The 56,993-nt window shown below is 48.8% G+C and carries 53 protein-coding genes, 2 tRNA genes, 1 pseudogene and 1 riboswitch (1 of these 57 running past the window's edge); of the genes and pseudogenes, 30 read left to right on the forward strand and 26 right to left on the reverse strand.

Annotated elements, in window-relative coordinates; all coding sequences use genetic code 11:
- Positions 1–143: 143 nt before the first annotated feature.
- Positions 144–1,415, forward strand: coding sequence for an ATP-binding protein (locus HMPREF1091_RS02300; protein WP_002563220.1), 1,272 nt, complete (start codon positions 144–146; stop codon positions 1,413–1,415).
- Between the two features lie 44 nt (positions 1,416–1,459).
- Here HMPREF1091_RS02300 and HMPREF1091_RS02305 read toward each other — a convergent pair whose 3' ends face one another.
- Complete coding sequence (locus tag HMPREF1091_RS02305; protein ID WP_002563221.1) at positions 1,460–2,941, reverse strand: DUF1846 domain-containing protein; 1,482 nt, start codon at positions 2,939–2,941, stop codon at positions 1,460–1,462.
- A gap of 438 nt (positions 2,942–3,379) precedes the next feature.
- On the opposite strand from HMPREF1091_RS02305, the gene HMPREF1091_RS08605 reads away from it, so the two are divergent.
- From HMPREF1091_RS08605 to HMPREF1091_RS08395, 3 genes are all read left to right on the forward strand, one after another.
- Positions 3,380–3,565, forward strand: a complete 186-nt coding sequence (locus tag HMPREF1091_RS08605; protein WP_331270868.1) for a pyridoxal-phosphate dependent enzyme — start codon at positions 3,380–3,382, stop codon at positions 3,563–3,565.
- Positions 3,540–4,271 carry a cysteine synthase A gene (gene cysK / locus HMPREF1091_RS02310; RefSeq protein WP_002563222.1) on the forward strand — a complete coding sequence of 244 codons (732 nt, stop codon included), beginning with the start codon at positions 3,540–3,542 and terminating at the stop codon, positions 4,269–4,271. The genes HMPREF1091_RS08605 and cysK overlap by 26 nt, the downstream gene beginning before the upstream one ends.
- 353 nt (positions 4,272–4,624) lie before the next feature.
- Positions 4,625–4,915 carry a serine O-acetyltransferase gene (locus HMPREF1091_RS08395; protein WP_002563224.1) on the forward strand — a complete coding sequence of 97 codons (291 nt, stop codon included), beginning with the start codon at positions 4,625–4,627 and terminating at the stop codon, positions 4,913–4,915.
- A 99-nt stretch (positions 4,916–5,014) separates the two neighbouring features.
- On the opposite strand, the gene gltA is transcribed toward HMPREF1091_RS08395, so the two are convergent.
- The 9 genes from gltA to galE all read right to left on the reverse strand — a co-directional run bounded on the left by gltA (position 5,015) and on the right by galE (position 13,742).
- Positions 5,015–6,412 (reverse strand): NADPH-dependent glutamate synthase, encoded by a 1,398-nt coding sequence (gene gltA / locus HMPREF1091_RS02320; RefSeq protein ID WP_002563225.1) that lies wholly within the window; start codon positions 6,410–6,412, stop codon positions 5,015–5,017.
- Positions 6,400–7,242, reverse strand: a complete 843-nt coding sequence (locus HMPREF1091_RS02325) for a sulfide/dihydroorotate dehydrogenase-like FAD/NAD-binding protein (RefSeq protein WP_002563226.1) — start codon at positions 7,240–7,242, stop codon at positions 6,400–6,402. Before HMPREF1091_RS02325 ends, gltA begins: the two co-directional genes overlap by 13 nt.
- Before the next feature lie 177 nt (positions 7,243–7,419).
- Complete coding sequence (pth, locus tag HMPREF1091_RS02330; protein WP_002563227.1) at positions 7,420–8,004, reverse strand: aminoacyl-tRNA hydrolase; 585 nt, start codon at positions 8,002–8,004, stop codon at positions 7,420–7,422.
- A gap of 19 nt (positions 8,005–8,023) precedes the next feature.
- Positions 8,024–9,019, reverse strand: a complete 996-nt coding sequence (locus HMPREF1091_RS02335; protein ID WP_002563228.1) for a ribose-phosphate diphosphokinase — start codon at positions 9,017–9,019, stop codon at positions 8,024–8,026.
- Positions 9,019–10,428: a bifunctional UDP-N-acetylglucosamine diphosphorylase/glucosamine-1-phosphate N-acetyltransferase GlmU gene (gene glmU / locus HMPREF1091_RS02340; RefSeq protein ID WP_002563229.1), complete on the reverse strand. Its 1,410-nt coding sequence runs from the start codon at positions 10,426–10,428 to the stop codon at positions 9,019–9,021. Before glmU ends, HMPREF1091_RS02335 begins: the two co-directional genes overlap by 1 nt.
- 42 nt (positions 10,429–10,470) lie before the next feature.
- Positions 10,471–10,545, reverse strand: a tRNA-Gln gene (locus HMPREF1091_RS02345).
- Positions 10,546–10,590: 45 nt separating this feature from the next.
- Entirely contained in the window at positions 10,591–11,502 is a 912-nt protein-coding gene (locus tag HMPREF1091_RS02350; protein ID WP_002563230.1) for a peptidoglycan-binding domain-containing protein, read from the reverse strand.
- Between the two features lie 41 nt (positions 11,503–11,543).
- The gene (locus HMPREF1091_RS02355; RefSeq protein ID WP_002563231.1) at positions 11,544–12,683 is read right to left on the reverse strand and encodes a polyprenyl synthetase family protein; all 1,140 of its coding nucleotides are present in this window, start codon (positions 12,681–12,683) and stop codon (positions 11,544–11,546) included.
- Positions 12,684–12,686: 3 nt separating this feature from the next.
- On the reverse strand, positions 12,687–13,742 hold the full coding sequence (gene galE, locus HMPREF1091_RS02360; protein ID WP_002563232.1) for a UDP-glucose 4-epimerase GalE: 1,056 nt from the start codon (positions 13,740–13,742) through the stop codon (positions 12,687–12,689).
- Positions 13,743–13,893: 151 nt separating this feature from the next.
- On the opposite strand from galE, the gene HMPREF1091_RS02365 reads away from it, so the two are divergent.
- The gene (locus HMPREF1091_RS02365; protein ID WP_002563233.1) at positions 13,894–14,922 is read left to right on the forward strand and encodes a 3-deoxy-7-phosphoheptulonate synthase; all 1,029 of its coding nucleotides are present in this window, start codon (positions 13,894–13,896) and stop codon (positions 14,920–14,922) included.
- A gap of 57 nt (positions 14,923–14,979) precedes the next feature.
- On the opposite strand, the gene HMPREF1091_RS02370 is transcribed toward HMPREF1091_RS02365, so the two are convergent.
- From HMPREF1091_RS02370 to HMPREF1091_RS02380, 3 genes are read right to left on the reverse strand one after another with little or no spacing between them, the layout of a single operon-like run.
- Positions 14,980–15,780 carry an energy-coupling factor transporter transmembrane component T family protein gene (locus HMPREF1091_RS02370; protein ID WP_002563234.1) on the reverse strand — a complete coding sequence of 267 codons (801 nt, stop codon included), beginning with the start codon at positions 15,778–15,780 and terminating at the stop codon, positions 14,980–14,982.
- Positions 15,765–17,654, reverse strand: coding sequence for an ABC transporter ATP-binding protein (locus HMPREF1091_RS02375; RefSeq protein ID WP_002563235.1), 1,890 nt, complete (start codon positions 17,652–17,654; stop codon positions 15,765–15,767). The genes HMPREF1091_RS02370 and HMPREF1091_RS02375 overlap by 16 nt, the downstream gene beginning before the upstream one ends.
- Positions 17,655–17,664: 10 nt before the next feature.
- Positions 17,665–18,246: an ECF transporter S component gene (locus HMPREF1091_RS02380; RefSeq protein WP_002563236.1), complete on the reverse strand. Its 582-nt coding sequence runs from the start codon at positions 18,244–18,246 to the stop codon at positions 17,665–17,667.
- A 5-nt stretch (positions 18,247–18,251) separates the two neighbouring features.
- A riboswitch (FMN riboswitch) is annotated at positions 18,252–18,382 on the reverse strand.
- A gap of 81 nt (positions 18,383–18,463) precedes the next feature.
- Between HMPREF1091_RS02380 and murB the strand changes: the two genes are divergently transcribed.
- Positions 18,464–19,393, forward strand: coding sequence for a UDP-N-acetylmuramate dehydrogenase (murB, locus tag HMPREF1091_RS02385; protein ID WP_002563237.1), 930 nt, complete (start codon positions 18,464–18,466; stop codon positions 19,391–19,393).
- 89 nt (positions 19,394–19,482) lie between these two features.
- Here murB and HMPREF1091_RS02390 read toward each other — a convergent pair whose 3' ends face one another.
- Both HMPREF1091_RS02390 and HMPREF1091_RS02395 read right to left on the reverse strand, forming a co-directional pair.
- A complete protein-coding gene (locus HMPREF1091_RS02390) occupies positions 19,483–20,847 on the reverse strand; it encodes a PFL family protein (protein ID WP_002563238.1) in 1,365 nt (454 codons plus the stop codon).
- Positions 20,848–21,018: 171 nt separating this feature from the next.
- Positions 21,019–22,218 carry a serine hydrolase gene (locus tag HMPREF1091_RS02395; protein ID WP_002563239.1) on the reverse strand — a complete coding sequence of 400 codons (1,200 nt, stop codon included), beginning with the start codon at positions 22,216–22,218 and terminating at the stop codon, positions 21,019–21,021.
- A gap of 279 nt (positions 22,219–22,497) precedes the next feature.
- Here HMPREF1091_RS02395 and HMPREF1091_RS02400 point away from each other — a divergent pair, with 279 nt between their 5' ends.
- The 8 genes from HMPREF1091_RS02400 to HMPREF1091_RS02435 all read left to right on the forward strand — a co-directional run bounded on the left by HMPREF1091_RS02400 (position 22,498) and on the right by HMPREF1091_RS02435 (position 33,111).
- The gene (locus tag HMPREF1091_RS02400; RefSeq protein WP_002563240.1) at positions 22,498–23,298 is read left to right on the forward strand and encodes a TetR/AcrR family transcriptional regulator; all 801 of its coding nucleotides are present in this window, start codon (positions 22,498–22,500) and stop codon (positions 23,296–23,298) included.
- 2 nt (positions 23,299–23,300) lie between these two features.
- Positions 23,301–28,049, forward strand: coding sequence for a 2-hydroxyacyl-CoA dehydratase (locus tag HMPREF1091_RS02405; RefSeq protein ID WP_002563241.1), 4,749 nt, complete (start codon positions 23,301–23,303; stop codon positions 28,047–28,049).
- 119 nt (positions 28,050–28,168) lie between these two features.
- Positions 28,169–29,467 (forward strand): peptidase T, encoded by a 1,299-nt coding sequence (gene pepT, locus HMPREF1091_RS02410; protein ID WP_002563242.1) that lies wholly within the window; start codon positions 28,169–28,171, stop codon positions 29,465–29,467.
- Positions 29,468–29,560: 93 nt separating this feature from the next.
- On the forward strand, positions 29,561–30,400 hold the full coding sequence (locus tag HMPREF1091_RS02415; protein ID WP_002563243.1) for an HAD family hydrolase: 840 nt from the start codon (positions 29,561–29,563) through the stop codon (positions 30,398–30,400).
- Between the two features lie 60 nt (positions 30,401–30,460).
- Complete coding sequence (locus tag HMPREF1091_RS02420; RefSeq protein ID WP_002563244.1) at positions 30,461–31,258, forward strand: HAD family hydrolase; 798 nt, start codon at positions 30,461–30,463, stop codon at positions 31,256–31,258.
- 199 nt (positions 31,259–31,457) lie between these two features.
- On the forward strand, positions 31,458–31,955 hold the full coding sequence (locus tag HMPREF1091_RS02425) for a Panacea domain-containing protein (RefSeq protein WP_002563245.1): 498 nt from the start codon (positions 31,458–31,460) through the stop codon (positions 31,953–31,955).
- Position 31,956: 1 nt separating this feature from the next.
- A complete protein-coding gene (locus HMPREF1091_RS02430) occupies positions 31,957–32,400 on the forward strand; it encodes a Fic family protein (RefSeq protein WP_002563246.1) in 444 nt (147 codons plus the stop codon).
- Between the two features lie 634 nt (positions 32,401–33,034).
- Positions 33,035–33,111: transfer RNA gene (locus tag HMPREF1091_RS02435), tRNA-Met, on the forward strand.
- A 191-nt stretch (positions 33,112–33,302) separates the two neighbouring features.
- Here HMPREF1091_RS02435 and HMPREF1091_RS08455 read toward each other — a convergent pair.
- Positions 33,303–33,605, reverse strand: a complete 303-nt coding sequence (locus HMPREF1091_RS08455) for a hypothetical protein (protein ID WP_231289315.1) — start codon at positions 33,603–33,605, stop codon at positions 33,303–33,305.
- Between HMPREF1091_RS08455 and HMPREF1091_RS02445 the strand changes: the two genes are divergently transcribed.
- The 3 genes from HMPREF1091_RS02445 (at position 33,487) to HMPREF1091_RS02455 (ending at position 35,140) form a co-directional block, all read left to right on the forward strand.
- Positions 33,487–34,359 carry a PTS sugar transporter subunit IIC gene (locus tag HMPREF1091_RS02445; RefSeq protein WP_231289377.1) on the forward strand — a complete coding sequence of 291 codons (873 nt, stop codon included), beginning with the start codon at positions 33,487–33,489 and terminating at the stop codon, positions 34,357–34,359. The two genes, HMPREF1091_RS08455 and HMPREF1091_RS02445, sit on opposite strands and share 119 nt — an antisense overlap.
- Before the next feature lie 140 nt (positions 34,360–34,499).
- Positions 34,500–34,796 (forward strand): PTS sugar transporter subunit IIB, encoded by a 297-nt coding sequence (locus tag HMPREF1091_RS02450; protein ID WP_002563248.1) that lies wholly within the window; start codon positions 34,500–34,502, stop codon positions 34,794–34,796.
- 2 nt (positions 34,797–34,798) lie between these two features.
- On the forward strand, positions 34,799–35,140 hold the full coding sequence (locus HMPREF1091_RS02455) for a PTS lactose/cellobiose transporter subunit IIA (protein WP_002563249.1): 342 nt from the start codon (positions 34,799–34,801) through the stop codon (positions 35,138–35,140).
- A 65-nt stretch (positions 35,141–35,205) separates the two neighbouring features.
- On the opposite strand, the gene HMPREF1091_RS02460 is transcribed toward HMPREF1091_RS02455, so the two are convergent.
- Positions 35,206–36,282, reverse strand: coding sequence for an endonuclease/exonuclease/phosphatase family protein (locus HMPREF1091_RS02460; protein WP_002563250.1), 1,077 nt, complete (start codon positions 36,280–36,282; stop codon positions 35,206–35,208).
- Between the two features lie 235 nt (positions 36,283–36,517).
- Between HMPREF1091_RS02460 and HMPREF1091_RS02465 the strand changes: the two genes are divergently transcribed.
- The 5 genes from HMPREF1091_RS02465 (at position 36,518) to HMPREF1091_RS02485 (ending at position 40,298) form a co-directional block, all read left to right on the forward strand.
- Positions 36,518–37,780, forward strand: a complete 1,263-nt coding sequence (locus HMPREF1091_RS02465; RefSeq protein ID WP_002563251.1) for an iron-containing alcohol dehydrogenase — start codon at positions 36,518–36,520, stop codon at positions 37,778–37,780.
- Positions 37,781–37,787: 7 nt separating this feature from the next.
- The gene (locus HMPREF1091_RS02470; protein WP_002563252.1) at positions 37,788–38,348 is read left to right on the forward strand and encodes a DNA-3-methyladenine glycosylase I; all 561 of its coding nucleotides are present in this window, start codon (positions 37,788–37,790) and stop codon (positions 38,346–38,348) included.
- Between the two features lie 91 nt (positions 38,349–38,439).
- Positions 38,440–39,429, forward strand: coding sequence for a helix-turn-helix transcriptional regulator (locus tag HMPREF1091_RS02475; protein WP_002563253.1), 990 nt, complete (start codon positions 38,440–38,442; stop codon positions 39,427–39,429).
- A gap of 267 nt (positions 39,430–39,696) precedes the next feature.
- Entirely contained in the window at positions 39,697–39,897 is a 201-nt protein-coding gene (locus HMPREF1091_RS02480) for a helix-turn-helix transcriptional regulator (RefSeq protein WP_002563254.1), read from the forward strand.
- Positions 39,897–40,298 (forward strand): DUF2178 domain-containing protein, encoded by a 402-nt coding sequence (locus tag HMPREF1091_RS02485; RefSeq protein ID WP_002563255.1) that lies wholly within the window; start codon positions 39,897–39,899, stop codon positions 40,296–40,298. The genes HMPREF1091_RS02480 and HMPREF1091_RS02485 overlap by 1 nt, the downstream gene beginning before the upstream one ends.
- A 119-nt stretch (positions 40,299–40,417) precedes the next feature.
- On the opposite strand, the gene HMPREF1091_RS02490 is transcribed toward HMPREF1091_RS02485, so the two are convergent.
- From HMPREF1091_RS02490 to ahpC, 3 genes are all read right to left on the reverse strand, one after another.
- Complete coding sequence (locus HMPREF1091_RS02490) at positions 40,418–40,855, reverse strand: FxLYD domain-containing protein (RefSeq protein WP_002563256.1); 438 nt, start codon at positions 40,853–40,855, stop codon at positions 40,418–40,420.
- 228 nt (positions 40,856–41,083) lie between these two features.
- Entirely contained in the window at positions 41,084–42,847 is a 1,764-nt protein-coding gene (locus HMPREF1091_RS02495) for an FAD-dependent oxidoreductase (RefSeq protein WP_002563257.1), read from the reverse strand.
- 156 nt (positions 42,848–43,003) lie between these two features.
- Entirely contained in the window at positions 43,004–43,567 is a 564-nt protein-coding gene (gene ahpC, locus HMPREF1091_RS02500; RefSeq protein WP_002563258.1) for an alkyl hydroperoxide reductase subunit C, read from the reverse strand.
- A gap of 238 nt (positions 43,568–43,805) precedes the next feature.
- Here ahpC and HMPREF1091_RS02505 point away from each other — a divergent pair, with 238 nt between their 5' ends.
- A complete protein-coding gene (locus HMPREF1091_RS02505; protein ID WP_002563259.1) occupies positions 43,806–44,561 on the forward strand; it encodes an SDR family NAD(P)-dependent oxidoreductase in 756 nt (251 codons plus the stop codon).
- A gap of 10 nt (positions 44,562–44,571) precedes the next feature.
- Positions 44,572–45,558 carry a 2-keto-3-deoxygluconate permease gene (locus HMPREF1091_RS02510; protein ID WP_002563260.1) on the forward strand — a complete coding sequence of 329 codons (987 nt, stop codon included), beginning with the start codon at positions 44,572–44,574 and terminating at the stop codon, positions 45,556–45,558.
- A 403-nt stretch (positions 45,559–45,961) separates the two neighbouring features.
- On the opposite strand, the gene HMPREF1091_RS02515 is transcribed toward HMPREF1091_RS02510, so the two are convergent.
- The 5 genes and pseudogenes from HMPREF1091_RS02515 to HMPREF1091_RS08505 all read right to left on the reverse strand — a co-directional run.
- A complete protein-coding gene (locus HMPREF1091_RS02515; protein ID WP_002563261.1) occupies positions 45,962–46,684 on the reverse strand; it encodes a hypothetical protein in 723 nt (240 codons plus the stop codon).
- A gap of 133 nt (positions 46,685–46,817) precedes the next feature.
- Complete coding sequence (locus HMPREF1091_RS08325) at positions 46,818–46,982, reverse strand: hypothetical protein (RefSeq protein ID WP_002563262.1); 165 nt, start codon at positions 46,980–46,982, stop codon at positions 46,818–46,820.
- Positions 46,983–47,166: 184 nt separating this feature from the next.
- Positions 47,167–48,222: an FAD-dependent oxidoreductase gene (locus HMPREF1091_RS02520; RefSeq protein ID WP_002563263.1), complete on the reverse strand. Its 1,056-nt coding sequence runs from the start codon at positions 48,220–48,222 to the stop codon at positions 47,167–47,169.
- Positions 48,223–48,559: 337 nt separating this feature from the next.
- Entirely contained in the window at positions 48,560–49,333 is a 774-nt protein-coding gene (locus tag HMPREF1091_RS02525) for an FGGY-family carbohydrate kinase (protein ID WP_255345452.1), read from the reverse strand.
- Positions 49,331–49,588, reverse strand: a pseudogene (locus HMPREF1091_RS08505) (FGGY family carbohydrate kinase); the annotation flags it as partial. The pseudogene HMPREF1091_RS08505 and the gene HMPREF1091_RS02525, both read right to left, overlap by 3 nt.
- Before the next feature lie 176 nt (positions 49,589–49,764).
- On the opposite strand from HMPREF1091_RS08505, the gene HMPREF1091_RS02530 reads away from it, so the two are divergent.
- From HMPREF1091_RS02530 to HMPREF1091_RS02555, 6 genes are read left to right on the forward strand one after another with little or no spacing between them, the layout of a single operon-like run.
- A complete protein-coding gene (locus HMPREF1091_RS02530; RefSeq protein WP_002563265.1) occupies positions 49,765–50,355 on the forward strand; it encodes a TetR/AcrR family transcriptional regulator in 591 nt (196 codons plus the stop codon).
- Between the two features lie 58 nt (positions 50,356–50,413).
- Positions 50,414–52,153, forward strand: coding sequence for an ABC transporter ATP-binding protein (locus HMPREF1091_RS02535; RefSeq protein ID WP_002563266.1), 1,740 nt, complete (start codon positions 50,414–50,416; stop codon positions 52,151–52,153).
- 3 nt (positions 52,154–52,156) lie between these two features.
- On the forward strand, positions 52,157–53,878 hold the full coding sequence (locus tag HMPREF1091_RS02540) for an ABC transporter ATP-binding protein (protein WP_002563267.1): 1,722 nt from the start codon (positions 52,157–52,159) through the stop codon (positions 53,876–53,878).
- 13 nt (positions 53,879–53,891) lie between these two features.
- Positions 53,892–54,473, forward strand: coding sequence for an MptD family putative ECF transporter S component (locus tag HMPREF1091_RS02545; protein ID WP_002563268.1), 582 nt, complete (start codon positions 53,892–53,894; stop codon positions 54,471–54,473).
- Positions 54,473–55,159: an energy-coupling factor transporter transmembrane component T gene (locus HMPREF1091_RS02550; RefSeq protein ID WP_002563269.1), complete on the forward strand. Its 687-nt coding sequence runs from the start codon at positions 54,473–54,475 to the stop codon at positions 55,157–55,159. The genes HMPREF1091_RS02545 and HMPREF1091_RS02550 overlap by 1 nt, the downstream gene beginning before the upstream one ends.
- Positions 55,153–56,538, forward strand: a complete 1,386-nt coding sequence (locus HMPREF1091_RS02555) for an ABC transporter ATP-binding protein (RefSeq protein ID WP_002563270.1) — start codon at positions 55,153–55,155, stop codon at positions 56,536–56,538. The genes HMPREF1091_RS02550 and HMPREF1091_RS02555 overlap by 7 nt, the downstream gene beginning before the upstream one ends.
- A 95-nt stretch (positions 56,539–56,633) precedes the next feature.
- On the opposite strand, the gene HMPREF1091_RS02560 is transcribed toward HMPREF1091_RS02555, so the two are convergent.
- On the reverse strand, positions 56,634–56,993 hold the 3' portion of the coding sequence (locus HMPREF1091_RS02560) for an HD domain-containing protein (protein WP_002563272.1). Its footprint extends 69 nt past the window's final position; the window shows 360 of its 429 coding nt (coding positions 70–429); the start codon falls outside the window, past its right edge; the stop codon is at positions 56,634–56,636.

A 56,993-nucleotide genomic window follows, 5' to 3' on the forward strand; every position in this document is an offset into this window, starting at 1 on the left:
AAAACAGCGCCAAACTCCACAACAAAACAGCGCCAAACTCCACAACAAAACAGCGCCAAACTCCACAACAAAACAGCGCCAAACTCCACAACAAAATGACTGTATGCTATAATTACCTGCATAAATATAGCAGAGGAGCAATTATGAAGAAGTATATGCCACGCATTGCAGATGAAGTATTAACAAGGAGGCTTGAGGCGCGTGGTGCGGTGCTCATCCAAGGGCCAAAGTGGTGTGGTAAATCCACTACTGCAGAGCAGCTGGCACAAAGTACGATTTATATGCAAGATCCCTCGACACGTGAGCAAAATATGATGCTTGCAAAGGCTGATGCTTCTCGTTTCTTGTCAGGAAAAACTCCTAAACTTATTGATGAATGGCAGATTATACCTTTTATTTGGGATGCAATCCGTTTTGAGGTGGATAAGCGCGGTGAGTTTGGTCAATTCATTCTTACCGGGTCAGTTACCCCTCCAAGCTCAGAGGAAATAACTCACAGTGGCACAGGACGCATTTCTTGCATGACCATGCATACCATGTCTCTTTTTGAGTCTGGTGACTCTAGCGGAGAACTATCTTTGCAGCAGCTCTTTGAAGGCACAAATGAAATACAAGGTACCTCAAATAAAAACTTAGAAGACCTCGCTTTTCTTACCTGCCGAGGTGGGTGGCCTATGGCAATTGGGCAAAAGAGAAACGTAGCACTACAACAGGCAATTGATTACGTAGAGAGTTTGGTGCAAAGCGACTATTCCAAGGTTGATGGTATTTCTAGAGATCCACGTCGCATGATTCTAATCTTAAAGTCATACGCACGAAATCTCGGTACACAAGCAAATTACTCAACAATAAAGTCTGATATTGCTGCTAATGAAGAAAATTCAATTAACGAGAATACCATTGCTTCATATATTTCGGTTCTTATTAAGCTGTTTGTAACAGAAGATCTTTGTGCTTGGAATCCAAACATCAGATCAAAAACTGCTATTCGCACTTCAAACACTCGGCATTTTACAGATCCGTCTATTGCAGCAGCAGTGTTAGGTTTGGGACCTAATGATTTAATGAATGATCTCAAGACGTTTGGGTTCTTCTTTGAATCACTATGCGTAAGAGATTTACGCATATATGCCCAGCGCCTTAATGGCGAGGTGTATCACTATCGGGATAAAACTGGTCTCGAATCCGATGCTGTTGTTCATCTTCGTGATGGACGGTATGGCTTGGTAGAAGTGAAGCTTTTCTCGCAAGATCATATTGATGAAGCTGCAGCTAATCTGCTTAAGCTACAAAACAAGATTGATACTTCGCGCATGAAAAAAGCATCCTTCCTCATGGTGCTTACAGGCACACCGTATGCCTATAAACGCGAGGATGGAGTTATTGTCGCTCCACTTACTACCTTAGCCCCCTAGGTGCCAAACTCCACAACAAAACAGCGCCAAATGGTGGCACCGCTTTACTTGTGGTAGTAGGCACCACTCTCAAATCGAGGCTCGCAGCATACGTTAATGCCCAGTTGCCTATATACGCGCTCATCCGTAGCGGAGATAATGACAGAGAAGTATGCGTCACAGCCATACAGCTTGCTTGTGGCCTCAATAACGCGCTTAGCCTCTGTGTTGGTAGCAGAGCTAATGGAAAGCGCGATCAGCGTCTCATCCGAATGCAGACGAGGATTGTGACTATGCAGATGCTCCGTCTTAAGACGACCAATGGGCGCCAGTGCCTCATTGCTCACCACATAGGTGTCTTTATCTACCCCCGCAACACGCTTTAGGGCGTTGAGCAGCAAAGAAGATGCAGCACCCAGCAAAGAGGATGTCTTGCCCGTAACGACCGTGCCGTCTGGCAAAACCATAGCTCCAGCAGGTGCGCCTGTCTCGGTAGCTTTTTGTAAAGCCGCGCTGTGAGCAGGCGAGAAGTTCTCGTCTACGCCAACCTCTTTCATGAGCAAGCGAGCTTTGTCCAGCTGAGAAGTGCCAACACCGGTGCGCTCGATCTTCTCGGCACAATGGAAGTAACGGCGCACGATCTCATTTTTTGCAGCAACGCGGCAGATCTCGTCATCACTGATGCAGTAGCCCACCATGTTTACGCCCATGTCCGTGGGGGAGGAATAGGGGCAGGTGCCCAAAATGCGCTCCATAATGGTCTTGAGCACGGGGAACGTTTCTACGTCGCGGTTGTAGTTAACCGTGACTTCACCATGCGCTTCCAGATGGAAGGGGTCAATAATATTGTTGTCACCCAAGTCCAGTGTGGCGGCCTCGTAGGCGATATTAACGGGATGCGCCAAAGGCAGGTTCCAAACAGGGAAGGTTTCAAACTTGGCATAGCCTGCGTTGGTTCCATGTTTGTGCTCGTTATACAGCTGAGAAAGGCAAACAGCTAGCTTGCCAGAACCAGGGCCAGGAGCCGTTACCACCACAAGCGGGTGTGTGGTCTTTGCAAACTCGTCCTTACCAAAGCCCTCATCGCTGGCGATAAGATCTACATTGGAGGGATACTCAGGGATGGGGTAGTGCCTGTAAACTGCAATACCCATATTTTTCAGCATGGCCTTGTATTGCTCAGCTTTTTGCTGACCGCTCCACTGTGTGATAACAACACCACCAATGGCCAAGCCCATGGTACGAAAGACGTCCATCAGACGCAAAACGTCCTCTGCATAGGTTATGCCAATGTCACTACGACGTTTGCCATGCTCGATATCATTAGCGTTAATGGCAAATAATACCTCGGCCTCATTGGCTAAGGTAGCCAACATGCGTGCCTTAGAATCAGGAGCAAAGCCGGGCAATACGCGTGAAGCATGATAGTCATCAAGCAGCTTGCCACCAAACTCTAAGTACAACTTACCGCCAAAATGTGCAATACGATTTCTAATACGTTCCGCCTGCATTGATAGATACTGGTTGTTATCAAAACCAAGCTGCATACATGCCTCCGATAGCAATTTTGCTCACACCGCGCTTTTACATACGCTAAAAAGTCTCTCACACTGACACGAGGAATGAGTGCTCGCAATACAATCTCATCCAAAAATTCGATTATAAAATCAATGTGAGGAAGCAGCGGACAGCATGAGCCGTGGCAGAAGACAGCATGGGCTGTGGCAGCGGACAGCATGAGCCATGGCGGTAACAGCCAGCATGGGTCGCTGCGTCAAACAGTAGGAACTGCAGCAGTAAACAAAACCTTATTTTTAAATGAGCTTTCCTACATTTTTTAAATCATAGCAATAAGGTGGGAATAAAAGTGGCATACTAAAACTGCAAGCGCACGCGAAAGGTACACGCACAAGCGCGTTATCCTTGCAACCAGTCGGGGTTGGAGAGCCCCATAGGAAGGAACAATTATAAAGATTGCTCAGCATATTGAGGGTCTTGTCGGCAAGACCCCTCTCGTAGATCTCTCTGCTTTTGGTTCTGATACCACTTACATTTTTGCAAAATACGAAGCAACAAATCCCGGAGGCTCCGTCAAGGATCGTGTAGCTCAGTCTATGGTTGACGCTGCCGAGAAGGACGATTCTCTTGTGGCGGGGGGGCACTATCATTGAGCCAACATCGGGCAATACCGGCGTTGGTTTGGCAATGATTGCAGCAGCTCGTGGGTATCACATGGTTTTGGTAATGCCAGAAACCATGTCCGTTGAGCGTCGTAAGCTTGCTGCATCCTACGGCGCACAGATTGTGCTCACCCCCGGTAGCGAGGGGATGAAGGGATCCATTGCAAAGGCTCATGAGCTGCAACAGGCTACGCCCAATTCGGTGGTGCTTGGTCAGTTTGATAACCCCGCAAATCCTCGTGCACATTACCTTACCACTGGCCCAGAAATTTGGTCTGATACTGAGGGCAGTGTAGATGTACTGGTAGCCGGCGTTGGTACCGGTGGAACTATTTCTGGTACCGCTCAGTACCTCAAGGAGCTCAAACCGCAGCTGCTTGCCGTTGCCGTGGAGCCTGCAGAATCTCCCGTGCTGTCTGGTGGTAAGCCGGGCCCTCATAAGATCCAAGGTATTGGTGCCGGCTTTGTTCCTCAAAACTATAATGCTCGTCTGGTCGATGAGGTTCTTACGGTGACCTCAGCTGATGCCATCGCAAGCAAAAAATCTTTGGCAGAGGCGGGACTTTTGGTGGGCATCTCCTCCGGAGCAGCCGTTGCGGCAGCAATAAGGCTCTCTTTGCGACCAGAGCTTGCGGGCAAAACTATTGTGACGATACTTCCAGATACGGGTGAGCGCTACCTGTCCATGGAACTCTAAGAGGCTGCCATGGCCTTGTTATTTAGGAGTTTCTCGTCTTCTGCTGAGGCCGAGAAACCTATGACCTCCACAGCTTTTACTCAAGACAATGTGTCTGCAATGCCCTCGACGCTACAACTTATCAGGGAGGATCTTAATGTTTTTTTAGCATATGATCCTTCTACAAGTTCTAAGCTTGAAAGCCTTGGTATTCTCTACAGGCTTTAGAGCGGTACTGGGGCATAGAGTTGAATATGCGTTATGGCAAAACGGGCATACGGTGCTTGCTCGTATGCTTGCAAAACACACCCGCAGAAAAACAGGAATAGAAATCCATCCTGCCGCGCAATTTGGTAGACGTGTCATTATTGATCATGGCATGGGGGGTTGTTATTGGCTCAACGGTTATTGTTGGTGATGACGTTTTGATCTACCAGGGTGTAACGCTTGGCGCAAGCGATCCTCATCAAGATGGACGCCGCCATCCAAAGCTGGGAAATGGGGTGTTGGTGGGCGCTAATGCGGTTGTACTTGGTGGGATTGAAGTAGGCGACAATGTCAAAATTGGGGCTGGTGCCGTTGTGGTTAAAGATGTGCCTGCAGGGCTTACTGTAGTGGGAGTGCCTGTCCACAAATCACAGCTGCGTGATGTTGTAGAGCAATAGGACAAAATTAAATCAAAAAGAGAGACTTGGCAGGCAACCAAGTCTCTCTTACCGATATGCTACGAAGTGTAGGTCGTATCGTGTTATAAAGCGTGGGTCTTACGCAAGTGCTTTGGTAATGGCAGCAGCCGCAGTTTTGCCTGCGCCCATTGCCAAAATAACCGTTGCGGCACCTGTTACAATGTCGCCGCCAGCCCAAATGCGCTTATCGGAAGTCTGGCCATCTTCATCAGCCTCAATGTAGCCCCACTTGTTTAGTTTCATGTCTCCAATCATGGGGGCAAAGGGGTTGGCATTGGTGCCAATAGCAGAAATGGCTACATCACAAGGGATTTCCTCGATTGCACCCTCAATGGGTACCGGGCGCCTACGGCCATCTGCATCGGGCTCGCCCAGCTCCATTTTCTGCACGCGTACCGCGGCTACAGCGCCATCCTCGCCAGCAACAAACTCCAGGGGAGAAACAAGAGGCATGACCTCCACGCCCTCTGCCTTTGCATGATGCAATTCCGCCTTACGAGCAGGCATTTCTTCCTCGGTACGACGATACGCAATGATGGCATGTTCTGCACCTAAGCGCTTAGCGGTGCGAACAGCATCCATAGCTACATTGCCGCCACCAAATACCACAACATTCTTACCATGCTTGGTGGGCGTATCATACTCGGGGAATTGGTTGGCCTTCATCAGATTAACGCGGGTGAGGTACTCATTGGCAAAGAATACATTGGGTAGGTTTTCACCAGGGACATTAAGGAACTTAGGCAGGCCTGCGCCCGTTGCTACGTAAATAGCATCAAAGCCCTTCTCAAACAGCTCAGACGCATCGGTAATGCGGCCTACTACGGCGTTGTACTCAAACTTAACGCCCAGCTGTGCCAAAGAGTCAATTTCACGCTTTACAACGGCCTTGGGCAGACGGAACTCAGGAATGCCATAGACCAAAACGCCACCACCGGTAAAGAATGCCTCATAAACGGTAACGTCAAAGCCATTGCGGGCAAGTTCACCTGCGCAAGTGATGCCAGAAGGGCCAGATCCTACGACGGCAACTTTCTTGCCATTAGCAGGGGCAATGGCAGGCTCAGAAGCAAGCTCTGGCTGATCGCCAATAAAGCGCTCCAGCTGACCGATGGCAACGGGATCGCCTCTACGGCCAAGGATGCATTTGCCCTCACATTGGTTTTCTTGAGGGCATACACGGCCGCAAATTGCGGGCAGCATAGAGTCCTCGTGGATGATGTCAAGAGCGCCGCCAAAGTCTTCCTCGCGGATTTTCTCGATAAAACGAGGGATCTGAATGTTTACCGGGCAGCCATCCACGCAGAGGGGCTTTTTGCAGTTAAGGCAACGGTTTGCCTCGGTGATCGCCATCTCGGGGGTATAGCCCTTATCAACAGGACGAAAATCCTTTGCGCGCTCGGCAGCGGGTTCTTCATTATCAGGCGTACGGGGCGCCTTAGCATTGGGTACGTACCTTCCATTTACCTGTGGCATGCGCACGTCGCCTCCTCGTAAGCTTTGAGTGATTGACCTTCCTCGGTAAGGTAGGATGCCTGACGCATGCGCAAGTCATCCCAGTTAACCTTGGTTGCATCAAAGTCGGGGCCGTCAACGCAAGCAAACTTGGTCTCGCCGCCAATTTCTACACGGCAGCAACCGCACATACCGGTGCCGTCAACCATAATGGGGTTGAGAGAAGCGGTAATGGGGGTATTGTACTTCTGCGCGGTAAGCGTAGAGAACTTCATCATAGGCACAGGACCAACGCAAAATACCTGGTCAATTGCGCCTTCCTGGAGCAAACGCTCCAAAGGTGCTGTTACCACGCCCTGCTCGCCATAGGATCCATCATCAGTGGTGATGTGAACATGATCTGCATCTAAAATCTCACGGAACTGGTCTTCTAACAGCAGAAGACCCTTGGTGCGAGCGCCCATAATAGCGTGGACTTCATTGCCAGCAGCAGCCAAAGAACGAGCTACAGGGTAGGCAATTGCCAAACCCACGCCGCCGCCAATAACGGCATAACGACCCTTGCCCATCTCGGTAGGCATTCCCAAAGGTCCCGTTACATCCTGCAGCACATCGCCCGGTTCATAGGTGGATAGAAGGCGCGTGGTCTTGCCAATCACCATAAAGATGAATTCAACCCAGCCTTCTTCGTCACTCCAGTCTGCGAAGGTAAAGGGCACGCGCTCGCCCATTTCATTTGCACGAACCATCAAGAATTGACCAGCATGTGCATGCTTTGCCATCTCGGGTGCCTCGATGCGAAACTTGAATACCTTCTCAGAGAACTGCGTCTTTTCGAGGATTTTATACATTAACCGTACTCCTCTCCGCTTTCTCCATACGGCGTGATACACCCTCTCCTTAAGAGCGCATCATTTTTCCTTCCAAGCTGTGTACTTATGCATAAAAGCACATGCACAGCTCCGTATATTTTATACCAGAGTATGTGACTAGGTATATTAAATTGCGTAGATATATATAATCAGCTTTTAGAGCAGGGTTTGTATACCGGCAGAAATACACGTTTGACAGAGGTCTGCACCTGCCTGTGCATTAAACATAAACTCCTTGCGCGCGGCACCCTTAAGCTCACGCAAGACATAGCTTGCTACATCCATCTTTCCGGGCGGGCGACCAATCCCCATGCGCATCCGAGCAAACTCTTTGGTTGTAAGTTTGTCCGCGATAGAGCGCAAACCGTTGTGCGCATTAAGCCCGCCTCCAAACTTTATGCGATTTTGACCTGCGGGCAAATCTACCTCATCATGGATAACTAAAATTTCCGCAGGGGTAATCTTATGAGCGCGCGCCACCTTAGAAAGCGGACCGCCACTTGTATTCATATAGCTTTGTGGCTTAACGAGAAGAACGGGTCTGTTGGCAATGGTAAGCTCTGCAACGTGTGCGCCCGCTTCGTTCTTCCAATAGTGCACGTTGTATGCCTGGGCAAGAGCATCTACTACGGCAAATCCAATGTTGTGATAGGTAAACGCGTACTGCGGCTCGGGATTGCCCAAGCCGCAGATAAGCCGAATCTCTTTTGTGTTTACGCGAGACTTGTTTGAAGCAGACATATGCAAAACAGGCAGTGTCTTACATCTCGGAATTGCCGCCGTGCACGCCACTGACGGTTTTATCGGCGTATACGGCGTAAATAGCATCTGCTAGCTCTTGTGCTACAGAAATGGATTTAATCTTGGAGCCCTCTGTATTGGCAATAGCGCAGGGGATAGCATCGGTTACTACGCACTCCTCAATGGGAGCCGTCTCCAAGCGCTCAATAGCAGCGCCGGAGAAGATGCCGTGGGTTGCGCAGACATAGATGTCACCCGCGCCCATTTCTTTAAGCTTGCCAATAGAGCCACACAGAGTGCCTGCGGTGTCGATCATATCGTCATTGATGATGCAGGTCTTGCCCTTAATATTGCCGATAATACCCATGACCTCTGCAGCATTGTGCTTGGGACGGCTTTTGTGAGCAATGGCAACCTCACAGCCCAAATAATCGGACAGCCTCTTAGCTACCTTTGCGCGGCCCATGTCAGGAGACACAACAACCGTGTTGTTCATGTCAAAGCCCTTGGTCTTAAAGTAGTCACCAAAGCGATAAAGTGCAGTAAGATGGGTTACCGGGATGTCAAAGAAGCCTTGAATCTGACCGGAGTGCAGATCGAGGGTAATAATGCGATCAATGCTGGCAGCTTCAAGCAGGTTTGCAACAAGACGGGCGGTAATGGGCTCGCGGCTGGCAGCCTTACGATCCTGACGAGCATAACCATAGTGGGGAATAACAGCCGTAAAGTTGCTGGCGGATGCGCGGTGCGCAGCGTCGGCAACAATAAGGGTTTCCATGAGCAGGTCATTGACGTTAGCACCTGCAATGGATTGTACGAAAAATACCTCACTGCCACGAACGGTCTCTTCAAAACGGGCGTAGATCTCGCCGTTAGAGAACTTCTCTATTTTAAGACCAGACAGCTCAAGGTGTAGAACATTTGCAATGCGCTGAGCAAGCAGTGGATTGCCGGTACCAGTGTAGAGCCTGATTTGTTTCTCTACGTTAAGGGGCTGGCACAGAGTTTCGTACATTACTTGTCGCCTTTCTCGAGTCGTTGCTGCCTTGCGGCTGCGTAGCCTTCCTTTATGACCTCACGGGAGCGCTCAATACCAAGCGCGCCGGCGGGGACGTCCTCATAAATGCAAGAACTTGCTCCGGTAATGGCGCCTTCTCCAATAGTTACGGGAGCTACCATCATAGTATCCGAGCCTATGAAGGCATTGTCACCAATTATGGTCTTATTTTTGTGAACGCCATCATAATTGCAGGTAATGGAACCGCCGCCAATATTGACGCCGCTGCCCATAGTAGTGTCCCCAATGTAGGACAGATGAGGTACCTTGGAGCCATTGCCCACGGTGGAGTTTTTAAGCTCAACATGGGTACCGGCTTTGGCACCATCCATAAGATGAGTACCACCACGCAGATATGCGCGCGGCCCGCAGCTCACATTGTTGTCAATGGTGGAATCTACAATAATGCTCTCATCTACCAAGCAGTTATCGCCTACGCTTGCGTTGGTAAGGCGTGTATTGGGGCCGAGGGTGCAGTTAGTGCCAATGCTCGTACGACCAAACAACAGGGTGTTGGGCAAGATCTCCGTGTCTTGTCCAATGTGTACCTCAGGTCCAATCCATACACTGGTAGGATCAAGCATGGTAACGCCTTGTTCCATGTGCCGATGGTTGATGCGCTGCTGCATAATGTTAGTGGCCTGGGCAAGTTGTACACGAGAATTAACGCCCAAAAGCTCACGGTAGTCTTCACAATGCACGGCAGAAACCGCGAGGTGGCGACTATTGAGCCAGGCAACCATATCGGTCAGATAATATTCACCTTGAGCGTTATTGTTGGATAGTTTTGTAAGGCCTTCCGCAAGGGCATTGCCCTCAAAGCAGTAGATACCAGAGTTGCATTCACGCAGCTCTTCTCGTTGTTCTGGGGTGCAGTCCTTATGCTCGATAATGGCTTTAACCTGTCCGTCTTCTGTATAGATGCGGCCATAACCCTCAGGATTGGGAGGGGTCATAGTAAGTACGGTACAGCCGTCATAGCGCTCAGTGGACTGAGCAGCAAGCCAAGAAATAGTTTCTGGACGTACGAGGGGTGTATCTCCGTACAAAACAACAAAACGGCCATGGGCGGCAAAGGCATTGCGGTTGGGATACAAGGCTTCAAAGACGCAGCGTACGGCATGACCGGTTCCGAGCTGTTGGGGTTGCTCGACAAACTCGACGTCATCAAAGTTACTCAGATAGTCGCGCACCTCTTGTCCGCCATGTCCCACCACCACAATAATGCGGTCGCAGCCAGCACGACGTGCGGCATCAACAGCCCAGCCTACAAGGGGACGATCAAGCAATGTGTGCATAACTTTAGGATGACGGGACTTCATGCGCGTACCCTCGCCTGCTGCGAGGACTATCGCGGTGAGTGGCATTACTATGCCTCCAAGGAAAAGATTAAGCCGTCAAAATGCGACTGGCTGGGGCAGAGGGAGTCGAACCCCCATTACAGGCACCAAAAACCCGTGTCTTAACCATTGGACGATGCCCCAGTGCGCGTTACTAGTGTATACGACAAGTAGTGTTTTTTGCTACTACTAATTTGAAAATGCTTCGCAAATCGCATCAAGTAACATAACTGCCAACGTTTGCGCGTCAGAAGCGGAGAACGTTCCGTCATATTCCGCGCCAATGGGAAGCTCAAGGCGCACTAGAGGGTGAGCCAAGCGAGAGCTTTCACAAGCGGTGCGAATGCGACGGGGGAGCGTTTCTAAGTCATCTACTTCTACGTTGGGAATGTTGGTATTGTACGGAAGCATGCTGGGCGAGAGCAAAAAGACCGTCTTGCTGAGCTTGGTATGCTCATCCACAGAATCGATAAGCTCAATATCTGCGTCGGTTACGGTTGCCTGAGCAAGGTTCCACAGGCGGCCGGCAACGTTGCGTGAGATGGGATCTGCTGCGCTAAAGGCCAGGTGTGCGTGCTCCAGCACAGATGCAGCGCGCGCAAAGCTCATGCCTATCTGAGGATGAGGGCCTGTGGCAGGTTTGCCATTCCATACATGGTGCAGGCGCATGATGGCGTCAAAGGTATCCGAGAAGGCCATACCATCGGCGAGAAGCCCAACGTTTTCCTGAAATTGTTTGACCGCAGCTTCTGTATGTACGCCGTAATAGCCATCGGGTTGACCGCAGGAAAATCCTAAAACGTTAAGGCGCTCTTGCAGGATTTTAATGTCACGTCCGTGGAAATTGGGAAGGCGCAAATACAGGGTGCGCTCACCAAACTCCCAGCTCTCATCTACCAGTTTTGCCCAGCACGCTGCATCCACCTCACTGGAGAGCGACAGCTCATGATCCAGCCTAAAACGAGTGACTGCCGTGGCGGTTGAACTGCCAAACGTTGCATTGCGGCGCTCGGCATCGTTGATGCTGTAGCCAAGATTAACCAGGCGCTCCTGGATATCTTCCACGGCAACTCCGCTCATGCCCTCACGAATGGGATCCATCTATCCTCCTCATGTACCCGACAACGGTGCCCTCAAAGCACCTAGCCCAGGCGTTCAATAAAATAGTCTGCCATAGAGTATAAAATTTGCTGTGCATCGGTGGCTAGTTGAGCGCCATCCAGAGCAGCCTTTGCCTCAGCTACCAGCGTGCGTGCATAGGATTGCACATAGGCAATGCTGCCTGCTTGTTCCATAAGCTCCACGGCATGTGCAAGCTGGGTTTGATCAGTGGTTTTGCTGCAGAGAAGTGCTATGAGCTTTGCGCGGGGTTTCTCGCCAAGCTGAGAAAGCGCATGCACTACACACAGTGTACGCTTGCCTTCCGTGATGTCACTGCGCCAATCTTTGCCCTGATCGGCAGCGTTTCCTATCAGATTGAGAAGATCATCTTGCAGTTGGAAGGCAAGACCCGCCTTCATGCCAAACGTGTTGAGCGTATGGAGTTGTGCATGAGTTGCCTTACTCGTGCACAGCGCACCTGCAACTAAAGGAATTGCTGCAGAATAGTAGGCTGTTTTGTGGGCAGCCATATACAGGTAGTCAGCTTCAGCGATATCCCAGCGATCATCATGCGTCCAGCCCAGATCCAGCGCCTGGCCTTCTAGGGTGTGTTCCTGCATTTGGCAGAGAAGGTCGATGAGCTGCACCTTTATAGAGTCAGACAGCTGTGTGCTACGCACGATGCGTGCAGTTACGTTAACCAAGGCGAGGTCACCAATGTTGATGGCACCACCGATACCTTGCGTGAGATGCACACAAGGCTTTCCGCGGCGTAGTTGGCTTTGATCTGCGATGTCATCGTGAATAAGCGCTGCACTTTGGAAGTCTTCAATGGCTGCAGCAACGCTGAGCGCATCTTTTTCATTTCCGCCAACAGCAAGAGCGCCTAACAAACACAGCGCCGGACGAGTTCGCTTGCCGCCTTGGGCTGTAAATGCCTGGAGTGGGGCGTACAAGAAGCTGTCCAAATCGTTTGCGGGACTGGTCTGCTGGGCAGAAGAAACCCGCGGTGCGCTAGTCTGCAAATAGGCATCAATGTGCATGCGTGTATCGGCAAGGTAGTGTGCAAAAGCGCTGCCTTTGTCTGATGCAGGCGTGGATGCAGGCGTAGGCTCAGGCACATGCGCGGTTGCAGGCGTATGTGGAGTTGCAGGTTCGGGCGTGCTTGAAGACGTGGTCATGAACTAGCCCTCATAGCCATTGGGGTTATGAGACTGCCAATTCCAGGAGTCACGGCACATGTCGTCCAAATCATACTGTGCCTCCCAGCCCATGAGCTGCTTAGCTTTGATGCAGTTGGCATAGTTGGCGGTAACATCTCCAGCACGGCGCGGCTCAATGACATACGGCAACTCTTTGCCGCAGGCTGCCGAGAAGGACTTGATAACGTCCAAAACAGAGCTTCCCTTGCCTGTACCCAGATTGAAGATCTCAACGCCGGTGCGACTTTCCATCCACGCAAGTGCTGCTGCATGACCGCTTGCCAGGTCACAAACATGGATGTAGTCACGTACACCGGTGCCGTCATGCGTGTCATAGTCATTGCCATATACGTGAACGGCCTCGCGTTTGCCTACGGCTACCTGAGCAACATAGGGCACAAGGTTGTTGGGAATACCCTTGGGATCCTCACCCATAAGTCCTGAAGGGTGAGCGCCGATGGGGTTAAAGTAGCGCAGTAACACTACATTCCACTCGGGGTCAGCGGTGTGTAGGTCGGTTAAAATCTGTTCAATCATCCACTTGGTCCAACCGTATGGGTTGGTAGCGTTTTTCTTGGGGCTGGCCTCGGTAAGAGGCAGCGCATCGGGATCGCCATATACCGTGGCAGAGCTGGAGAAGATAATAGACTTGCAACCATGCTCACGCATGACATCTACCAGCGTTAACGTGGATGTGAGGTTGTTGGTATAGTATTCAATGGGTTTAACCACAGACTCACCAACCGCTTTGTACCCGGCAAAGTGAATAACAGAACTGATGGTATTGTCGTCAAAAATGCTGCTGAGCGCTTCTCGGTCACATACGTTTGCATGATAGAACGAGAGTTTCTTGGCCGCTTGCTCGCCTACGATAGCATCAATGCGGTCCAAGACTTTCTCACTTGCATTGGATAGGTCATCTATAACCACAACGTTGTAGCCACTTTTAAGCAGCTCAACGACGGTGTGACTGCCGATAAAACCCGCACCACCGGTTACGAGTATGCAGGGCTTGTGTGCGGTCGTTGCAGTATCCATGTTTCCTCCGAGCCTCGCGGAAGCCAGGTGGGCAACCGCAAACTGTTAACGTTTCTTTGCAAGTATAAGCGAGCTACATGAATTGCATGTGCATAGACAAAACAAGGTGCTAACATGCATCCATTACATACAAACGATAGCGAGGTATAACATGGCGTTTGACTTCATGCGCAGGCTGCCTATCCCACAAGAAATCCGCGAGATGATGCCCTTGTCGGCAGATGCCAAGCAGCGCAAGCTGGTATTTGATGAGGCAGTGGCCAACGTGTTGCGCGGTAAAGATACACGCAAGTTGCTTATTATTGGTCCGTGTTCAGCTGACCGCGAGGACGCCGTTTTGGATTATATGCTGCGTCTAGCTGCGGTTTCCGAGCAGGTTGCCGATAAGCTCATTCTCATTCCGCGCGTGTATACCAACAAGCCTCGCACCAAGGGCACCGGTTATAAGGGCTTGCTGCACAATCCTAATCCGCAAGCGGGGGATGATTTGTTGGAGGGCGTGAAGGCCATTCGTCGCATGCACCTGCGCGTGATCGAAGAGACGGGCATGTACACGGCGGACGAGATGCTCTATCCCGCTAATTATCAGTTTCTCAAGGATCTGCTGGCGTACAGCGCGGTGGGCGCGCGTTCTGTAGAAAATCAGGAGCATCGTTTGGTTGCTAGCGGCATTCCTGGTCCTGTGGGCATGAAAAACCCCACGGGCGGCAGTTTGGATGTGATGCTTAACTCCATTTATGCAGCTCAGCAGTCACAGACCTTCATTTATCGTAACTGGGAAGTCAAGACGAGCGGTAACGACTTGGCTCATGCCATCTTGCGTGGCTATGTTGGTTCCGATGGACGTACCCATGCAAATTACCACTACGAGCATCTTGAGCGCTTGGCCGATTGTTACACCCCCGATATGTATGCCAATCCTGCAGTTATTATCGACTGTAATCATGACAACTCGGGTAAGCGTCCGCACGAGCAGGTGCGTATTTGCAATGAGGTGTTGGACAGCATGGAGCGCTCCCGTAAGGTTTCGGGGCTGTTTTGTGGCTTCATGGTGGAGAGCTATTTGGAGGATGGTAACCAGCCTGTTAATGGGGGCGTGTATGGCAAGTCCATTACCGATGCCTGCCTTGGCTGGGATGCGTCCGAGCGCTTGATTTTCTCGATGGCCGAGCGTCTTTAGCACGCATGGTTGGTGAGCTGCTGGCACATGGATAGCGCGTGCAGCTAAAACCCGCAGCTAAACAAAGGCAAGGATTCCTAACATAAAGCAATACAAAAGCGTGATGCCGCAGGCAAGGGCGTCACGTTTTTTGTAGCGTAGGGGATGCCAGTGAGAACGGGTGGATCCACCCTCATAGCAGCGTGCATCCAGTGAACGTGCCAGCCCGTTGGCATGACGCAAGGAGCTTGCAAGCAGCGCAATGATGACAGGAATAAGAGATTTGATACGGGTGTGTACGTGTCCCTTATGTATGCTGGCGCCGCGGATGGTCTGCGCGTCCATGATGGAGCTGGCTTCTTCTGCAAGCAGGGGGATAAAGCGCAACATGAGCGAGAAAACCATCGCAAGTTCATGTGCAGGAAGGCCCAGCTTGTTTAAGGGTGAAAGCAGAGCATCAAAAGCGTCGGTAAGCTGAGTGGGCGTGGTGGTAAGAAGCAAGATTGCTGCAGCTACAATGGCAACAATCATGCGCAAAGAATACAGCAGCGCCACACGGATGCCCTCATCGGTAATGTTGAGCACGCCCCAGCTAATAAGGGTTTCTCCACGGTGCACCATAAGCATGTTAATGAGACCGAGGGCAAAAAGCATGGCGATAAGAGGCTTTATTGAGTCAAGCAGCTTGCCGGCAGGAAGGCGTGTAGCACGGCTGAGCGCCACGATGTAAAGCAGGCCAAATACAAGCTGAATAGGCGTTTGAATAAAAAAGGCGGAGATCATAAGTACCAGCGCTGCCAAAATTTTTGTACGTGGATCAAGCTTGTGGATGGCAGAAGTACCAGCGAGATATTGACCAATGTTTAAGCGAAAGGCCATGGGTTTCTCACCGCCCTTGTATGAACAGCTGCAGAAGCTGTGTCAGGAATAGCAGGTGAGAGTAGGTGTATCAAGGTTTGTATGAGCTCATTCATGGTGAGCGGCTGGCCAAGGCTGAGATGAGGAACTTCTGCTTCAAGCGCGTTCGCAAAAATAAGCGGATACGGCAAGTCAAGTCCCGCTGCGCGCAGGCACGCACGATTATGCGGCTGATAGATCTCGCGCGGTGTTGCACACATCAGGATGCGCGACTGATCCAACACAATAAGCCTATCGCTTGTAGCAGCGTCTTCCATGGAGTGAGTGATTTGCACAACGGTAGTACCGCGCTGATTGATATGTACCAGCAGTCTGTGAAGGGTTTCTCGGCCAGCAGGGTCAAGGCCTGCAGTGGGCTCATCCAGCAACAAAATTTTTGGCTGCATGGCCAAAATTCCCGCAATGACACACAGGCGCGCTTGACCACCAGACAGCTCAAAGGGGGAAGCGTCTTGTTTGTGGAGCAGCCCAACTTCTTGGAGTGCTTGCCGTGCCTTTTTGTTGGCTTCTTGTGTCGAGAAGCCCAAGTTCTTGGGGCCGTATGCCACGTCTTCCAACACTGTTTGAGCAAAAAGTTGTCGTTCCGGATGCTGCATAACGTAGCCTACCTGGCCATGCAGTTTGTGTCGATCTCGCTTGTTGGTCAGGTTAAGCGGGCCAACAAACAGCTCGCCCGAATCTGGATGTTCGAGACCACAGATGAGGCGAGCGAGAGTGGATTTACCAGAGCCAGTTTGGCCAATGATTGAAGTATATGCTCCTTGGGGGATCGTAAAACTTACCTCATTAAGCGCAACGGAATCGCTGTGTGAGCTGCTTTTTGCGTAGGAATAGCTGAGCTTGCGTGCTTGGACGGCTGGGACGTCAGACGTAGTGGGAGTAACGGGTGTGCCGGACGCAGTGGGTGCACCGGACGCCGTGGGTGTGTTGGATGCGCCACTACGACTACGGTCTGTTGTGCTGACGGATTGCAGCTGCAAGGCAAGCTGTTGGCAGAGGTTTTTCTCGTCACAGGTCCAAGAGACAGGCACGCCTTCCTGTACAAGCTTGGCAGAAAGCTGGGCGATAAAGGGCTCCTCTAACTCGAGCTGCGCCAGCTGATCTACCTGAGAAAAGACTACTTGTGGCGTGCCATCCAGCACGATCTTGCCTTTGGAAAGTACGAGAACGCGGCTTGCTTTGAGCGCTTCTTCCATGAAATGAGTGACGTGCACAATGGTGGTGCCCTGTGCGCTGAGCGCATTCATAACGTGCATAATGCCACGTCGGCCGCGCACATCAAGCAAGGCTCCTGGTTCATCCAGTACCAAAAGTTTTGGTTCCATGGCAAGCGCACCTGCAATGGCAACACGCTGCTTTTGTCCGCCAGAAAGATGTGAAGGATTTGCTTTGGCATAGGCATCTAAGGCAACACGATGAAGCTCGCGTGTAACACGCTGTGTGATCTCTTGCGGATCTACGCCAAGATTTTCTGGGCCAAACGCAATATCGTCCTCCACGATGGAAGTAACAATCTGATCATCCGGATTTTGAAACACCAGGCCCAGCCAGCGACGAGCCTTCCTATAGGCTGCAAAGTTAGTAGAGCCTTTTGTGCATACTGCCTGGTCTATAAGCGTAACGCTGCCTTCATCTGGTGCAAGCAGACCACAAAGCACAGAGGCGAGACTCGATTTGCCAGAACCATTTGCGCCTAGAACACAAATGCGCTCGCCTGGGTTTATCGACAGATTTATGGCATCAAGAGCCGTCTGATTCTTGTACCGTAGGCTTACCTCGCTCAGATGTGCAATAGGTTTATTTGATAAGGTGTATGAGCTGTGCGCGTTTGACATGCGTAGTGGCTTACTCTGACAAAGCCTTGGTAACCGGCTTATATATAAGGGCGGTAACCACGCAGTTGATCAGCACCTTTACCAGGTTAAAGGGCAGCAGCGCGGGGACGATAAGCGCTACAACATCATTAAAACTGGCGCCCATGTACAACGGGGTCAAGATAAGGTTGCCCACAATACAAACAGCAATGCTGCAAATGGCGCCAACCACCATAGCGATAAGGGCACCCATGCGTGTAGGTTTGCGCTGATACACAATGGTTGCAGGCACTGCGAGTGAAATAGTTGCCAATACCGCCATAATCACACCATAAAATCCAGATTGCGTTGCAAAGTGCACGAGGTAGGGCAAGATTGAGACCACTACGGCAGTTGCTGGACCAAATGCAAAGCCTGAGATAAGTGCTACGATGCCCGAAGGGTCATATTTTAAGAACTCAAGACCAGGCAAGAGGGGAAACTCTAAGAGCAGCGTACAGATAGCCGAAACCGCACAAAGCAGTGATGTAATGGCAATACGCTTGGTAGTCCACGTACCTTGAGCGGTGGTGGAATGAGAATCGTGACGCATATTTGAAGTGGGTTGTGCCATAAGGCGCTCCGTTTCTTCCATCCGGACTATACCGTTGGCTCTGGATTTGCACCAGATCAGCCGATCTTTTCGGCGCGCGGGCTTGGCAAAGCGCCTTACCGCCAGTGGGGAATTGCACCCCGCCCTGAAACTGTGAGTAAGAGTATAGCATGTAAGGCTTTTGCTGAATGGGTTATACTCGTGTGCAAGTTTTTTAATTAAGGAGTGAATCTTTAGCATGTCTGATTCGGGTAACGATAAGCCCTCACTTGCCGAGCGTTTAGTAAGTATTGCCGGCGAGGATAACGTCTATTTTAATGAGCCTTTAAGTGAGCACACAACTTTTGCCGTTGGTGGTCCTGCGGATATATACGTAGTTCCCGACACGCTGGATCGTGTGCGCGTGCTGATTGCTGCCTGTCGCGAGTTTGATACTGACTATTTTGTTTTGGGTCGCGGCAGTGATCTGCTTGTTTCCGATAAGGGATATCGCGGTGTCATTATTGGTATGGCAGATGCCTTAGATGATCTTACGGTAGAGGGTGAGCGTGTTATTGCCCAAGCTGGTGTTTCTCTTGCGGACGCGGCAGAAATGGCCTGTGCTTTGAGCCTTACTGGCATGGAGTTTGCCTGCGGCATTCCTGGTACGGTGGGCGGAGCCGCCTTTATGAACGCTGGTGCCTATGATGGCTGCATGGCAGATATTATTGAGTCTGCACGTGTGCTTACACCGCAAGGCGAGATCTTGACGCTTTCCAATGAGGAGCTTGAACTGGGATATCGTTCCAGCCGCATCAGCAAGGAAGGCCTGGTGGTTTTAGAAGTCACGTATCTGTTGCACGAGGGCAATGAGGCGGAGATTCGTGCCAAGATGGATGATTTAACTGCTCGTCGTGAGTCCAAGCAGCCTCTTGAGCTGCCCAGCGCTGGCTCTACCTTTAAGCGTCCCGAGGGATACTTTGCGGGCAAGCTCATTATGGATGCTGGCATGCAGGGATATCGCGTGGGTGGTGCCGAGGTCTCCACCAAGCATGCTGGCTTTGTGGTTAATGTGGACCATGCAAGCGCGGCTGACGTACGAGGCGTTATTGCGCATGTTCAGGAGGAAGTGCAGCGTCTGTTTGGCGTGCATCTAGAGCCTGAAGTGCGCTTCTTGGGCGAGGAATAGCTAGGCAGGGGGGCGTGGCAGACTGTGGTAGACCATAGTAAGCTGAGCTAGCTTACAGACTGTCGATAAACCACAGCCCGCTCGATCGTTTAGTTCTTAAGTGAGTTCAGCGGTGCTGGGAAGCGTCCACCACGGTGTGCTAACACTGTTCCTGCATTGGGGTTGACATGCATAACCGGTGCAGAACCAAACAGGCCGCCAAATTCCAGCACATCGCCCTCTTTGCAGCCAATAGCGGGAATGACGCGTACGGCAGTGGTCTTGTTGTTAATAACGCCAATGGCCATTTCATCTGCAATAATGCCAGCAATTGCCTCGACGGGTGTATCGCCAGGAATAGCAATCATATCCAAACCTACGGAGCAAACGCAGGTCATAGCTTCGAGCTTCTCTAAAGAGAGCGTGCCAGATTCGGCAGCTGCAATCATACCAGCATCCTCGGATACGGGGATAAAAGCACCAGACAAGCCGCCAACGGATGATGATGCCATAACACCACCTTTTTTAACGGCATCATTAAGCATAGCAAGCGCGCAGGTGGTACCAGGACCGCCCGTAGTACCTACGCCAATGATTTCCAAGATGCGTGCAACGGAGTCTCCAACTGCGGGGGTAGGAGCAAGGGACAGATCTACGATGCCCTTCTCGACACCCAAACGCTGCGCTGCCTCACGGCTCATGAGCTCGCCCGTGCGGGTGATTTTGAAAGCGGTCTGCTTGATGCGCTCTGCCACGTCCATCATATTTGCACTGGTAGGAAGGCTTTCCAGAGCACTTGCCATAACACCAGGTCCAGAAACACCTACGTTAATAACGGCGTCTGCTTCACCCGTGCCATGAACAGCGCCTGCCATAAAGGGTGAATCCTCAACCATGTTAGAGAAAACTACAAGCTTGGCGGCACCATAACATTGAATGTCGGTGGTTAGTTTTGCAGCCTCTACAATCTTTTGAGCCATGAGTAAAACAGCGTCCATGTTAATGCCGGCGCGCAAGCTCGCCACGTTTACCGACGAACAAACGCGTTCAGTGGTTGCCAGTGCTTGGGGAATGGAGTTGATAAGCCGGCGGTCACCATCACCAATGCCCTTATGAACAAGAGCAGAAAAGCCGCCCATAAAGTCAATGCCCAGTGTTTTTGCAGCGCGATCCATGGCATGAGCCAAAGGAGTGAGATCTTCATTGGGGCAGGCGGCAGCAATTTGTGCAATGGGTGTTACCGAGACACGCTTATTGACAATGGGAATGCCGTACTCTCGCTCCAAGGCCTGTGCCGTTGGTACCAGATTTTGCGCTGTGGTGGTAATGCGGTCATATACTTTGGTGCACATGCGTTCGAGATTCTCGTCTGCGCATCCACCCAGGTTAATACCCATGGTAATAGTACGAATATCCAAATGCTGGTCCAAAACCATGCTGCGAGTTTCTGCAATTTCTTCAAGTGAGATGTCCATGGATGTCCTTTCGATGGCAGCGTAGCGCCCGTATGGTACGCAAGAGAGGTACGTTATACGGTAGATAGCATAGTCAATAACGGACTATTTTTCCAAAGAGTTTACTGTGCCTGTGTGAACTGCCGCTTATAGAGCAAACTACACCGCTGAAGTGCTTGCTTCACGCAGTAATTACTCGGTGCCAGGTAAGGTGGTTGAGCTTGTGTAGGCTAGCTTTGTGCTGCCACCACACATACGACCATGTGCTGCATTAAGCGCATCCTCAAGAGGGAAGAGGGCGTCAAAATCTTCTGGTGCATCGGACATGACTACAAATATATAGGGTCCGCAGTCCGAGAAAACCACGCCGGCATCTACGGTTGCCTCAGAGTTGGTGCCGTCCTTTGGATACCAGCCAGCCTTAGCCCATACGGTATAGTAATCGCGCAAAAGTCCACCCATGGAAGTGTGGTTTGACTGGGCTAAGAAGCCGGTAAACTCTTGAGCACCCTTCTCGCCAGACGTCCCATAGCGATAAATTTCTTGCCATACATTGGATAGCTCTGTGGCACTAATTTCGGGGTAGTAGTGTACGTATGCTATTTTTCCTGCATTGGGTGCGCCGTTTTTGGTAAGCCAATCGCCATAGCTAGACAGGCCAAATGTTTGGATAAGCCTATGGAAGGATTCATTATCGGAGTTGACAATGCAGTTTTCTGCTGTGTTGGATAGTCCTCCAGCGCCGCCGTGTATCTCGTACACCATGGCCGTGTAGGCAGCTTTGATAGCGCTTGCAGGGTATAGAGGTGTGTCGCTGTTGTAGGCAAGAGATCGGTTGGTGTTGATGTCCAAAAGCGAGAAACTCAGCGTATAGCCATGCGCTTCAAACGTTTTTATGGCGCTCACAAGCTGGTTATACGTAGAGGTATCCGTAAATCCTTCAGGGACGTGTGCCGTTATGTTGTCTTGGTTGTAATCTACGATGGTGGCATTTTTACTCGTGTTAAGAGTATCGGCGCTATCAGAGTTGCCGGTAGAAGCTGTAGTAGTAGCTTCGTGTTCCGTGCTGTTATTTGGATCCTTGCCAGCTGTTTGACGCGCGTTGCAAGAAATAAGAACAATACACAAGCCTACGATACTCAGAAGCCCCACGACAAGAGCTATAGCTATGGGTAATAAACGGCTGCGTTCTGGGATGCGTTCTGGACTGCGTTTTGGTGAGCGAGAAGCAGCTGTGGTAGTCGGGGTTTTGCGGGTATGCTGCGCACGTGTAGTGCGTTTAGTATGTGGAGCGCTTGCAGTGCGTGATTGGTACTGCTGAACGCTGCGTGCCTGTGCCGCTTGTCCAAGCGTTGAAGACCGGCGAGCGTTGTAGGGGTTGTTACGAGGCAAAGTCAGTTCCTTTATTGACCGTTTGAACTGGTGTGCTGCACGACTTTCTTTTGAAATACAGGCTATGAAGCAAAGTGACTCATACAAAGCAAGCTATCAGTATAACAGCACTTGAGCTGGACTGTAGCAGTTTCGTGTTTTTTTGTCAGATACAACATAAAGGGTTCTGAGTGGTGCAATACTACACAAACTGTTACTTACTATACATAGTGTGTAATAAGTAATACTTTTATTTCATAAGGAAGGACACTTTGAGCGCTTACGTAAAGGGGAGTATGTATGCGTACAAGGACTGTCTGTAAATCTACACCAGCCGTGTTGGATGCAGCAGGCGCGTTGGATGCATCAACTGTGTCAGTCGCGTCAACCGCACCAACCGTACCAACTGCACCGGATGTGTCATCTCGGTCCACTCGTACAGTAAGCATTGATAGGCGTATTGTTCGGACACGTCGTGCCCTGCGGGATGCCTTGGCAACAGAAATTGAGAAAACCGGGGATTTATCGCAGGTAACGGTTACGGCCGTGTGCAACAGCGCCCAGATTACGCGCCGTACGTTTTACTCTCATTTTAAGGATATTCCTGATCTGGTACGCGTTACCGAAGAGGACACGTTGGAAAGCTTACGCCCTTATATTGTGCGCATTGCAGCAACAAATTTAGAAGAGTTGCAGGATGCTATCTCGCACTTGCAGCCCTGCCCAGGTGCTGTTGAGGCTTTAGAGTTTCTCAAAGAACGCGGTAAATATATGTCGGCGCTGCTGGGCAATGGCGGAGATCCGGGCTTTACCCACCGCATAGAGCTTCTCGTTCGTGATGTTGTGCAGGATCGTGCAGCTAAGGGCATCAATGAATACGTAGGGGAAGCACTTTTGGATTACTACCTCACCTATGCAATTTCTGCTGAAGTAGGCGTTTTGGTGAGGTGGCTTACGTGCGGCATGCAAGAGGATGTAGAGATTGTTTCTCGCATGATGACAGCACTTATGTTTGTGCGCCCTGGAGATCTGTACAACAGGCAAATGAATTTTAACGTAGGCGCGCTTGGTGCAGCTATTGCGTTTTATGAGGGGGAATAACTATGACAAACCATGAACTCTCTAATCGTGAGCAGGCACGAGCAGCGCGTCCACTGGACTTGGTGGCACAGGGCGCAGAGCTTCACCCTGCACATCCTACCGATTTTTCTCATGCTTGTTTGCGTTTGGGCATTGATGTTGGTTCTACCACAGTAAAGCTGGCTATTATTGACGAGAATGGCCAGCTGGTGTACGCAAACTATCAGCGTCACCACACCGATGTACGCGCAACGGCACGTGAGCTGTTTGAAAAAGCACAAACCTATATGCTTGGCGCACGTATGCGTGCATCAATTACTGGTTCCGGTGGTTTGCTGCTGGCAAAGTGGTTGGAACTTGAATTTGTTCAGGAAGTTATCGCCTCTAAGCGCGCGGTAGAAACTCTGATTCCTCAAACCGACTGCGCCATTGAGCTGGGCGGTGAGGACGCTAAGATTATCTATTTTGATAACGGCATTGAGCAGCGCATGAACGGTACTTGCGCGGGCGGTACGGGTGCATTTATTGACCAGATGGCAACCTTGCTCAAGACGGACGCATCTGGTCTCAATGAGCTGGCCAAAGATGCTACGCATATCTATCCCATTGCAAGCCGCTGCGGCGTTTTTGCAAAATCGGATGTGCAGCCACTGTTGAATGAAGGCGCGGCTCCCGCCGATATTGCTGCATCTATTTTTCAGTCGGTAGCCAATCAGACGGTGTCTGGTTTGGCTTGTGGACATCCCATTCGTGGCTATGTGGCCTTTTTGGGAGGTCCTCTCAATTACCTGTCTGAGCTGCGTAATCGTTTTTACGAGACGCTCAAGTTGGATGAGGAGCATCGCATTGTTCCCGACAATGCTCATTTGTTTGTGGCAACGGGTGCCGCACTGGCGGGTGAATCTGAGCAAACGATAAGTTTAGGCGAGCTCATAGACCTTCTCGACAATTTGGGGGACGTACAGGGCAGCGAGGTTGCGCGCCTAGAGCCCTTATTTACTACGGATGAGGAGTACCAGAAGTTTCGTGAGCGCCATGATAAGCAAGTGGTAGCTAAAGGCGATTTGTCTGCTTATGCAGGACGTGTCTTTTTGGGTATTGATGCTGGTTCTACCACGATGAAAGCCGCTGCGGTGGGAGAAGATGGCCAGCTTCTGTACACCTGGTACGGCAATAATGGTGGTGATATTTTAGGCACTGCCCAAAAGATTATGGATGACTTTTATAGCAAGCTGCCCGCGGGCTGCGCTATTGGTCATGTCACCACCACGGGCTACGGAGAAGCCCTGCTCATTGAGGCTTTACGTGCAGATTCAGGAGAGATTGAGACCGTAGCTCACCTCCGTGGTGCCAAAGCATTTATCCCCAAGGTGGACTTTATTCTGGACATTGGTGGCCAGGATATGAAGTGCTTGCAGGTCAAGGACGGTGTGATTGAGCATATTATGCTCAATGAGGCCTGTTCTGCGGGCTGTGGTTCATTCATAGAAAGCTTTGCGGTCTCGATGGGCATGGATGTGCGCGAGTTTGCAGCCCATGCCGTTAAGGCAACGGGCCCAGTGGATTTGGGTAGTCGTTGCACCGTATTTATGAATTCTCGTGTAAAGCAGGCACAAAAAGAGGGTGCAAGTGTTGGCGATATTGCCTCGGGCTTGTCGTATTCGGTCATCAAAAACGCGCTGTTTAAGGTCATTAAACTGCGCGACTTTTCCGAGATTGGTGACTACGTAGTGGTACAGGGCGGCACCTTTATGTCCGATGCTACCCTGCGTGCTTTTGAGCTGCTCACCGGCAGGGATGTTATCCGACCTGACATTGCCGGTTGTATGGGTGCCTACGGCGCCGCGCTTCTCGCCCGCGATCGTGCCGGAGAAGACGGAACCTCCACTTTGTTGGATCGTGAGTCCATTGCAACGCTTAAGGTCAAACACTCCAATGCCCATTGCGGTCTGTGCTCCAATAACTGCTTGCTTACCATTTCTAATTTTGGCAATGGGCATAGGTTTATTACGGGTAACCGCTGTGAGCGTGGAGCGGGCAATAAGAAAAAGAAATCCGACGCCCCCAACCTGTTTGCGTATAAAAACAAGCTGCTGTTTGATCGACCATCGCTGGATAAGGATAGTGCGCCGCGCGGCAGTGTAGGTATCCCTCGCGCGCTTAACATGTATGAGAATTACCCGTTTTGGCATACGTTCTTTACGGAGCTGGGCTTTAGCGTGGTGTTGTCCGACCCCTCTTCTAAAAAGCTATATGAGTCCGGTATAGAATCCATGCCTTCGGAAAGCGTATGCTATCCCGCCAAGCTTTCGCACGGTCATGTGATGAACTTGCTCAAAAAGAAGCCGGACTTTATTTGGATGCCCTGTATTCGCTGGGAGCGTATTGAGGATACGAGTGCGGGCAACCACTATAACTGCCCCATTGTTATGAGCTATCCTCAAGCGCTAAGCCTTAATATGGATGAGCTTTCCGCTCCTGACGTGCAGTTTATGGCTCCGTTTATTCCGTATGACAACAAAAAGGAGCTCAAACGTCGCCTGTATGAGCTGGTGTCTGTCCAGCGCGAGCAAGATGCAAAGCAGGGCAAGGGTGTCTTTCGTGGCAAGCATATTACGCGTGCAGAGATTGATAAAGCGGTTAATGCTGCTTGGCAGGCAGATCTTGACTTTAAGGAAACCATGCACCAAAAGGGTGATAAGGCACTGGCGTGGCTCGAAGCCCATGATGGCCATGGTATTGTTTTGGCTGGTCGTCCCTATCATAACGATGGCGAGATTAACCACGCTATCCCAGAGCTTATCGCTTCCTTTGGGTTTGCCGTTTTAACCGAAGACTCCATTGCGCACAAGATGCAGCCTGAGCGTCCCATTCGTGTGGTTGACCAGTGGATGTATCACAGCCGCTTGTACAGGGCAGCACGTTTTGTGGCCAGCAGAAATGACCTGGATTTGATCCAGCTTAACAGCTTTGGCTGCGGTTTGGACGCTCTGACTACCGATCAGGTGCAGGAGATCTTGGAAGCGTCGGGCAAGATCTATACCGTGCTTAAAATTGACGAGGTATCCAACTTGGGTGCCGCACGTATTCGTATCCGCTCTTTGATGGCGGCCTTGAGCGAACAGCGTGCAGAGCTTGAGCGTAGCGTGGGTGAGGGCCAGCCCGTACCAACGCAGCGCCCGGCAGCAAGCGCAGCGTGGCAGAAGCAAGAATTTACGAAGCAAATGTTTGATGAGGGTTATACCATTTTGGTTCCCCAAATGGCGCCCATCCACTTTGATATTCTCGCCGAGCTGCTGCGCCAGTATAAGTACAACGTTGTTCTGCTGCCTTCTGTAGATCATGGCGCTATTGAGGCTGGCCTGCGCTATGTAAACAATGACATTTGCTATCCCTCCATTTTGGTAATAGGTCAGATTATGGAGGCCATTGAGTCTGGTACGTATGACCTTAATAAGACAGCTGTTCTTATTTCTCAAACGGGTGGTGGCTGCCGCGCAACCAACTACATTGCCCTTATCCGTAAGGCTCTGCATGACGCCGGACATGATCAGGTGCCGGTTATCTCGCTTTCTGTAGCAAAGAGTCTGGACGAGAATAACGCTGGCTTTAGCATCATGAAGCCTGGTTTGATTTTGCGTGCTGGCTTTACGCTGCTCTTTGGTGACCTTATCATGCAGCTTTTGTACCGCACGCGTCCCTATGAGACGGTTGCAGGATCGGCGGATGCGCTGTACGAGAAGTTCATGGAGCGCGCGCGTAAAGAAATACCTACGATTAGCCGGCGTGCCTTTTATGCGCTGTGTCAGGACGTGGTTGACGCGTTTGAGGCCCTGCCTCTTACCAATGACCGCTCCAAGCCTCGTGTGGGTGTGGTGGGTGAGATTCTTGTTAAGTTCCACCCCACAGCCAATAACGAGCTGGTTAAGGTTATTGAGGCCGAAGGCTGTGAAGCCAATGTGCCCAACCTCATGGACTTTTTCTTGTTGGGTCTGTCCAATCAGATCAACATGAAGGATGAGCTGGGAACCAAACTTTCAAGCAGAATGGCCAATGCGGCTGGCATCAACGTGGTGCAGGGGCTTCGCCAGCCCATCAACGACATGCTGGAAAAGAGCACGCGCTTTGAGTCCTACGGGTCCATCTATGAGTTGGCGGAGAAGGCCAGCCAGATTTTATCGTTGTGCAACACCATGGGTGAGGGATGGTTGCTCACAGCCGAGATGGTAGATCTTATCGACAGCGGTACGCCCAATATTGTGTGTGCCCAGCCGTTTGCTTGCTTGCCCAATCACGTGGTTGGTAAGGCGGTTATCAAGCGCTTGCGCCAGATGCATCCCGAGTCTAATATTGTGGCCGTGGATTACGATCCAGGTGCATCCGAGGTAAACCAGCTTAACCGCATTAAGCTCATGATCTCTGTTGCAAAAGAGAATTATCGTAACAATCCTCAGGGCGGGTTTAAGCTGGAAAATCCTGTCGATCCAACGCGTCACGTGGTGGCTCCCTATGTGGACGAGAAACGCGGCGGGTTTGAGCTACCGGATACGCTGACCGTTGGAGATGGCGATGCGTGTGGCACGGGCTGTGGCACGCATGGCGGTTCGTACTGTGACGTAAGCGCTGTGAGTGATGACGCTGCAGGAGATGCAGACTTTGCTGCGACGGAAGGCATGGGGATGATGCTCAGTCCCGAGCAGTTGGCGCGGCTTAAAGCCGCTAAGAAGGCTGCGGCTCAACGTGCTCGCCAGCGGTCGCACAGTAAGGATTGATTTGCTGCCGTTGCCGTAAGGGATGCAAAATCTAAGGGATATCTTGTCCGCATTCCTCTAAACTGGGATGCGGATATTGGTATTGGCTTGCAAATGCGTTTGCAAACAAAGGAGTAGGTATGACGGATAGTACGACCCCCCAAAATTACACAGGTACGCCCATTCCAGAAGGAGTTTCTGATGTAGTTGCTCGTTTTATGCGTTATGTACAGGTTTATACGACGTCTGATCCCAACAATGACACGCAGGTGCCTTCCACAGCAACGCAGTTTGATATGGCTCGCATGCTGGAAGCAGATTTGCTGGAGCTGGGCTGTGAGGATGTAGCGGTAGATGAACATGCCTATGTTACGGCTACGGTTCCTGCTTCTGCTGACGCTCAAGGTCTGCCGGCACTTGGCTTGTGTGCGCACATGGACAGCGCGCCCGATGCACCTGGTAAGGGCGTTGCTCCTCATATTGTTCATTACGAGGGCGGACCTTTGGTAAGCGGCATTGTTAACGGTGAGCCCGTGCAGTCTACGCCAGAGCAGGTGCCTGACCTCGATAAATTCGTAGGTATGGACATCGTGTGCTCTGACGGTACGACGCTGCTTTCCGCTGATGATAAGGCCGGCGTTGCAGAGATTATGTCTCTTATCGCACGCCTGAAGGAGCATCCGGAGATTGCGCACCCTACGCTCAAGATTGCGTTTGTACCAGATGAGGAAATTGGTCACGGTGCGGAGTTGCTGGATCTGGACAGCTTTGGTGCAGCATGGTGCTATACCGTAGATGGCGAAACCTTGGGTGAGGTCAACTACGAGACCTTCTCGGCCTGCGAGGCCAACATTACCTTTACCGGTGTGATGGTACATCCGGGTTCTGCCAAGGACATTATGGTTAATGCCATTACGGTAGCGCGTGAGTTTGATGCCTTGTTGCCAGCTCATGAGCGCCCCGAGCACACTGAGGGATACGAGGGATTCTTTATGCCCACCGAGATTTCCGGTGACGCTAATGTGGTTAAGCTGCAGTATATTGTGCGCGACTTTGACTCTGCTAAGTTTGAGGCTCGCCAGCAGTTGCTGTTTGAGATTGCCGATTTTCTCAACAAGCGCCACGGTGAGGGTACGGTAGAGATTTCTATCAAGCCTGAGTACCGCAACATGGCTGAGTGCTTTGAGGGTCTGGAATTTTTGGTAGACAATGCACTAGAGGCTAATCGTGAGGCGGGCATTACAGATGCTCATTGTGTGGCGGTTCGTGGTGGCACCGATGGCAGCCAGCTTACGTTCCGCGGCCTGCCTTGTCCCAACATTGCAACGGGCGGATACAACGCCCACTCCGTGCGTGAGTTTGTGCCTGTACCCAGCTTGGAGATTACTGTTGACGTGCTGGAACATTTGGTTACAAAGTTTGCGGTGGCTCAACAATAAGTTGCCTGTGTGGCGCCGCTGGCAAAGCGGCGCCATTCTTTTTTAGATTGCTTAGATTGCTAGATTGCTTGGATCGCGTGGAATGAGTTCTTCATGATAAAGCTTGTATTAACTGATATGGACAATACCCTGCTGCCCTTTGGCGATGCGCAGATATCTCAGGATACGGTTTGCGCAATCCACAGGCTTCTTGATGAAGGAATTCATTTTGCGCCAGCAACGGGGCGTGGTTATCAGGATTTATCGGCATTTTTTAAGCCCGATCCTAGCATCTTAACCACGGCGATTGCCTGCAACGCTTTGGAAGTTTGGCTGGATAATAAGCCGGTATTCCAAAAGTTTTTCTCGGCAGAGGATTTGCAGATCATTGCCCGCTGTCTGTCTGATATTGATGACGCGGGGCTTGTGATAACAGCTGACGATCCGCGACCGTGGATTGTTGGTTTGCATGTCAAAGACACGAGCAAACTCGATAGCCCGGGAGCGTTTCCCAGTGGCTACATTTTGACCGATACCATCCCTGAGGTACAGACTTTAAATGTAGGTGTGGTGTTTGATTCTGAGCGCATAGACCCGCAGGATATGCAAAAAAGGTTGGCGCAAGTGGCACCTACGCTTGATTTTCTCTACACCTATACGGACTGGCTTGACGTTGCTCCTAAGGGATGGTCTAAAGCTGACGGCGTGCCTATTTTGATGGATGCGCTGCATATCACCAAGGATGAAATTGTGGTTTTTGGTGACGGTATCAATGATCTTTCCATCATGCGTGCGCTGCCAAATTCCGTTGCTGTTGCCAATGCGGTGCCAGAGGTTGCAGCGGCTGCCAGGTATCATATAGCAAGCAGCTCAGAGTATGCAGTTGCACGGGCTTGTCACCAGATTGCAGATGCTGCAAAAACGGGAATGCTTCCCGAATTTATGCGCTCGTAGTTGGCTGCAGATGGTTATAGTTGGTTTATAGATAGCCATAGTTGGTTGAAAGGTGTGCACATGATTAAACTTATTGCCTCTGACATGGATGGCACCCTGCTTAATGAGCATAGCGAGGTTCCGCCGGAGACGTTTGACCTGATTATGGCTCTGCGCGAGAAGGGCGTGCATTTTGCGGCGTCTTCTGGCCGTCGGTACGACACGCTGTGCAAGTTTTTTGCACCCGTGCGTGAGTACATGGACTTTGTCGCCTCCAATGGAGCGCAAGTTTTTGTGAACGGCGAGGTCGTGGATCGTGAGGTTATGAGTCATGCATCGCTCTTGCGCCTGATTGAGGTTGTGCGTCGTTTTGATTGCTTGCATGTGGCTTTGTCCGACAGGGCCCACACCTTTTTGTATGACGACTACGAGGTGTATGAGCGAGAGATAGACAAGGACCTTCCCGATGCCCACCGCATTTATGATGAACTGAGTCCTAACGTCAACATTCTCAAGGCATCCATCTACTGTGATACCGCCGAGTACTTGATGGACATGCAGTATGCGCTTTCTCGCGAGCTGGGAGACAAGTTTGCTTTTACGCCTTCTGGCAAAAAGTGGATTGATGCCAATCAGCTTGGCGTGACTAAGGCAACCGGAATTGCGCAGGTCATGCGTGCTCACGGTATTGCACGTGAGGACGTCATGGCATTTGGCGACGCCATGAACGACTACGAGATCCTGAGCTTTGTTGGCCATTCTCGCGCGATGGGCAATGCGCGTTATGCCATCAAACAGATTGCCGATAAGGTTATCGAGACAAACGTGGAGCATGGTGTTCAACACGAGATGCGTGCGCTGCTGGAGAGTCTGTCGTAGGGTTTGATCGCGCGCTTGCAAAACAACGACAAACAGCATCTCTGAAGAGGCAAAACAAAACGCTGTAAAGAGGTCGTTGGATGTTTTTCGACGACCTCTTTTTTGATATACATTTTGCATTTTAATACCAAAAATATGTTGGTGCTAAAGGGTACACTAGTATGATTAATTAAAAGATAAATGATTGAGAGGTGACTTTATGAAAGCATTAGACATTGCAAACGCCTTTATCGTTTCGCATGCAGACGATGGCTTTATTACAAATATGAAACTGAATAAGCTTGTGTATTTTGCCTACGCTACTGCCCTGCGCGATGGCGTCACCCTTTTTGATGATGAAATAGAAGCATGGCAGTATGGCGCTGTTATTCCTGAGGTGTATAGTGCTTTCTCTCGTTATCGTTCTCAGAAAATAGATACACCAACATATATGCCACCAAAAGATGCGTTTAAGTACATACAACGCATTTGGAGCGCATACGGGTCTTTAACGGCTATTGATATTATGAAGTTTTCTCATCGTGATGGTGGTGCTTGGATTAAAGTCTATGGCCATAGTAAAGCTATAACTGATAGCGATATCCTTGCCTCTTCCGATGGTGTTGACATGCCTGATATTGCTCACTCGCTAAGTGCAGCAATGAGTCGCTCGGTCAAGCGTTACGCTAACGTGCTTGAGCGTCTTGCTACGAGCTAATATGGATATCTTTACCAAACGACTTGTTTTTGATCAAGAAGAGCTTGATGCAGTCGTTGAATCAGTATTGCAACTACATGATGAAGTATTGGCAAGCACAGACTTTTTAACCTATAACGCACATCGAGAAAATGAAGAAGACGCTGTTAGCTCAGCAGCTTATAGCGTCTTTTGTGTGCCCTGCTTTGATAAACGATATGCAACAGCGATTAATCAAATAGCATCTTTTTGCGTCCGCTTAGCAAAAGATCATGCCTTTGCTGATGGCAACAAGCGCACTGCATCCATGGTGCCGCCTGCTATGATTGCATATTATTCAAATGGTAAGTGTACCTTATGTATTAATGATGACGAACTGTATGAATGTATAGAAGGTGCTGCAACAGGGCAGATAGACGAACTGGCATTTGCAGAAATTCTCTTAAGCAAAATCAAAATGCAATAGCATACAAGCTATCTCTTGGTAGGATTGAGGTCTATAAATAAAGAGTACAGATAACTGGTGCCACTCGTGTATGGGTAAACGATTAGCAAAAGTAGCTCTATGGACTCTATAAAGAGGTCGTTGGATGTTTTTCGACGGCCTCTTTATGCTTGAGAGTCTTGCTATAAGTTCATCGAAGAAAATGTAAAGAGACAAGCACTGAATAAATCTGCTCAAAAATGAGTATAACAGTACTAACGAAGCCCGTTGTTTGTAAACAGGGTACGGGCGGCGCAGATCGTAAAAAAGACTAGTTGCCGCTAGTCTTTTTTTATTGATGGTTTTACGTCTTCCGCGTAGCGTCTGACATTCCTTGATACGGACTTCGTTAACCCTAACAGCATAGAGCTTTGGATAAACTCAGAATTAAACAAATAACTAGCTTAGAACTAACAAAATAAAGCGAAGACGCAATGGCGCTGTTATTTAAGTAGCTAATTTCTAAATGATTTATCAAGTAAGCGCTTCTCATTGACGCGGGACAAAGAGAGGTTCCCTTATAGGTATTCATAATTTCGTCATGTTTTGCCAGCTATTATTGACAAAAGAAGGGTGAGCGCATAATATTATCAATTGCGCTTTGGCGCTCTTATAGTGCGGGGTGGAGCAGTCTGGTAGCTCGTCGGGCTCATAACCCGAAGGTCGTTGGTTCAAATCCGGCCCCCGCGACCAAAATCAAAGCCCTGACCTGCGAAAACAGGTCAGGGTTTTATTTTGATCGATATCTGGTTGCCAACCTGGCCGACATTTTATCGTCAAAAATTTTTCGTGGGTAGTCAAAAACGCCGTGAAAACCGCTCTCTGGTTGTGGTGCGACGCAAGCATTAGTTGTTAATATGCGCCCTAGCGCAAATATGATTGCGTCACAAAGAAGTCTTTTGTGCTCCAACGCAAGAAACCAAGGGCGAATTTACACCCTGGAGCTCGTGAAGAGTGGTGATAGAACTGCCTGAAAAGAAATTAAAAAAAGCTAAATGAGACAGACAAGTAACCGGTGCTCTTTCTACCAGCAACACCGGCACCAATGGTTTATTTGGCGCTATCATCATTGGTCTGCTTGCGGTAGTTATCTTTATCAAAATATCTGGTGTCGAGAAGCTCAAGGTCAATCTTGGTGAGGGTGTACCTCCTGCGGTATCAAACTCATTTAACGTATTGATTCCCATGCTTATCACCCTGTCCATTTTTGGTTTGCTCTCCGCTCTTCTTGCTGTGTGCGCCGAAACTGACCTGCTTACCATCATTGCTACTTGGATTTCCACTCCGCTTAAGAGCATCATGAACGCCGGACCTTGGGCGGTTATTGTTATCTATACGTTTGCAAACTTGCTGTTCTGCGTGGGTATTCATCAGTCCACTATCTCGGGCGTTACGGTAGAGCCCATTCTTACCATTCTTATTGTGGACAATATGGCTACCTTTGCTTCTGGTGGAACCATTGCTCCTGACCACTATATGAACATGCAAATCATCAACAGCTTTGCTCTTATTGGTGGTTCAGGCTGCACCTTTATGCTTCTGCTGGATACGTTCTTCTTCTCTAAGTCAAAGACCAGTAAGACTGTGGCAGCAATGTCTATTTTGCCTGGCATCTTTAATATTAACGAGCCAGTTATTTACGGGTACCCCATTGTTTACAACATTGCGCTCATGATCCCGTTTGTTATCATTCCAGATCTGTTTATTGGCATTACGTATGGTCTTACCTGTGCAGGCATCATCAGCCCTTGCATTGCTCAGGTGCCCTGGACTACGCCTCCCGTGCTTTCTGCTCTGCTGGCTACTGGGTTCGACTGGCGTGCTGCCGTTTGGCAAGTGCTCGAGATTATTATTGGCATGGCAATCTACCTGCCCTTTATGAAGATTTCTGAGCGCGCAACTGTTCAGCAAGAGCAGCTTGCCGAAGCCAATGAGGCATAAAAGAACTCATCTTTGTGGCGCTGGATGTTGCCTCTAAAGACGTCCAGCGTCTTTCTTTGTATTCCTTTTTGTTCTACCTTTTGTATGAACGGTATATAAACAGCGATAAAAGCATCCGCAGGCGAGAAAGGAAGCCACCTATGAAAAAGATTTTGTTGTGCTGCAATGCTGGGATGTCCACCAGCCTGCTAGTGCAAAAGATGCAAAAGGATGCAACGGATCGAAACCTTGATGTATTGATTGAGGCTCGTCCACTTAATGAGGCAATGGATCATCTAGAGGCTGATGTCATCCTGCTTGGCCCACAGATTGGTTATACCAAGGGCGATTTTGAGAAGGCCACAGATATTCCCGTAGAGGTTATTTCCATGCTTGATTATGGCCGCATGAATGCAAGCGGTATTAATGATTTTGCTTTAAAACTGATGGGGGAGTAGCCATGACAGCAGAAGATCTCGAGGCTTTGCAACTTACCTGTTTTGAGATCATTGGGTATGTGGGTGCTGCTAAGTCTAGCTATGTAGGCTCGATTGCCAAGGCAAAAGAGGGTGATTTTGAAGGCGCTGAATCATTGATCCGCGAAGGTGATGACAATTACAACAGGGGTCATTCTGTTCATATGAAGCTGTTACAGGCAGACGCTGCGGGCGATCGTGATCCCGTTGCTCCACTTATTTTGCTTCATGCAGAAGATCAAATGGCAAGTGCTGAAACCGTCAAGATCTTAGCTACCAATTTGATTGCTGTTTACCAGGAGCTTAAAGAGCTGCAGAAGTCATAAAACAAGCTGTAGCAAACTAAGGTTGAGCAAATAAAATCTCAGGTTCGTGGCTATCATACCGGCGCCTACTTCAAACTAACTGTCAGTTTTACAGGGTTATGATCCGTGTATTCAAAACCGGTATCAATGGTCTTTACCGTATCAATTTGCACATTATCAGACACAATAAAGCCGTCGATCATATAAAACTGGAAGTTCTTATCGTTAGCGTCGTAAGGGCGGTCAAGTGAACGACAGCTTGGGGTGGTGGTATCCATAACAGCAGTAAAACCATCACTAAACTGACTGGTATCCAGCATGCCTGCTTGCCAGAGCTTACTGCCTCGGGCGGGATACGCACTGGTATCTATATTGCTAAAGGATTGATTGAGGTCACCACCAGCAATGACATAATTGCCTTTTGCACGCTCCTGCTTCATAAGGTTTGCAAGCTGAGCAGTTTGGGCGGCTTTGCCTTCGCCTTCATCGTAGGCCTCTAAATGGAGGTTAATCAAAACGAGTTCGGCAGTACTGCCCTGTATGGGAAAGCGTTCAACAAGCAAACAACGCTTGAGATTGCTCATGCTCACTGGCCATTTGAAGGGAATGGGAAGCTGAATGCGTTCAGCCTCGCGGGGTTGGGCGCTTGCTAGTGTTTGAATGCCACTCTCTACATGACCAATGGGAGGTAGGGGGTAGGGCACAAAGCCTACCTGGAAGTTGCGAGCAAATGCATACGTCCAACCATCGGGGAATGCGGTTTGGAGATCCTTCTCCTCGTTGATGCCGTAGGAGCGGTTGGAATTGGCGTCCACTTCCTGTAAAAACACAAAGTCTGGGTTTAGTGACTGTAGGGTGCTTTTGATGTGGGTAATGTTGGATTGAACGCCATCCTTTGAGACACTGGTGACGTTTTTCCCGCCGTCCATAAAGAAGTCCGCCTCTTTGGAAAGTCCACCATAGCCAATATTCCAGCTCACAATGCTGAATGCCTTGTCTTTAGAAATGGTGCTGCCAGCATCACCGGCATTGCCCTCCACGGTAACAGCCTCTGTGTCTGCAGGCTTGAACTCGGTGATAGAAAGCCAGCCGATAAAAGCAAGAGCGGCTAGAACAATGGCGCAAACAAGTATGCCAAGCGTCTTTAGAACTTTGCGTATCATGCGTAAGCTCTCCTTACGGTCAAACAACCTTACGGTCAAACAACCTTACGGTCAAACAAGTTAATCGCGGACATCAAAACAAACTCCCGGCAAAATGACGCGCTTCCGACAAGATGACTCGCGGTGTTTGAATTGAACCACTTCTTTAATTGTCCCATTATAAGGGTATATGCATGTCAGAAAGAAACATAGGTGTGCAGGCGAGAAACGCTATAGGTGAGAGGTCGTCAATTTCATGAAAACACAGGTGGGTTCACGTGTTCGGCAGTTCTTTTTTAGTGTATTTATGGGCATGCTTCCAGATACGCAACAAAAGATTTCTGGCCCCGGCTCTTTACTTAAAAGTATAGATTTGCTGGTACAAAAAGACGTGCACACTATTTTGTTGGTTACCGCCCCCGGAATGCTTAAGCGCGGCATGCTTACTGAGCTGCTGGATGGCTTGGCAGCTCAAAACATAGCTGTTCATATCTTTAGCGATGTGCCGCCTGATCCAACGGACGAAAGTGCTCTGCTTTGCGCTCAACAGTATGTGCATCATACCTGCCAGGCACTTTTAGCTATTGGCGGTGGTTCGGTTATTGACTGTGCAAAGATTGCTGGTGCGCTTGTGGTAAATCCCGGAAAGTCCGTAGCAGATATTTCTGGATCCATGCAGGTAAAAAAGAGCCTGCCCTATTTTATTGCCGTTCCTACAACAGCGGGAACGGGATCTGAGGTAACGGCTGGTGCGGTGATTACAAGCACAAAAACGACTGCCGATGCACGTGCACAAACAGACTCTCATGTAGACGCAGGCACGGGCACAGGTAGTCATTTTAAACATCCGGTCAATGACCTGCATTTGGTTCCCGATGTGGCGCTTTTAGATCCTCAGCTCACGCTTAGCATGCCTGCAAAGCTCACGGCGTATACCGGGATTGATGCTCTGTCCCATGCGGTAGAAGCATATACCAACAAATTTGCTCAGCCAAAGACCAAGCGTGCAGCATGCCGAGCAGTACAGGCGATTTTTGCAAATTTACCGCAAGCATATGAGAATGGGCAGGATTTGCATGCACGAACAGAGCTGCTTGAAGCATCGTACGATGCGGGGTATGCCATTACACACAACTACGTGGGGTATGTCCATGCTATCTCTCATGCACTTGGCGCGTTGTATGGACTGCCGCATGGGTATATCAATGCGATACTTATGCCTCAGGTGCTGCAAAAATATGGCCTCGCCGCATATGATTCACTTGCGAAGTTGGCTCAGTGTGCGGGCGTGGCGCAAGCAGATGCGTCTGCCAAACAAAATGCCGAGGCCTTCATTAAGGCGTTAGAGCAGCTTAACAAGCAGCTTGGTATTCCGCGGTCTTTGGATCAGCTTGCTAAGAAGGACTTTGACTTGATAGCCACGCGTGCACTTGCAGAAGGAAACCCCACCTATCCAGTTCCGGTTATGTGGAACAAGCAAGACATTATTGAAGTGTTGGAAGCCGTTGCTCGTGGATGAGGTTGACATGGATAAGCCGATGTATCGTTGTGGGTGGGGCAATTACGATGAGTATTCTCGGGCCTATCATGATGAGCGCTGGTGTAAGCCCGTCCATGACGATGATGAACTGTTTGCCATGCTTGTGTTGGAAGGAATGCAAGCAGGCCTGTCGTGGAACTTGATTCTTAAGCGAGAGACCGGAATTCGTGAGGCATGCGATGGACTGCGACCGACACAAGTAGCGCTCTATGATGAAGCCAAGATCCAGGAACTTCTCGATAATCCCGCGATGATTCGCAGCGTTCGTAAAATTCGTGCGATGGTGGAAAACGCTCAAGCATTTTTGCGTGTGCAAAAGGAATATGGCAGCTTCGATGCCTATATTTGGAGTTTTGTGAGCGGGCAACAGATCGACCATCAGCTGGTATCCGAGAAGGATATGCCGGCAAGCAGTGAGCTTTCTGAGGCGGTAAGCAAGGATCTCAAAAAGCGTGGATTTAAATTTGTAGGCCCCGTTATTGCGTACTCATATATTCAGGGTATTGGCCTGATAAATGACCACGTGTTGGACTGCTCATTTCGCTAGTACCGCTGGCGGAATACTGGCGTTTAACACCCCAATACTTGGATTTAGCTGGGCTACTATTGGGACAGTTAAAAGCGTTTGGGGGGTTGTAATGTCTGCAAAGAACAATCAGAAGCTTAAATTGCTGCATGTTATGCGCATTTTACAGACGGAGACCGACCCAGACCATGGACTGACCATGCCGCAGATCATTGAGCGCCTGGAGGAGTGCGGCATTTCTTCCGAGCGCAAAAGTATTTATGCAGATATTAGTGTACTTACGGACTTTGGTTGGGATATTCGCAAGCTTCCCACACAGCCTGTTTCCTACGCATTGGCGGAGCGTGATTTTGAAATTAGTCAGCTTATGCTGCTTATAGATGCGGTGCAGTCAAGCAGGTTTTTATCGGAAGGCAGCTCTCGTGCACTGGTAAAATCCATTAAGCAGATGGCGTCAAGTCATGAGCAAAACAAGCTTAACAAGCAGGTACATGTGCATGGTCGTCCCAAAATGCAAACACAGTCAGATTTTATTGTGGTCGATAAACTCCAAGAGGCAATTGCACGTAAGCGTGAAGTTTCATTCCATTATTTTATGTATAACGCGACAAAAAAGCGTGTGGCTCGTAAAGACGGCGCGGCGCATGTGGTGACGCCTGTCAACCTCACCTATTCTGATGGCAATTATTATTTGGTTGCGTACAGTGATACGGATGAGCAGATTCGCAATTATCGAGTGGATCGCATGGACTGCATTACCATCTGCGATCAGGAGACACAGTGCAACGATGTCATTCGCTCATATGACCCAGATGAAGTGGGTAAATGTGCATTTAGCATGTATGATGGCAAACGGGTGATGGCAACGCTGCGCGTAGATGCAGACGTGATGAATGTACTAATCGACCGTTTTGGGGCGGATGTATCGGCCGTTCCTATAGATGATGGCGCTGCTGCTCGAGTAACCGTAGCAGTTAAGGAGAGTCCCGTCTTTTACGGCTGGCTTGCTACGCTGGGCACAAAGGTGACTGTCGAGAAACCCGCGTCATTGCGTACGTCATACGCCGACTGGCTCAAAGCGATTGTCGGCAGGTATGCGTAGGTCTTCTCGATAGAGACAAAGCTTCTTAACAGTGATAAATCCTCTCAGCAGAGACAAAACTCCTCAGTAGAGACAAATCTTCTCAATACAGGTAAAGTTTGCTTGACATTTATGTCAGACAGGGTAATACTATCTTCAACAAGTATGTAAAGGACGCTTTACATATAGCTCTAGAGCAGTGCGACAAAAAGTAGTAATCGGACAAACGGGCAAACGCAAGAGCGCTGTTTGCAGTGTTCTTCGGCAAGTGGTTTACAGGGAGGCGTAATGGAAAATAGGATCGTTTCTCTCAGACAAAAGCATGGACTTACTCAACAGGGATTGGCACAAAAGGTTCAAGTGACGAGGCAGACGATTATCTCACTAGAAAAAGGCAAATACGATCCGTCGATTGGGTTGGCGCATAAGATTGCGCGTGTGTTTGGCCTGCGTATTGAGGACGTCTTCATCTTTGAGGAGGACAACTAATGAATATCAAAAGGCAGTTTTTGAGTACTGTCCTTCTGTTTGCGGCGGGTGCAGTGCTCATAGGTGTATTCAATTTTGCGGTTCACAATAGCTCCTTGCTTGGCGCAGGCTGTGGCTGTATTGTTGTTGGTTGCATCAGCGCATATCAGTTATTTCGGCGTCAAACAGATAGTGCGTATGCCAACAACCAGGATGTTGTCAGCCATGATGAACGTAACCTTATGCTGATGGAGCGTGCTCAATCAAAAACATTTGTTATTATCGCAGTAGGATTAGCTATTGGCATGATCGTTTCTAGTCTGATGGGACAAGAACTTATTGCGCAAGTTATATCGATCATTTTTGGACTGATATTTGCTACGTATGTAGTGGTCTACTGGATTATACGTAAAAATAGCTAGCGAGAAACTCTATGAAAACCCGTTAGTGCTTCTAGCTTGCGTGTATGTACAACAAGCAGCTGCCTCTCTTTTAGGGGCAGCTGCTATTTTAAGGTCAACTGGTAAATAACTTGCAAGGGCTAAAAGCCGGCTACATCACCAATTTCATAGTGATCAACTTCATCAGGTTTGATGCCAAATCCAACTGCTTCAAACTTCCATGTGCCGCCACCCTTGAGGTTATTTGTGTTGGCAAGAGCTGTGCCAATTTGATTTCCGTCTTTATCGTAGAGGACATAGCTGACTTGAACATAGTGTGCTTCTGAGTCGGTGTTATTAGTAAGAATACCGCTCATCTTCCATGAGTAGCTATCGGATGTAACCGTTTCATCGCTAATGCTATATTTTTCCTTCTGCTCTGTTTGAGCTTGTGTAGTTGCAGCTTGCTCAGAAGAGGTATTTCCAGCATCAGAGGATTTGTTACCTTGTCCTCCGACAATTGCGCCAATAGCAACTATGGCTACTACGACAATGACAATAAACTTAAGCTTGCCACTCTTTTTCTTCTCATCGGCCATGATTTTCCTCCTACGAGTTGATGAATGCCATTGCTAACTACGTTAAAAAATACGGGGGGGGGTATTCAAGGAAAAAAAATAAAAATCGGCCAACGGATTATTAAATACAGCTAAAAAATGTGAACAAACAAAAATGCAGCCAGTACAAAAGACATTGTACTGGCTGCACTAGATTTGTTGGAGACAAGTTCGGATTGAATGTCCCTAAGATAGGACGGCTGAGACGACTTACCTAATCAGATCGAGCATCTCGTCAATATTTTTACGACCAAATTCAACCTTCTCGCCATCGTTAATGATGATGCACGGCACGCTCATAACGTTGTAGCGATCTTTGAGCGCGGGGAAGTGACCCGCATCATATACGTGCGCTGTGACGTTAGAATTAAGCGATGCAATGCGCTGAGCTGCACTTACGGTGTCGGGGCACATCGTACAGGTGAGCGAGGTGAGCACCTGGATCTTTGTGGGGGTCGCCAGCTCCTGAATAGCCGCGCGTGTAGCCTCGGGCAGAGCCTGGCCTGGCCCACTCACGTTATAGATTCCCAGTACAAACGGGGTAAACTCGTGTCCGCCTGGCACACCATGGAAGGCAAGTCCAGAGTCTGCACCTTCAGCCGTGCACACGTGAACGCAGGGCGCGTCAGTGTTGTTTGTATCGCCGGTAGTGCCGGTAGCGCCATCAGCACCGTCCTGACCTGCTGTGCTTTGGACGGTCGTGCGCTCTACGCGAATCTTATCGCTTAGCGACGCCAGCTCAGAGCAGTAGGCGTCGAGCTCTGCAGAAATGGGTCGGTCGTCCAGCTCTAGCTTGAGCGTTACGGGTTTCTCCATACGGGCAAATACCGCATTGAGCTGGGCTACCATGTCTGCCGAGAAAAGCGTGGAGCTTGTGTCATGTGCGTCAGTCGTAGCAGAGTCTGTATCTGCACCGGGTTTCTCGGTAGCTGCTTGTTGCGACTGATTGGTGTTTTGGGTAGGACGCTGGGGTACAATGCCTGTCTTGTGCTGCATAGCTGCCAAGTGGTGTTCCATTTGGGTGGCGGCACCTGCGGCTTCGCCCACAGCGGTTGTTACCTGACGCAGATCCTTTACGCATACATCGCCCGCAGCATAAATGCCTGGTGCAGAGGTTTGGCACTGCTTGTTGGTAATGATGTTGCCGCGAGGATCAAGCTCAACAATATCCTTAATAAGGCCCGTTGCGGGAGTGTATCCTGCTAGAACAAACACACCAAAGGCATCACCTTCGGGTGCCTGGTAGTGGGTGAGCTCACCTGTTTTCATGTTGCGATAGGTAAGTGAGCGAGGCATGGAATCACCAGTAAGCTCAACGACTTCGGTATTGGTGTGGATGGTGATCTTATCGTTAGCGCGCGCCGCCTCTGTAGAGGCTTGAGCGCAGGTAAAGTCATCGGTAATCATGAGGATGTGAACATGCTTGGCATACTTGGTCAAGAAGACGCTTTCCTCGGCTGCGGCAAAACCGCCTCCTACCACAAAGACATCCTTGCCCGTGAAGAACTCTCCGTCGCAGGTAGCACAGTATGCAACGCCATGACCCTTAAACTGGGATTCACCCGTAAAGCCAATTTCGCGCGGCTTGCAACCAAGAGCCAGCAGGATACCAAAGCAAGAAAAATCACCGGCGCTTGTATGGACAGTCTTGATGTCACCCTCTGCCTCAAAACCGGTAGCTTCTGCGAGCTTGAGTTCGGCGCCAAAAGCCTGTGCCTGCTCACGCATGGTTTTGGTGAGCGCGCGTCCCGAAGTGCGGCCAATGCCGGGGTAGTTAACGATCTCTTCTGTGATGTTAATCTGGCCGCCAAACTCGTCCTTCTCGATAACCAAGACGCGGTAGCGTGCACGAGCCAGATAGATTGCTGCGGTAAGGCCAGCAACGCCTCCGCCGACAATAACGGCGTCGTACATGATGTCTGTAGATACTGCAGCGGGTGCGGTAGCAGTGGCATCCGCGGAGGATTGTGTCATGGAGTCTCCTTTGCAATGACGATAAAAAGCCCGGCGCACCAGCACCGGGCTTTGAGCAATGTTCCCGGATGAGGGAAGTAAACGTGTGGCTGCACGCAGCCTCAAGCGTGCTCGTCGTAAGTGCGTGCCCTTAGGCGCGCACGGATCTAGTAAGGCTTACAGCATGCCTACCAAATCAAGGCTGGGCTTAAGGGTCTCGCCACCGGGCTGCCACTTAGCGGGGCATACCTGGTCACCGTGCTCGGCAACAAACTTTGCAGCCTGAACCAAGCGCAGCAGCTCCTTGGCGTTACGACCAATACCACCAGCGGTTACCTCGTATACCTGGATGCGACCCTCGGGGTCTACGATAAAGGCACCGCGCTCTGCCAGACCGTCATTCTCGATAAGAACCTCAAAGTCCTGGGCCAAGACGTGAGCGGGGTCAGCCAGCATAGGATAGGTGACCTTAGCAATGCGCTCGGACTCCTCGTGCCAAGCCTTGTGGACAAAGTGCGTATCACAGGACACGGAGTAGACCTCACAGCCCTCAGCCTGGAAATCTGCATAAATCTCAGCCAATTCTTCTAGCTCAGTGGGGCAAACAAAGGTGAAGTCTGCGGGATAGAAGAAGAACAAAGACCACTTACCAAGTACGTCAGCCTTGGTAACAGTTTTGAAATCGTCGTTTACGTATGCCTGGACAGAAAAATCACTAATTTCTTTACCAATGAGAGACATAGTACCTCCTAAAAAACGCTGTGTTCTTGTACTGCGGGGTGCAGCACCATGCGTAGTGTACTGCATCCACAAACAGTATTTATCCTAAAGTTACCCTTTTCTTACCGTTATTGATATGAGAAAAGTAACATTTTTAGTTAAATTACACTAACATTTATGCAATGTCATATCGTGTCATATTGAGACAGTGTAGTATGAGAGGTAGTTTTGTTGGTGCTCGATTGCAAAGGAGAAGAGCATGACATTCGATTTTACAGGCAAGCTTGTGCTTGTTACTGGTGGTAACTCTGGCATTGGTGCAGAGATTTCCAAGGGTGTTGTAGCAGGCGGCGGGCATGTTGTTGTGTGCTCATTCGATAAGGAAGAAGTGGGCCAGCAGTTTGTCAAGGATCTTGGCGAGGGCAACTACTTCTACTTTATGGACATTTCTGACGCTGACGCTGTTAAGAAAACGGTTGCACGCATTCTTGAGGAGTGTGGCGATGTTAACGTGCTTATCAACTGCGCTGGGCGCGTAAGCACCGTTCCCTTTGCAGAGGTAGACGACGAGGAGTGGGCAAAGACCATCAATACCAACCTCACGGGTACCTACAACCTGACACACGCTTTGTGGCAGCACTTCATTGACCGTGGTGGCGCACGTATCGTTAACGTTTCTTCTGTTGCCGGTAAGATTGGCGGCGGCTTGCTTGGTACCGTTGCATATGCTTCCTCCAAGGCTGGAGTTAACGGCTTTACTAAGGCCATTGCCAAGGAAGGTGGCAAATACGGCATTTCCTGTAACGCGGTTTGCCCTTCATTTACCATCACTGGTATGACCACGGCTCTTTCCAATGATCCCGAGAAGTACAACAAGGTTATTAGTATTATTCCTCTGGGTCGTCCCGCTCAGCCTTCTGAGCCTGCCCAAATGATTCTGTTCTTTGCTTCTGATGCTGCAAGCTTTGTCAATGGTGAAATTGGCGATTGCGACGGCGGCATTGTAATGGACTAGGTGGAGCTTTATGGCAGAAAAAGAACCGCTTTTCATCCATCATCCTTTTAAGGCTTTGGGCCGCATTCCAGGTGCAAACATTTTGGTGCCCCTGTTGCTTGGCGTTGCTATGAACACATTTCTTCCCGACGTGTTTCCCACGTTGGGTAGTTTTACTTTGGCAATGACCAATAAGGGCACTGCTGCACTTGTTGGTGCTTTTATGCTTTGCGTAGGCGCAACTATTTCATTTAAGAGCGCCCCTAAAGCGGCTCTTCGCGGTGCCATTATTATTATCTCTAAGGTAATCTTCTGCGTTGCCTTAGGGCTTGCGGTATTGTTCTTGTTTAACGATAACCTCTTTGGATTGTCTGCGATGGTTATTCTTGCCGCTTGTTCTGGTGCCAATAATGCAATGTATTCTGGCCTTATGGCTGATTACGGCAATGAGTACGAGCAGGGTGCTGTTGCCATTACTACCTTAGTGGTTGGTCCTCCAGTAACCATGATTACCCTTGGTGCGGCTGGTCAAGCTCCTCTTGGGTGGTCTTTACTTGGTGCTGTTCTACCAATTCTTACCGGTATTGTGCTTGGTAATTGCTTCCCCAGCATGAAGAAGATGCTTACCAGTGCCCTTCCTGCCATTATTGTTATGACTTTCTTTTCAATGGGTTGTGGCATGAAGTTTGATGCGCTTATCGACGCTGGTCCTTCTGGCATCTTGTTGGGTATCATTTGTTCATGCGTTGGCGGCTTTATTAACTTCTTTGTAGATCGTGCAACAGGCGGTACTGGTATTGCAGGTGTTGGCATCTCTAGTTGTGCTGGCGCTAACGCTCTTACTCCGGCCGCCATGGCCGAGGTAAGCCCCGCTGTTTATGGCGGAGCAGCTCTTGCAGTTGCAAATGCTCAGGTTGCTGCCTGTGTTATTGTGACGGCAATTCTGACGCCACTTATTACAGGTTATGTTGCAGAGCATTTTGCCAAGAAACAAGAGGTTGCTTCCGAAACCGCATAAGCGCAGATGTTGGCGCAGCGCCTAGCGCAGTGATAAGCACAGCGATAAGCGCGACGATAAGTACGGCGATAAGGAAAGCAACTCTGATAGGTGCCCCTTTGTTGGATGGCCAGCAAAGGGGCACTTTTGTGTACTGGAGGTAGGGTTGTAGCCAGGTATGCAAATACAGCCAGGCATACAAAAGAGGTTACGCTAAAAGCTCGTGCCAACTGAGTAGCGAGTAGTACTAGCTGCACTAGTTGCAATGCTGGCAGGGCCTATAACCTTTGGCGATAAGATTTTGTAGGGTGTCATGCACGTATAGTTTATTGCTTTCTTTCATGCGTGCTACATCTCTGCAGCCAGGCTGATGAATCACCCTTGTTTTCTTGTTGACAATCCAATCCTGCGCCTGCTCTTCTGGCTAGCTTACTGATGAGGTACCGGCCTCTGTTGTACCCGTTGCTTCATTGGTATTCTCGGCAGGCTTAGATTCTTCTACTGGCTTAGGAGCTTCTTCAACGACTACGGTATAAGAGGTGCTGCCAACGAGATTATTGCCATGTTTGTCACTGCCTGTAATGGTAACTGTATACGAACCAGTGATGGAGGTATCGACAGCGCTTACTTTTTCACCAGTGGGAGAGGTAATTTCTAAGGTATACCAGCCGGTTTTATAAGCAGTCTTTGTAGAGTCTGTCTTTATTGGCGTAGGCTGTTGTTCAACAAGAGCAAGTGCTCCGTCAACAGGATCTTTTACCTCTATGTTGCTTGTAGGATCAAAAGTATCGCCCTGAGTGATTTTTACCGTTGGTTTTTTAACTTGACACGTTGGCCCCTGTGTATCCTTCACAACACACGTGATAGAGCCAGTGCGTTTACCAGCATTATTAGAAAGCGTATAGCTAATTGTTTGCTCACCAAGCTTTGAGCAATCAATTTTTCCATCTACGGATGCCTGTACATTCTTATCGGAGCTACGAAAAACATCGGAAGCGGTCAGTGTGTTTGTATTGTATTCAAATACGTATGAGGTACCATCTTTTTGTGGTGTAGGCTGGATATCGCTGAGCTCAATTTCAGCTTTTGCGAGAGCAGTTTTGAGTTGTTCAGCTTGGTGCGCGTTGGTGCATGCACTAACAAACACTATTGCAAGAATAAGACTTTACAATACCAGCAATAATTTTCCTTTGCCGCGGCATAAGTTTTAGACCTCCTTGGATAGCTTTATTATCCGGTACTTTTTCTACAAGCATGCGCCAGACATAGCGCAGTAAAAATCAGAAAGCAGCTGCAATAACCACAGGTAGAAGGATGGGGGCCAAACTGGCAAATACTGCAAGAATAAGGCAGATGACTATGACGTGAATGCACCAACCAGCAGCACTAAGTTTTTGAGGCTCGCCTTTAAGGTTGACTCTGCCTAATAACCAGTCTAGCAACATGTTCCTCTCCCTGAGTTGGTTTAAAGGTGGTCTCAACAGTGATAGTTTACGGTACCTTATCGGCAGTGTTTCTCAGTCCTATAGCCAAATCGGTATTAGGTAGTTGCTATAAGGTAGATTCAGCTTATATGGTTATAGCTGTATGGTAGTGATGGTACGAAAACGATTTTTGGTGGCCTTGTCGTTACAGGATTGCCAGTTCAGGTGCGGTATAGCGGTCCTGCATAAGCTGTAGGTGATGCTCCATATCTGTTGCAGCACGGGCGGCTTCTCCTACGGCGGTAGCTACCTGACGGAGCTTTTTGATGCAGACATCGCCTGCTGCATAAACGCCCTCAACGGAGGTGCGGCAGTTGCTGTCTGTGACAATGGATCCGCGCTCGTTGAGTTCCACTACGCCCTTGACCAGTGAAGTGTCTGGGGTGTAGCCAGCTAAAATAAATACGCCAAAGGTGTCACCATTTGGAGCGAGGTATTCCTTGCATTCACCTGTTTTGGTGTTACGGGTAAGTAAGCGACGGGGAACTGCATCACCCGTTACCTCCAGGACTTCTGTATTGGGATGGATTGAAATCTTTTCATGTGCGCGGGTTTTCTCGGTAGCTGCTGCCGCGCAAGTGAAGTCATCTGTGACCATGAGGATGTGAACATGTTTGGCAAATTGGGCCAGATAGACGCTTTCCTCGGCCGCGGCAAACCCACCGCCAATAACAAAGATGTCCTTGTCCTTAAAGGACGCTCCATCGCAGGTAGCACAGTACGTTACGCCGCAGCCCTTGTACTTTGCCTCCCCGGGGAAGCCAAGGGAGCGCGGCGCACAGCCAATGGTCAGAAGAACTCCGTAGCTTCTAAAGTCTCCGGCAGTGGTGTGTACGGTTTTGATATCTCCCTGCACGTCTATGCTGGTGGCCTCCGCAATGAGCAGGGTGGCACCAAAGGATTTCGCCTGTTTTTGCATAGCGCGGGTAAGCTCTCGACCGCTGGTGCGCTCGATGCCGGGGTAGTTAATGACCTCTTCCGTGATGTTAATCTGGCCACCAAACTCTTTTTTCTCAACGAGCAAAATTCGGTAACGTGAGCGAGCAAGATAAATAGCGGCAGTAAGTCCGGCAGGACCGCCTCCAATAATGATGGCATCAAAAAAGTTGTTGTCGGCAGCGGTTGTGCCGTTGTCGTTTGCGCTGCTGGTGATTGTATTTGTGCTGGTAGTACTAGTGTCAGCGGTAGTGCTGGTGGACATGAAAGGCTCCTTTGTTAAGCATGCTTAATGCTGGCGATAAAAGAAAAGTGCTTTGCAGTTCCATCGTTCAGTTTTGTCGTTCTATACGATTTTGTAGTGCGATTAATGTTTCTGTTGTCTTTCAATCAGGAGATTAGGCCAATACTTTGACCTTCAAATAATCTGTATAGTATTTGCGCTGTGTGGTAGAAATTTGCGGGTGAACGCACGCAACATATGAATGAATTTGTTTGAATTATGTATATGTTGGCTGCTGAGCGTGTCGTTTTGCAACGGTTCCGTATGTGTGGTGTTCCAGTCTGATTTGTTGCTTTACCAAGTAAGCTAACACGATGTTTTAATCGTCAAATAAACTCTTTTCAAAGCCGTGGATAGCTTCTGTAAGTGGCTTATACCTGTAGTTATAAAACAATCTAAGCCTGTGAGATCTGTCTTTGTTTGGTGTATAAACAACGGTTTTGAAATTACAATAGGCATCAAGCTTGTTACGTCGTGCTGTGGTGATAATGGATCCACATGCTACGGCTTCCGTAAGATCACAGCCTACTATTTTCTTATCGAGAATATCAGCTTTCAGTTGCATCCATAAAGGATTTTTGATAGCTGGTCCAATAACTTTAATAGTTTCATAGCCAGAGAGTGCCATATGAGAATACAGCCCATATAGTTCGCATGCTATACCAAGGTGTATAGCAAATAGGAGATCGGTGCGGCGTGTATTCTCGGTAAGGCCATAGAACACCCCCTGAGCTTTGCTTGATCGTACTGGGGGTCCGCTACCACGAAGGTGGGGGATAAAGATTTCATTGGGAAGAGTAAAGTTCTTGCTCAGATAGACATCACGTAACTGTGGAAGAATAGTTTGATTAAATACATCTAGAGGAATGTCGAGCATATCAAGAGCCCATTCAAATGACAATCCCGCAGCAGGCAATGACGCATACAGAGAATATGTGCCATCATTAAGATACATGCCATTAGTAATCTGATATTCATGTTGATGGCTGCCGATTTTTGGCTTTTCTGCAACAGCTAAAATGCCCTCGGATGTACCGGTGGAATTGAGTAGTTCTGTATCTGGCTGAAGCAGACAAGCAATTGAGCCAGACATGTGGTCATGTCCGGTTACTGCAATTTGGCAGTTGGAGGATATGCCGGTGGTCCGAGCGATTGAGTCCTTAATGACGCCTCTGAAAGTTCCGCTTTTGACAAGAGGTGGAAAAAGTGTATGAGGCAGATCAAAATAGTCCAAAATTTCAGCCGATATTTCAAGACTATTGATGTCGAGAACGGCGGTCCGAGAAGCAAGAGTGATATCTTGACCAACAGCGCCGCATAAGACCCAAGCGATAAAATCAGCCATGGGAAGCCAGGTTTTCTTCTCGTTTACCGTTCATTTGCCGCCATTTGCTGTTTTTGAATACAACAAATTTGTTTTTCCTATAGTTAGCTCCAGTTAACTATATAATTAGTTTTTATCGACGTATGCGTCGGTATGGTGGGAAAGTAACGAGTGCTGGATGGTAAAAGAGAGAACTTGGTATGGTTGCAAAAGAACGTTTAAATCCACAGGATAGAAAAAAGGAAATTAAACAGGCTGCCGCCCAAGTTTTTATCGAGAAGAATTTTATACACACCACTATGGAGGACGTGATTGCAAGAACCACGCTTTCAAAAGGTGGCGTATACCACTATTACAAAAGTACCACGGACATTTTGTACGACATCATGCTGGATGGTATTGACTATAGAAATGATGTCATAAAAAGCACCATGGATGACCTTGTCGAGGGTAAAGAAGACGAGTTTATGGTGTGGCAGATGTACAAAAAGATTATTGATGATACTCCTTCGATGGAAATCTATGTTCAATTTTTGCTTGCCAAAAGAGATAACCCCAAGCTTGAAGCGTTGTTTAAGGAGCTTCAGGAAAAGACGCGAGAAGGACTGTCCAAAACTATGGGGCATGGTGCTGATGCAATGCACTCCGATGAGTTTTTTGACTTTCAAACGTACCTTATCAATTCATTCATTCTCGGAGCGGTAGTTCTTGGAGGGAGAGACAGCTTCAAAAAGAATAGTCCACAGCTTTTGGCTGGTCTTGCTGCGCTAATGGCGCCAGCCAAGCAATAAACACTACATGCCAAAGATGGCATCGCGGCATTGTAATAGACAGGAGAAAGTAGGCGATATGAACATATATAAGCGGATGTTTGCATATGTCCCCAAATCCAAGTGGAAGGGGTATTTAGCAGTCCTCTTTTCCGGCGTATCAGCACTTATGATTGTTGTCGGATACTTTTTTGTATACCGAATTCTGGTTGAGCTGTTGGCGACACAGAACCTCACACAAGCACGAAATCTTGCTCTTACGACTATGGTAGTCCTTACGCTTGGAGGTGTTCTCTACTTCCTGTCCGGCTTGTTTTCACACATGCTTGGTTTTCGTCTTGAGACCAACCTTAGGAAAAAGGGCATTGATGGCATCAGTAAGGCTAGCTTTAGGTTTTTTGATACCCATCAATCTGGCGTGGTGCGTAAAACCATTGACGATAATGCCGTTAAGACGCATACCTCTGTAGCGCATATGATTCCCGATATGGGACAGGCGTTCCTTACTCCCATCTGCGTGTTTATCATCAGCTTCATCATAGACTGGAAGCTCTTTGTAGCACTTCTTGTCATGACGGCGCTGGGCGTGGGCCTGATGGCAAAAATGATGGGTGGAGAAACCAGCTTCATGCAAATCTATCAGGACGCCCTGCAGAAGCTGAGTGGTGAAACCGTTGAATACGTCCGAGGTATCCAGGTTATCAAGATTTTTAAGGCTGACGTAAAGTCCTTCAAGGCGCTCTACGAAGCAATACAAAACTATGCAAAATATGCCTATGCCTACGCGCAAAGTTGTCAGATTCCGTATGTGACCTATCAGTGGCTCTTTTATGGGATTGCTGCAATTGTCATTATTCCAGTTGTCCTGTTTTTATCGGTGTTTTCTGATCCCGTCTTTCTGATGGTTGACCTCATTATGCTGCTCTTCTTGTCCGGCATCATCTCGGTGTGTTGCATGAGAATTATGTATGCAAGCCAGTATATCTTTGAGGCAACCTATGCACTCGACACCCTTGAGAAGCTTTACGCAGAAATGTTTGAGGACAAGCTCTCCTTTGGCACAGAGACCGCGTTTTCTTCCTACGACATTGCCTTTGATCAAGTTTCATTTTCCTATGGCGAGAAAAGCGTCTTTTCTGATCTATCCTTCTCGCTAGAACAAGGGAAAACCTATGCACTGGTAGGATCGTCCGGTTCTGGTAAGTCTACCATTGCAAAGCTTTTGAGCGGCTTCTATAAGGTTGATTCTGGTGCCATCAAGATTGGTGGAAAGAGCATTGAGTCCTACACAGAAGAGACAATGACAGAGGCTGTTTCGTTTGTCTTCCAAGATCCCAAGCTTTTTAAGCTGTCGATTTATGACAACGTTGCCCTGGCAAAGAAGCATGCCACGCACGATGAAGTTATGCAGGCGCTTTATCTTGCCGGCTGTGACGATATTCTCGATAAATTCCCCGAGAGAGAGCGTACGCTTATTGGGTCTAAGGGTGTTTATCTCTCTGGTGGAGAAAAACAGCGCATTGCCATTGCCCGTGCCATGCTTAAAAATTCCCCTATTGTAGTCATGGATGAGGCATCAGCTGCTATTGATGCAGATAACGAATACAAGCTCCAGCAATCGTTTAAGAACTTGATGAAAGATAAGACCGTCATTATGATTGCTCACCGCCTGTCGAGCATCCAGGATGTCGATGAAATCATCGTCCTTGAACAGGGTGCTCTTGTTGAGCGTGGTAGCCATGCTGAGCTTATGGCACAGGATAGTACGTATAAACAGCTGGTTGAACTCTATAACACAACCAACGATTGGAGGTTGTAGGATATGAGAGAGCATCTTAAAAAGAAATTTCAGCTCACAGATGAGGGCGTAAAAGGGACGCTCCATGCTATTAAGCTGTCATTCATAGTGTATTGTCTTCTTTTGGCTCCAGTGTGCCTTCTTATGCTTTTAGGCAATCAGCTCATTTTAGGAAACGTGTCAAGTACCTGGGAGTATATTGGCATTGCCGTGGTGGCTTTGGCGCTGTTGTTTATTGCACTCTATTTTGAATATGACGCTATGTTTAATGCCTCGTATAGGGAAAGCGCTAATTTGCGCATTGATATCGCAAAGACACTGGCCAATCTGCCCTTGAGTTATTTTTCCAAGCACGATCTGTCAGATCTTGCCCAATCCATCATGCAAGATGTTGCAACTATTGAACATGCCATGAGCCATTCAATTCCTAAGATATATGCATTCTATCTTTTTATTCCTGTTATAGGGTTTATGCTGCTCTCAGGAAATGTGTGGATGGGGCTTGCTGTTATCGTTCCAGCTCTTTTGCGCGTCCTTGTGCTCGTGATATTTCAAGATCAAATAGTTTCTGGAAACGCCCAATACCATCAGGTGCTGAGGGATAATTCGGAAAAATTCCAAGAAGTCATTGAAATGCACCAGGAAATTAAGGGATATAACCTATCGCAAAAGATCCAGTCTGAGCTTAATGCCCAGATGGAGTATAGCGAGAAGGTCCATTTGGCTAGTGAGACTAAAGCCATTATCGCGCTCTCTACTTCTTCTCTCTTCTCGTTTATAAGTCTTGGTGTTGTCCTGGCAGTGGGCACACAGCTCCTTATTGGTGGCCAGATCAACATCTTGTATCTGCTGGGCTATGTACTTGCTGCCATGAAGATTAAAGAAGTGGTTGATGTTTCAAGCGAAGGCTTCATGGAAATTCTTTATGTAGCAGCTCCTGTTGCTCGCATTAAAGAGATTAAAGAGGCAGTTTTGCAAGAGGGTCAGGATGTAGATTTGAGCTCGTTTGATATTGAGCTCAACCACGTTTCTTTTGCCTATGACGAGGACACGCCCGTTTTGAAGGATGTCTCATTTACCGCCAAGCAGGGCGAAGTCACAGCGCTTGTGGGTGCATCCGGCTGTGGTAAGAGTACGCTGCTTAAGCTTATTTCTCGTTTGTATGACTATGACGCGGGCTCAATTTGCATTGACGGCCAAGATATCAAAGCTATCAGCACAGATTCTTTGTTTGATAAGACGTCCATTGTGTTTCAGGATGTCATCCTCTTTAATACCTCCGTCATGGAAAACATTCGTATTGGTAGGCCAGACGCAACAGATGAGGAGGTGATTGAAGCAGCACAGCTTGCCAACTGCATTGAATTTATCGATAAAATGCCCGAAGGTTTTGATACCTCTATTGGCGAGAATGGCGCAGAACTCTCAGGCGGAGAACGTCAGCGTTTGTCTATTGCTCGTGCCTTCTTAAAGAATGCGCCAATTTTGATTCTTGATGAAATTGCGGCAAGCTTAGACGTTGAAAATGAGCAGAAGATTCAGGATAGCTTGAATAAGCTCATTCAGAACAAGACGGTTATTGTTATTTCTCATCGTTTGAAATCGGTGGAAAACGTTAACAAGATCGTTGTGTTAGATGATGGTCACGTTGAAAGCGTGGGGAGCCATCAAGAACTGATGTCTACGTCAGCGATATATCAAAACCTGATACAAAAGTCTCAACTGGCTGAAACATTCAGCTATTAAGGAGTGTTTATATATGGATACGCAAAAACTAAAGGTCAAGGACCTGGTCACCATTGGTGTTTTTGCTATCATTTATTTTATTGTCTACTATGCAGTGGGCATGATTGGACTCGTTCCCATTTTGTACTTGGTGTTCCCCGCAGTATTTGCTGTTGTGGGAGGCGTTATTGTAATGCTATTCATGGCAAAGGAACAAAAGCCATGGGCGTTCTTCATTTTTGGTACGCTTCCTGCTCTTATCGGCTTTATAGCAGGCCATACGATTCTTTTCCTTGGCCTGTCAGCTCTTTTGGCGCTTATTGCTGAGTTTATTCGTCGTCAAGGTAACTACAAGTCTTTCAAGTACAACATGCTTGCCTATGCTATTTACAGCATGTGGCCTGCTGGCTCTTTAATGCAGATTCTTTTAATTCCTAGCATTGTGGACTTGCTTTCTCAAGCGATGGGTGCAGAGTATACCAACGCTTTGTTCATGCTTGTTACCTGGCCAAATATGGCTCTGGTCTATGCATCAGCATTTGTTTGCGGTATTGCAGGTGCCTACATTGGAAAGTTCTTCCTCAAGAAGCACTTTGAAAAAGCAGGAATTGTTTAATGAGAGCGTTCCTACAAAAGATCGCCAATCCAAACCCAGTAACAAAGCTCCTGGTAGTTTTGTTACTGGGTGGTACTATGGTCAGGCTGGTACCAAATATGTGGGCGCTTGCCATTGTGGCTATCATTTCTTGCTATTTTTGCCTACACGGATTTGTTAAAGATGGCATAGTCCTCATGGTTATATCAGTGATTCTTTATGAAATTCCCAACTATGATGTTGTATTTCACCTTCCATTTGCGCTTAAGGTAATACTTTCGTTAGTGATAACACTGCGAGTACTCCTACTTCCAATTGTGGCGGGTAGTTTTTTGATACGAACCTCTGATGTGGGAACCATTCTTTCGTCAATGGACATGCTAAAGATTCCTCAGGCGATTTCCATTCCCATTGCGGTAATGTTTCGCTTCTTCCCCTCATTTCATGAGGAGAGAAAACATATCAAGTGGGCTTTGCAAATCAGAGGTATAGCTGTTTCTAATCCACTTTCGTATCTTGAGTACGTAACCGTGCCTCTGTTGGTTATCTCTTCCAATATCGCAGATGATATTGCCAAGGCAGCAGAGGTCAAATGTATAGAAAACCCTGTTAAAAAAACGAGGTATATCAAGGTGCCGTTTGGTGTGGCAGACCTTCTCTATCCTGGGTTGATTATCTCTTGTGTGATGATGGGTTGGCTATGGTAGAAATCAAAGATATGAGCCTTGCTTACAATCAAGATGCTCCGGTCATTTCAAAGCTTTCTCTGGACGTAGCTCCCGGGGAGTGTGTTTTGATTGCTGGTACAAGCGGCTCAGGTAAATCCTCAATCATAAATGCCATCAACGGCCTCGCAACGAGATACGATGGGGCAGCAGTAACTAGGAGTGTTGCCTACAACAACAAAGATATTTCTCAGATGCAGATCTTTGAAATAGCTCAGCTTATCTCGACTGTTTTTCAGAATCCAAAAACGTATTTCTTTAACGTTAATACCACGCTTGAGCTGCTTTTCTACCTTGAAAACCTGGGTCTTTCTCGAGAAGAGATGGACAAGCGCATGCACAAGATGCTCTCGCTTTTCCCGATTGAGCATCTACTAGACCGCGATATCTTCCAGCTGTCTGGAGGAGAAAAGCAAATCTTGTGTGTTGCCTCCTGTTATATGGCAGGCACGCAAACAATTTTGCTTGATGAGCCTTCTTCCAATCTTGATGGCGCGTATATAGATCTTTTGGGAGAGGTTCTCAAGCTGCTTAAAGCCGAAGGTATCACGCTTATTTTGGCGGAGCATAGGCTCTATTACGCCATGGATATTGTTGACAGAATCGTGTATGTGGACTCAGGCGCCATTACTCAGAGCTTTACCAAAGCTGAGTTCATGGATTTGTCGGAAGATGAGCGAAAGGCATTGGGTCTCAGAGCAGCCAAAAAGCCAACACTGTGCTTGGATTTGGATACTCAGGAAGGTGATCTGTGCGTTCAGAAGCTTACCCGTCCCTTTAAGACTCAAAAGAGCTGTTTGGAGATAGATGAGCTTTCCTTTAGCTTGGGAAAGATCTATGGAATCGTGGGCAATAACGGCTGTGGAAAATCGACCTTTGTGAGGTCTTTGATTGGTGTCGAGAAGGAATCGAAGGAAATCGTTTCTTTTAAGGGGAAGCCTCTTTCAAAAAAGGAGCGCATCAAGCTATCTTCTCTTGTCATGCAGGACGTCAATCATCAGCTGTTTTCTGATGAAGTATCCAGTGAGGTTGCCCTTGGCACAAAGCAGGTAGATACGGACAAAGTCCTCAACTTGCTAGAGCATCTGAACCTTTCTGAGTATAAAGAACGTCACCCTTTAAGCCTTTCGGGCGGTCAAAAGCAGCGCCTTGCCATTGCCTCGGTACTCTACGATGAATCAACGTTCATCTTTTTTGATGAGCCAACAAGTGGTATGGACTTTGCCAATATGGTGCAAATTTCTAAGCTTATTAAGGAAGCCTCTCACGAGAATAACATTATCTTTATCATCTCTCATGACGTTGAGTTTTTGAATATGACAGCAGATTACGTGGTAGACATGAGCGTTTATCGACACTAGCTGCTGGAGCGCTTAAAAATATCTGTTCAGAGTCTGTTTGATGAAGGATACCGCATTCGCTCATGTCCGGCGCAAGAACCCAAACGTGAAGGGCATTAGTGAGCGCCAGATAAAAGCATATATGCTTTCCTATATTTTTCCACGCGCTTAAGATCTGCCACAGTAATCTGTGGAAGACGCTCCAAGTTCATGTTGTCACACAAATCAGCCATTTTTACCGCTTTTGCATCTGTGTCACACGCTATGTTCTCGACATACTCCATGTAGAGGACGCCTTGTTCATGAGTAAGCAACTCCACAATCTGAACGATACGTTCACTAATACCCTGAGCAAGTAAATCATCTGCAGTAATGGAAGTGTCTTCAATGACATCGTGGAGTAGTGCTGCTGCTTTTTGCGTATCAGTAGCACAGTTTGCAGCTACACGCTTTGGGTGGTCTATATAGGGCTTGCC

Source organism: Atopobium minutum 10063974 (assembly GCF_000364325.1).
In the GTDB taxonomy this organism is placed as follows: Bacteria; Actinomycetota; Coriobacteriia; order Coriobacteriales; family Atopobiaceae; genus Atopobium; species Atopobium minutum.

Coding starts and splice junctions, on each gene's coding strand:
- HMPREF1091_RS02300 (WP_002563220.1), top strand. CDS start 144: ATGAAGAAGTATATGCCACGCATTGCAGATGAAGTATTAACAAGGAGG.
- HMPREF1091_RS02305 (WP_002563221.1), bottom strand. CDS start 2,941: ATGCAGCTTGGTTTTGATAACAACCAGTATCTATCAATGCAGGCGGAA.
- HMPREF1091_RS08395 (WP_002563224.1), top strand. CDS start 4,625: ATGGCATGGGGGGTTGTTATTGGCTCAACGGTTATTGTTGGTGATGAC.
- gltA (WP_002563225.1), bottom strand. CDS start 6,412: ATGCCACAGGTAAATGGAAGGTACGTACCCAATGCTAAGGCGCCCCGT.
- HMPREF1091_RS02325 (WP_002563226.1), bottom strand. CDS start 7,242: ATGTATAAAATCCTCGAAAAGACGCAGTTCTCTGAGAAGGTATTCAAG.
- pth (WP_002563227.1), bottom strand. CDS start 8,004: ATGTCTGCTTCAAACAAGTCTCGCGTAAACACAAAAGAGATTCGGCTT.
- HMPREF1091_RS02335 (WP_002563228.1), bottom strand. CDS start 9,019: ATGTACGAAACTCTGTGCCAGCCCCTTAACGTAGAGAAACAAATCAGG.
- glmU (WP_002563229.1), bottom strand. CDS start 10,428: ATGCCACTCACCGCGATAGTCCTCGCAGCAGGCGAGGGTACGCGCATG.
- HMPREF1091_RS02350 (WP_002563230.1), bottom strand. CDS start 11,502: ATGGATCCCATTCGTGAGGGCATGAGCGGAGTTGCCGTGGAAGATATC.
- HMPREF1091_RS02355 (WP_002563231.1), bottom strand. CDS start 12,683: ATGACCACGTCTTCAAGCACGCCCGAACCTGCAACTCCACATACGCCT.
- galE (WP_002563232.1), bottom strand. CDS start 13,742: ATGGATACTGCAACGACCGCACACAAGCCCTGCATACTCGTAACCGGT.
- HMPREF1091_RS02365 (WP_002563233.1), top strand. CDS start 13,894: ATGGCGTTTGACTTCATGCGCAGGCTGCCTATCCCACAAGAAATCCGC.
- HMPREF1091_RS02370 (WP_002563234.1), bottom strand. CDS start 15,780: ATGGCCTTTCGCTTAAACATTGGTCAATATCTCGCTGGTACTTCTGCC.
- HMPREF1091_RS02375 (WP_002563235.1), bottom strand. CDS start 17,654: ATGTCAAACGCGCACAGCTCATACACCTTATCAAATAAACCTATTGCA.
- HMPREF1091_RS02380 (WP_002563236.1), bottom strand. CDS start 18,246: ATGGCACAACCCACTTCAAATATGCGTCACGATTCTCATTCCACCACC.
- murB (WP_002563237.1), top strand. CDS start 18,464: ATGTCTGATTCGGGTAACGATAAGCCCTCACTTGCCGAGCGTTTAGTA.
- HMPREF1091_RS02390 (WP_002563238.1), bottom strand. CDS start 20,847: ATGGACATCTCACTTGAAGAAATTGCAGAAACTCGCAGCATGGTTTTG.
- HMPREF1091_RS02400 (WP_002563240.1), top strand. CDS start 22,498: ATGCGTACAAGGACTGTCTGTAAATCTACACCAGCCGTGTTGGATGCA.
- HMPREF1091_RS02405 (WP_002563241.1), top strand. CDS start 23,301: ATGACAAACCATGAACTCTCTAATCGTGAGCAGGCACGAGCAGCGCGT.
- pepT (WP_002563242.1), top strand. CDS start 28,169: ATGACGGATAGTACGACCCCCCAAAATTACACAGGTACGCCCATTCCA.
- HMPREF1091_RS02415 (WP_002563243.1), top strand. CDS start 29,561: ATGATAAAGCTTGTATTAACTGATATGGACAATACCCTGCTGCCCTTT.
- HMPREF1091_RS02420 (WP_002563244.1), top strand. CDS start 30,461: ATGATTAAACTTATTGCCTCTGACATGGATGGCACCCTGCTTAATGAG.
- HMPREF1091_RS02425 (WP_002563245.1), top strand. CDS start 31,458: ATGAAAGCATTAGACATTGCAAACGCCTTTATCGTTTCGCATGCAGAC.
- HMPREF1091_RS02430 (WP_002563246.1), top strand. CDS start 31,957: ATGGATATCTTTACCAAACGACTTGTTTTTGATCAAGAAGAGCTTGAT.
- HMPREF1091_RS08455 (WP_231289315.1), bottom strand. CDS start 33,605: ATGGGAATCAATACGTTAAATGAGTTTGATACCGCAGGAGGTACACCC.
- HMPREF1091_RS02450 (WP_002563248.1), top strand. CDS start 34,500: ATGAAAAAGATTTTGTTGTGCTGCAATGCTGGGATGTCCACCAGCCTG.
- HMPREF1091_RS02455 (WP_002563249.1), top strand. CDS start 34,799: ATGACAGCAGAAGATCTCGAGGCTTTGCAACTTACCTGTTTTGAGATC.
- HMPREF1091_RS02460 (WP_002563250.1), bottom strand. CDS start 36,282: ATGATACGCAAAGTTCTAAAGACGCTTGGCATACTTGTTTGCGCCATT.
- HMPREF1091_RS02465 (WP_002563251.1), top strand. CDS start 36,518: ATGAAAACACAGGTGGGTTCACGTGTTCGGCAGTTCTTTTTTAGTGTA.
- HMPREF1091_RS02470 (WP_002563252.1), top strand. CDS start 37,788: ATGGATAAGCCGATGTATCGTTGTGGGTGGGGCAATTACGATGAGTAT.
- HMPREF1091_RS02475 (WP_002563253.1), top strand. CDS start 38,440: ATGTCTGCAAAGAACAATCAGAAGCTTAAATTGCTGCATGTTATGCGC.
- HMPREF1091_RS02480 (WP_002563254.1), top strand. CDS start 39,697: ATGGAAAATAGGATCGTTTCTCTCAGACAAAAGCATGGACTTACTCAA.
- HMPREF1091_RS02485 (WP_002563255.1), top strand. CDS start 39,897: ATGAATATCAAAAGGCAGTTTTTGAGTACTGTCCTTCTGTTTGCGGCG.
- HMPREF1091_RS02490 (WP_002563256.1), bottom strand. CDS start 40,855: ATGGCCGATGAGAAGAAAAAGAGTGGCAAGCTTAAGTTTATTGTCATT.
- HMPREF1091_RS02495 (WP_002563257.1), bottom strand. CDS start 42,847: ATGACACAATCCTCCGCGGATGCCACTGCTACCGCACCCGCTGCAGTA.
- ahpC (WP_002563258.1), bottom strand. CDS start 43,567: ATGTCTCTCATTGGTAAAGAAATTAGTGATTTTTCTGTCCAGGCATAC.
- HMPREF1091_RS02505 (WP_002563259.1), top strand. CDS start 43,806: ATGACATTCGATTTTACAGGCAAGCTTGTGCTTGTTACTGGTGGTAAC.
- HMPREF1091_RS02510 (WP_002563260.1), top strand. CDS start 44,572: ATGGCAGAAAAAGAACCGCTTTTCATCCATCATCCTTTTAAGGCTTTG.
- HMPREF1091_RS08325 (WP_002563262.1), bottom strand. CDS start 46,982: ATGTTGCTAGACTGGTTATTAGGCAGAGTCAACCTTAAAGGCGAGCCT.
- HMPREF1091_RS02520 (WP_002563263.1), bottom strand. CDS start 48,222: ATGTCCACCAGCACTACCGCTGACACTAGTACTACCAGCACAAATACA.
- HMPREF1091_RS02525 (WP_255345452.1), bottom strand. CDS start 49,333: ATGTCTGGCTCAATTGCTTGTCTGCTTCAGCCAGATACAGAACTACTC.
- HMPREF1091_RS02530 (WP_002563265.1), top strand. CDS start 49,765: ATGGTTGCAAAAGAACGTTTAAATCCACAGGATAGAAAAAAGGAAATT.
- HMPREF1091_RS02535 (WP_002563266.1), top strand. CDS start 50,414: ATGAACATATATAAGCGGATGTTTGCATATGTCCCCAAATCCAAGTGG.
- HMPREF1091_RS02540 (WP_002563267.1), top strand. CDS start 52,157: ATGAGAGAGCATCTTAAAAAGAAATTTCAGCTCACAGATGAGGGCGTA.
- HMPREF1091_RS02545 (WP_002563268.1), top strand. CDS start 53,892: ATGGATACGCAAAAACTAAAGGTCAAGGACCTGGTCACCATTGGTGTT.
- HMPREF1091_RS02550 (WP_002563269.1), top strand. CDS start 54,473: ATGAGAGCGTTCCTACAAAAGATCGCCAATCCAAACCCAGTAACAAAG.
- HMPREF1091_RS02555 (WP_002563270.1), top strand. CDS start 55,153: ATGGTAGAAATCAAAGATATGAGCCTTGCTTACAATCAAGATGCTCCG.